Annotated in this window: 37 protein-coding genes; 18 read left to right on the top strand and 19 right to left on the bottom strand. The window is 45.0% G+C overall.

Features of this window, described 5'->3' with window-relative positions; genetic code table 11:
• Positions 1-120 precede the first annotated feature (120 nt).
• The 4 genes from QUB44_RS23920 to QUB44_RS23905 form a co-directional block, all read right to left on the bottom strand.
• Entirely contained in the window at positions 121-1,695 is a 1,575-nt protein-coding gene (locus QUB44_RS23920; RefSeq protein WP_333371360.1) for a reverse transcriptase domain-containing protein, read from the bottom strand.
• 272 nt (positions 1,696-1,967) lie between these two features.
• On the bottom strand, positions 1,968-2,123 hold the full coding sequence (locus QUB44_RS23915) for a hypothetical protein (RefSeq protein ID WP_333050788.1): 156 nt from the start codon (positions 2,121-2,123) through the stop codon (positions 1,968-1,970).
• Positions 2,124-2,218: 95 nt separating this feature from the next.
• Entirely contained in the window at positions 2,219-2,677 is a 459-nt protein-coding gene (locus tag QUB44_RS23910) for a competence protein CoiA family protein (RefSeq protein ID WP_333371358.1), read from the bottom strand.
• A 161-nt stretch (positions 2,678-2,838) separates the two neighbouring features.
• Positions 2,839-3,081, bottom strand: a complete 243-nt coding sequence (locus QUB44_RS23905) for a hypothetical protein (protein ID WP_333371356.1) — start codon at positions 3,079-3,081, stop codon at positions 2,839-2,841.
• A gap of 16 nt (positions 3,082-3,097) precedes the next feature.
• Here QUB44_RS23905 and QUB44_RS23900 point away from each other — a divergent pair, with 16 nt between their 5' ends.
• From QUB44_RS23900 to QUB44_RS23885, 4 genes are all read left to right on the top strand, one after another.
• Complete coding sequence (locus QUB44_RS23900; protein ID WP_333233857.1) at positions 3,098-3,340, top strand: hypothetical protein; 243 nt, start codon at positions 3,098-3,100, stop codon at positions 3,338-3,340.
• Positions 3,341-3,604: 264 nt separating this feature from the next.
• Complete coding sequence (locus tag QUB44_RS23895) at positions 3,605-4,729, top strand: ABC-three component system protein (protein WP_333371354.1); 1,125 nt, start codon at positions 3,605-3,607, stop codon at positions 4,727-4,729.
• Complete coding sequence (locus QUB44_RS23890) at positions 4,710-5,192, top strand: ABC-three component system middle component 2 (RefSeq protein WP_333371352.1); 483 nt, start codon at positions 4,710-4,712, stop codon at positions 5,190-5,192. Before QUB44_RS23895 ends, QUB44_RS23890 begins: the two co-directional genes overlap by 20 nt.
• Entirely contained in the window at positions 5,189-7,051 is a 1,863-nt protein-coding gene (locus QUB44_RS23885; protein WP_333371351.1) for an AAA family ATPase, read from the top strand. Before QUB44_RS23890 ends, QUB44_RS23885 begins: the two co-directional genes overlap by 4 nt.
• A gap of 678 nt (positions 7,052-7,729) precedes the next feature.
• On the opposite strand, the gene QUB44_RS23880 is transcribed toward QUB44_RS23885, so the two are convergent.
• Positions 7,730-7,960: a hypothetical protein gene (locus tag QUB44_RS23880; RefSeq protein ID WP_333371349.1), complete on the bottom strand. Its 231-nt coding sequence runs from the start codon at positions 7,958-7,960 to the stop codon at positions 7,730-7,732.
• Positions 7,947-8,090, bottom strand: coding sequence for a hypothetical protein (locus QUB44_RS23875; RefSeq protein WP_333371347.1), 144 nt, complete (start codon positions 8,088-8,090; stop codon positions 7,947-7,949). Before QUB44_RS23875 ends, QUB44_RS23880 begins: the two co-directional genes overlap by 14 nt.
• Before the next feature lie 210 nt (positions 8,091-8,300).
• Here QUB44_RS23875 and QUB44_RS23870 point away from each other — a divergent pair, with 210 nt between their 5' ends.
• The 6 genes from QUB44_RS23870 to QUB44_RS23845 all read left to right on the top strand — a co-directional run bounded on the left by QUB44_RS23870 (position 8,301) and on the right by QUB44_RS23845 (position 16,899).
• Positions 8,301-8,726, top strand: coding sequence for a hypothetical protein (locus QUB44_RS23870; RefSeq protein WP_333371345.1), 426 nt, complete (start codon positions 8,301-8,303; stop codon positions 8,724-8,726).
• A gap of 242 nt (positions 8,727-8,968) precedes the next feature.
• Positions 8,969-10,507, top strand: coding sequence for a class I SAM-dependent DNA methyltransferase (locus QUB44_RS23865; RefSeq protein WP_333371343.1), 1,539 nt, complete (start codon positions 8,969-8,971; stop codon positions 10,505-10,507).
• Complete coding sequence (locus tag QUB44_RS23860) at positions 10,504-11,679, top strand: restriction endonuclease subunit S (protein WP_333371341.1); 1,176 nt, start codon at positions 10,504-10,506, stop codon at positions 11,677-11,679. The genes QUB44_RS23865 and QUB44_RS23860 overlap by 4 nt, the downstream gene beginning before the upstream one ends.
• A 1-nt stretch (position 11,680) precedes the next feature.
• Positions 11,681-12,994 (top strand): AAA family ATPase, encoded by a 1,314-nt coding sequence (locus tag QUB44_RS23855; protein WP_333371339.1) that lies wholly within the window; start codon positions 11,681-11,683, stop codon positions 12,992-12,994.
• Positions 12,987-13,469 carry a hypothetical protein gene (locus tag QUB44_RS23850; protein ID WP_333371336.1) on the top strand — a complete coding sequence of 161 codons (483 nt, stop codon included), beginning with the start codon at positions 12,987-12,989 and terminating at the stop codon, positions 13,467-13,469. The genes QUB44_RS23855 and QUB44_RS23850 overlap by 8 nt, the downstream gene beginning before the upstream one ends.
• 4 nt (positions 13,470-13,473) lie before the next feature.
• On the top strand, positions 13,474-16,899 hold the full coding sequence (locus QUB44_RS23845; RefSeq protein WP_333371333.1) for a DEAD/DEAH box helicase family protein: 3,426 nt from the start codon (positions 13,474-13,476) through the stop codon (positions 16,897-16,899).
• A gap of 123 nt (positions 16,900-17,022) precedes the next feature.
• On the opposite strand, the gene QUB44_RS23840 is transcribed toward QUB44_RS23845, so the two are convergent.
• From QUB44_RS23840 to QUB44_RS23830, 3 genes are all read right to left on the bottom strand, one after another.
• Positions 17,023-17,241, bottom strand: coding sequence for a hypothetical protein (locus QUB44_RS23840; RefSeq protein WP_333371331.1), 219 nt, complete (start codon positions 17,239-17,241; stop codon positions 17,023-17,025).
• A gap of 297 nt (positions 17,242-17,538) precedes the next feature.
• A complete protein-coding gene (locus QUB44_RS23835) occupies positions 17,539-18,255 on the bottom strand; it encodes a hypothetical protein (RefSeq protein ID WP_333371329.1) in 717 nt (238 codons plus the stop codon).
• 391 nt (positions 18,256-18,646) lie between these two features.
• Entirely contained in the window at positions 18,647-18,826 is a 180-nt protein-coding gene (locus tag QUB44_RS23830; RefSeq protein WP_333371327.1) for a hypothetical protein, read from the bottom strand.
• A 46-nt stretch (positions 18,827-18,872) separates the two neighbouring features.
• Between QUB44_RS23830 and QUB44_RS23825 the strand changes: the two genes are divergently transcribed.
• Positions 18,873-19,082 (top strand): hypothetical protein, encoded by a 210-nt coding sequence (locus QUB44_RS23825; protein ID WP_333371325.1) that lies wholly within the window; start codon positions 18,873-18,875, stop codon positions 19,080-19,082.
• Between the two features lie 133 nt (positions 19,083-19,215).
• Here QUB44_RS23825 and QUB44_RS23820 read toward each other — a convergent pair whose 3' ends face one another.
• From QUB44_RS23820 to QUB44_RS23785, 8 genes are all read right to left on the bottom strand, one after another.
• On the bottom strand, positions 19,216-20,190 hold the full coding sequence (locus tag QUB44_RS23820) for a hypothetical protein (protein WP_333371323.1): 975 nt from the start codon (positions 20,188-20,190) through the stop codon (positions 19,216-19,218).
• Between the two features lie 197 nt (positions 20,191-20,387).
• Positions 20,388-20,582 carry a heavy-metal-associated domain-containing protein gene (locus tag QUB44_RS23815; RefSeq protein WP_333371321.1) on the bottom strand — a complete coding sequence of 65 codons (195 nt, stop codon included), beginning with the start codon at positions 20,580-20,582 and terminating at the stop codon, positions 20,388-20,390.
• Between the two features lie 344 nt (positions 20,583-20,926).
• Positions 20,927-21,340, bottom strand: coding sequence for a heavy metal-responsive transcriptional regulator (locus tag QUB44_RS23810; protein ID WP_333371319.1), 414 nt, complete (start codon positions 21,338-21,340; stop codon positions 20,927-20,929).
• Between the two features lie 178 nt (positions 21,341-21,518).
• Complete coding sequence (locus QUB44_RS23805; protein ID WP_333371317.1) at positions 21,519-22,496, bottom strand: cupredoxin domain-containing protein; 978 nt, start codon at positions 22,494-22,496, stop codon at positions 21,519-21,521.
• Between the two features lie 259 nt (positions 22,497-22,755).
• Positions 22,756-25,014 carry a heavy metal translocating P-type ATPase gene (locus QUB44_RS23800; protein ID WP_333371315.1) on the bottom strand — a complete coding sequence of 753 codons (2,259 nt, stop codon included), beginning with the start codon at positions 25,012-25,014 and terminating at the stop codon, positions 22,756-22,758.
• A gap of 45 nt (positions 25,015-25,059) precedes the next feature.
• Positions 25,060-25,260: a heavy-metal-associated domain-containing protein gene (locus QUB44_RS23795; protein ID WP_333371313.1), complete on the bottom strand. Its 201-nt coding sequence runs from the start codon at positions 25,258-25,260 to the stop codon at positions 25,060-25,062.
• Positions 25,261-25,903: 643 nt separating this feature from the next.
• A complete protein-coding gene (locus QUB44_RS23790; protein WP_333371311.1) occupies positions 25,904-26,824 on the bottom strand; it encodes a vitamin K epoxide reductase family protein in 921 nt (306 codons plus the stop codon).
• A gap of 61 nt (positions 26,825-26,885) precedes the next feature.
• Complete coding sequence (locus tag QUB44_RS23785) at positions 26,886-27,230, bottom strand: ArsR/SmtB family transcription factor (RefSeq protein ID WP_333371309.1); 345 nt, start codon at positions 27,228-27,230, stop codon at positions 26,886-26,888.
• Between the two features lie 143 nt (positions 27,231-27,373).
• Here QUB44_RS23785 and QUB44_RS23780 point away from each other — a divergent pair, with 143 nt between their 5' ends.
• The 4 genes from QUB44_RS23780 (at position 27,374) to QUB44_RS23765 (ending at position 36,406) form a co-directional block, all read left to right on the top strand.
• The gene (locus QUB44_RS23780; RefSeq protein ID WP_333371307.1) at positions 27,374-29,815 is read left to right on the top strand and encodes a heavy metal translocating P-type ATPase; all 2,442 of its coding nucleotides are present in this window, start codon (positions 27,374-27,376) and stop codon (positions 29,813-29,815) included.
• 649 nt (positions 29,816-30,464) lie between these two features.
• Complete coding sequence (locus tag QUB44_RS23775) at positions 30,465-31,181, top strand: DUF305 domain-containing protein (protein ID WP_333371305.1); 717 nt, start codon at positions 30,465-30,467, stop codon at positions 31,179-31,181.
• A 73-nt stretch (positions 31,182-31,254) separates the two neighbouring features.
• Positions 31,255-33,204, top strand: coding sequence for an efflux RND transporter periplasmic adaptor subunit (locus QUB44_RS23770; protein ID WP_333371303.1), 1,950 nt, complete (start codon positions 31,255-31,257; stop codon positions 33,202-33,204).
• Between the two features lie 76 nt (positions 33,205-33,280).
• Positions 33,281-36,406 carry an efflux RND transporter permease subunit gene (locus tag QUB44_RS23765; RefSeq protein WP_333371301.1) on the top strand — a complete coding sequence of 1,042 codons (3,126 nt, stop codon included), beginning with the start codon at positions 33,281-33,283 and terminating at the stop codon, positions 36,404-36,406.
• Here the strand turns inward: QUB44_RS23765 and QUB44_RS23760 are convergent, their stop codons facing one another.
• The gene (locus QUB44_RS23760; protein WP_015211797.1) at positions 36,407-36,853 is read right to left on the bottom strand and encodes a heavy metal-responsive transcriptional regulator; all 447 of its coding nucleotides are present in this window, start codon (positions 36,851-36,853) and stop codon (positions 36,407-36,409) included.
• Between the two features lie 636 nt (positions 36,854-37,489).
• Here QUB44_RS23760 and QUB44_RS23755 point away from each other — a divergent pair.
• Entirely contained in the window at positions 37,490-38,566 is a 1,077-nt protein-coding gene (locus QUB44_RS23755; RefSeq protein ID WP_333371297.1) for a cysteine synthase family protein, read from the top strand.
• 3 nt (positions 38,567-38,569) lie between these two features.
• Positions 38,570-39,877: a hypothetical protein gene (locus QUB44_RS23750; protein WP_333371295.1), complete on the top strand. Its 1,308-nt coding sequence runs from the start codon at positions 38,570-38,572 to the stop codon at positions 39,875-39,877.
• Between the two features lie 597 nt (positions 39,878-40,474).
• On the opposite strand, the gene QUB44_RS23745 is transcribed toward QUB44_RS23750, so the two are convergent.
• Entirely contained in the window at positions 40,475-40,621 is a 147-nt protein-coding gene (locus tag QUB44_RS23745; protein ID WP_015211800.1) for a hypothetical protein, read from the bottom strand.
• A 225-nt stretch (positions 40,622-40,846) separates the two neighbouring features.
• On the opposite strand from QUB44_RS23745, the gene QUB44_RS23740 reads away from it, so the two are divergent.
• On the top strand, positions 40,847-41,350 hold the full coding sequence (locus QUB44_RS23740; RefSeq protein WP_333371293.1) for a hypothetical protein: 504 nt from the start codon (positions 40,847-40,849) through the stop codon (positions 41,348-41,350).
• Positions 41,351-41,578 lie beyond the last annotated feature (228 nt).

Here is a 41,578-nt window from a genome sequence, read left to right as displayed (position 1 = left end):
AGGGCTTGCACCCAAGGCGGCGTAAAGGCTCTAATCCCCTAACCCATACAGGCTAGTTTCATAGAAACGAACCGCACGAACTGGACGTGCCCGTTTCCGTGCATCCAGCTCCCGATATTCTTAGGGAGTGACCCTTTTGCTCATGTGTGAATAGTCATGACAGGATTCGTGCATTGCTAGAAGATTTTTAGGTTTCCAGTTATCATGATTCTCGTCGATGTGATGCAGATTTACTCGCTCATCGCTCATAAACTTCATTCCACAGTGACCGCATGAATGGCTTTGCTTTTTAAGGGCTTTAGAGGTCAAATCATCGTATAACTTACTATTGCGTTCGCTCCAGTAGGTTAAATCTCCATCGTAGGGCGATTTATCCCCTTTGACGTTGATGTGTTTGTTTTCGGAGTAAGGAACTGTTGGAAATGCCTTCTTAACAAGCTTAACGCTTGATTCTCTGGTATTTTTGGCTTCCTTGTTAAATACCGTGTGTGTTCTGTGATTTAAGAACCAAAGTGAAAACCTTGACCCTGACATATCACAGAACCTATGGTAATTTCTCCATCCTCTAACTATTGGTGCTAGCTTTTCGGCTTTTACCTGAGAACCATAATTCGAGCAATTAACGATGTTCTTTACCTTCAAACGGAACTTTTTAAAGTTATCCACTGAGGGGTAGCTTTTAAATCTTCCGTCGCTTAACACTTTGAAGTGCCAGCCGAGAAAGTCAAATCCATCTGTCGTAGCGGTAATCTTGGTCTTCTTAGCACTTACCATCATTCCTCTTGCTGCTAAAAAACTATCAATTTCGGCAAGTATTTTGACTGCATCGTCTTGAGGTCTGAGCATTATCACCATATCATCCGCATAACGGATTGATGTTTCGACAATGTTTGACGCTGGGGTTTTGTCGGTTATTCTAAATCCATCCTTATGGTATCTGTGAATACTTTCAATCCCGTTAAGAGCGATGTTGGCTAATAGGGGACTCACCACGCCGCCTTGAGGAGTTCCTTGTTCCGGGAAATCGGGGTTGACCCCAGTTTTTAGACATCGGAAGATTCCGAGCTTGATACCTTTGGGCGCAATCAAGTTGTCCATTATGGTGGTGTGACTAATCCTGTCGAAGCATTTTTCTATGTCGAGTTCTATCACTCGTTTTTCCATTCCATTACAGTAGCTTCTTAGATTGTTGAACAGGATTTTCTGTGCATCGTGCGCGGAGCGTCCGGCTCTGAACCCGTAGCTGTAAGCATGGAATGTTGCTTCGTGTGCTGGTTCTAAAGCGTATTTAGCGAGGCATTGCCAAGCTCTATCCGCGATAGTTGGGATTTTTAGCATTCTGGTTGTCCCGTCCTTTTTTGGGATTGGGATTTCCCGTAGTCCTTGATGATGCCAATTACCTGCCGACTCTTTGAGTATTGTTTCTAGGTCGAAACGTCCTGTAAAGCCGAGAGATTTTACACCGTCAACACCTGCTGTTTTCTTGCCAGCGTTTAGCTGTGTTACTTGTCGAATTGCTAGGAATCTAGCAGCTTTGGATTTCAGAATAAGTCTTTGCAGAGACTGCGCTTTCCGCTTGTTTCCTGCTTGAACCGCTTTGAACACTCTCTTTTGTAGGCGAAATAAATCTTTGCGGAACTTCTTCCACGGTAGATTCTTCCAAGATTCACTGGTATTACTACTGTGTCTAATCATGCTCTGCTCTGTTGAGTGTTTTCTGAATACCTTGCGAAAATTACTTCGCATCCTACCCGTCTTGAGAGAGTTCCGTATCTCATCTTACCTACATGGAAATCGACGTACCCATGACTCTCAAGTCGTTTTTATTCGTTCCCTCAGATGATTGATTGTTCCATTAGGTGTAGCCAATTTAACTATCAGAAACCCAAGATTCTGGACGCTATTGTGGAAATGATGCGTCGGGCTTTAGCTCTGATGAGGTCAGGGTTTTTTAAGTTATGCCCTGCCTAGGTGTAAGTTACTTTTTTAGGCTCGGTTTCACCGTAGGAACTCCCTGTTAGCACCAGTGTCAGCCCATAACAGCCGTCTGATTGTGCCCTGTTCCCAGCTTCACTCTCCAAGAATTGAGCTTGGTCGGTGTGAGCAGATAAGGAGTCACGCATGAATCTTGCGGGAAGGACTTGCACCTTCATCAATCTGAGAGTTCAGTGCTCAACCTAGGGGTCAAGTTTCACTGGATTAGTTATTTACGGATTGATTACCGAGATTCACTAATCAACGAATCGCACTTCCACAGCACCTTCAACTGTTCTAATTCCTCACCCTTAAGCTGGATTGTGAAATTATCGTAGAGGGGCAGCGCGGGGAAAGCTTTGGTTTTAATCCGCTGGCTGACGAACTTGCAAGTTTTTTCACTGTGTGCGAAGTGATGTTCTTTCACCGAGCCCTTTTTCGCTGTCAATCCGCCACCGCAGTAGAGGCAAGTTAGCTGAGTTTTTCCGCGCGCCACTTCATCTATGCTCGCCAAGTTACCGTTGGGAGCAACACCAAATTTAAGCCACATTGTCAACAATTCTCCTAAAAGCAGGTTTTGTAGATGCACCTGCTCCACATGACCAACGATTCTAACAAATCCAGGGGTTAGGGCTTCTGCCGGGGGAAAGAAAGCGATCGGCACTCGATGCTCTTGATGCGTGACTTTAATCCTTGCATCCAAAATCTAAAATCTAAAATCTAAAATCTAAAATTGCTCGTCACCAATCGGGAATTTCTTCAGTCCGAGTCTGATAGGTATTGTGACAGTTGCTCTCTCGCTAACGGCACTGCGGGCAATTCATGCTCTATCCGCTACTTGGTTCTAGACGGGACTGGACAAAATTAGCCCGTTCCTTCGCTGACTGTCATACAGCGCGATCGCACAAATTTGTTGGGGTAAGCACGATTATGCTTTGCTGCGGCTGCTGTGGGGTAATGCTTTGAGATGAAACAACGGGGCTGCGACCAACAAGCCGTTACCGAAATGCTTGACTCTATGTTTTGAATGTTTTTACTGGCTTGGATCAGTAATTCGTTGATTAGAGCTTGTTTTTGCCTGCCATCAAGTCGAGGATTTTGCGGCATTGGCGACGATAGAGTATTGGCTGTCAGTGGTTTTACGTTTGAGGTGGCTAGAGAAGTTCTAAAAACTCTCCAGGAGAAGTATCCGGGGCTTTTGAGCGATCGGGAGCCAAACCGGTTAATTTTTGTCAAGGAGTCGCAGGCAGGAGATTCTAAGCTGGTAGAGTTCGATGTGGGAAAAGTAGTAGCAGCTTGGGCTGAGGGTAAGTTTGTAGTACCGGTGTGGTTAGATGTGAGATGTGATTTATGGGCGGTTGCGTGAGAGAGTGGAGGGGTAAAGTGCGATCGCTCCAACTGATAGAATTTGCTCTGGAGTGTGATCGCATCTTTGGAACAAGGTAAACCTGTTATTCCTATGTGGTTAAATGTAATTTATCAACTGTAATAAGAAAAATTTTCTTATTAACTTTATTTTCCTTAAAATATCTTAGTTATGGATAATTTACAGATGAATATATTGCGTGGTAAACTTAATTATTAAATTAAATTTACCCAACAAAAAAATTAGTCATTGGAGTATAAAATCTTGATTGCTGACGAAGACATGAAACCAATAACCGTATGTCCGGGGGTGCCTAAAGTGTATCCATCAGCAGATCATGTCTTCAATGGTATTCCTATTCCTAAACCATGTCGTGTCGCTAGCTTCTCCCCCGAAGAATGGGAGTCATTTACAGAGGAATGGGCAATCTCGTTGACAGACTCCTATGCTCGTGTCCGAAGGTTTGGAGGATCTGGTGACCAAGGGATCGATATAGTTGGATTTACAACTGATACAATGTGGGGTGGGGGTTGGGATAATTACCAATGCAAGCGGTACAATAATCCTCTGTGTCCTGGTGACATCTGGGTCGAAATTGGAAAGATCATTTACTACTCTTACGAAGGAGAATATCCACCACCACGCAAATACTACTTTGTTGCACCCAAAGGGGTAGGCACAACTTTACAAAAGTTGCTTGGGAATCCCGAAAAACTGAAAGAGCAGGCTGAGGCTAAGTGGAAAGATAATTGTCAAGATAAAATAACTACAACTGTTAGCATTCCGTTAGAGGGCAAGTTACTCGATTGGTTTAACGAGTTCGACTTCTCAATTTTTTCCGAAAAATCTGTATTGGAACTCATAGATAGCCACGCTAAAACACGCTATCATTCCGTGAGATTTGGTGGCGGTTTGCCTCCTAGACCTGAAGTTACACCACCACCACAAGAGCATCATGCCGAAGAGAGCGGCTATATTCAGCAATTATTCGACGCTTATAGCGAGCATAAGGGAATAACTATAAATGATATTTCAGAGATTCCTTCATCTCTGAATCAAGATTGTTTACTACAAAGGGAACGTTTTTATCACGCGGAATCTCTACGCAATTTTGCCCGTGATACTGTTCCCGATGGTACATTCAACAGTTTACAGAAAGAGGTCTTTCACGGAGTAATTGATATTTGCAATAATGCTCATACAGATGGATTAGCTCGTATGCGAGCAACCGTTACCCAATCTGCAAATATTTCGATTTCATCAAACCCACTTGCAAGTGTTGTTCAGGTGCAAGATAGACAAGGCATTTGTCATCAACTTGCAAATGAGTACAAGCTAGTTTGGGTGCATAAGAATGGGGAGGTGCAAGATGACATCACCATTCAATAGTCCACTTGAGACGGGCATCAGAACACTTGCAATTTTGACGGCAGTATTTCCTAGATCACTTGATCTCCAACACCTGGTCTATTTTGACTATCTAGTTTTACATTCGGGTGATGTTGAAGGCCCAGACAGCCTACACGCACCACTTCCGCTACGTTTGGGTGAACTAAGTGTGCGCCGTGGTCTGATAGAGCGTGGCATTTTTTTGATGATGAGCCGTCAGCTTGTAGAGCGTTTAGTTTCATCCTCAGACGGCTTTCAATACATTGCATCGGAAAGTGCTAGTGCATTTCTCTCGATGATGAATTCTCAATATATCTTGAAGCTGAAAGAGCGTGCAGAGTGGGTAGCTGAAACATTCGGTGAATCAACTATTGAAGAATTGCAAGCGTTAGAGCGTCGTTTTTTCAGGGAGTGGTCTACACAGTTTCATTCAGTTGATCGCGCAGGAGGACAAGGAATATGACCTGGAATCCTCTTCAATTGCGCGGAATTTCGTTCAGCGGCCCGTATAAAGATCCTGCTTTCTTAGAATTTCAAACTGGCTTGAATGTTATATGCGGTGCATCGGACACTGGAAAATCGTTTATTGTAGAGGCGATTGACTTTCTTCTCGGAGCTCAAGATCCTCTAAGGCATATTCCTGAGCGTGATGGATATGATCGGGCAAGGCTAGTTTTAGAACCAACTGATGGCGAAGTTTTCACGCTTGAAAGAAGTACGGACGGGGGAGATTTTCGCAAATTTGAGGGAGATTGGCTGTTAGGTAATCCTAATGTACAACCACATATTCTTGGCCAAAAACACGTAGGGGGAAAGAAAGATACACTTTCAAGTTATCTTTTATCCACTATAGAAATCACGGATCAGCGTGTCCGAAAAAACCAAAAGGGAGAGACAGTAAGCCTTAGCTTTCGTAATCTTGTTAAATTAGTCGTAGTTCAAGAAAGTGATATAACAAAACGATTGTCGCCGTTTCTATCTGGACAGAACATCAGCAAAACAGTAGATTATTCAGTCTTCAAGTTACTACTTACTGGTGTAGACGATAGTGCGTTGGTAGGACAGGCTCAAATCCAGAATGCCCAAGAATCTACTCGGCAGAATAATATTGCTAAAGTTGAATTAATAAACGAGCTTATTCAAGAGTTGGAAACTGAGATCCACCAGTTTGGTATTAATCGTACTGAAGCTGAAGTTCAGCTATCGCAACTAAAAGCGCAATCCGAAGCGCAAGAAGAGATACTAAATAGATCAGAACGCGAATTGAATGACCGAATAATTCGCCGTCGTGCGATCATGGAGCGACTAGAAGGCTTTTCTACGAGGATCAACGAAATTGCTAGTCTTTTATCACGTTTTGAACTTCTGAAAGAGCATTACCAAATAGATATTGAGCGTCTTGCTGCAATTGAAGAGTCTGGGTCTCTTTTTGTCCACTTAGAGAGAACCCCATGTCCTCTTTGCGGATCTCTTCCTGACGAGCAGCATCAAAGTGTAATCTGTGACGGTGACGTTGCGAGTGTAGTTTATGCTGCAACTGCTGAAATTGCTAAAGTAGAGAAACTTTTAAGGGAACTCGACCAAACCGCCGAGGATCTCAGAGATGAAGTTGAGGAACTGACAGCACAACGGGAGCGGCTCAACCCTGAATTCCAGATACTCAATCAGGAAATACAAGAAATTAGCTCTCCTATTAGGGATGCTCAAAATATTTTCAGTGAGATTGTAAAACAGTCTGGTGATATACAACGTGCTATTGATACATTCAATAGGGTTGAGCAACTACGAGATAAGAGAGTTGAGTTTCTGGCGGAGACTGAAAAACCAATCAAGGTTGTCATTCCGCCGGTTAGTCTTTCAACCTCATTACTTGATTTATTTGCCCAAAAAGTTCAACATCTGCTCCAATCCTGGGATTTTCCTGACTCCAATCGAGTACATTTTTCCGAGGATATTAAAGATATTGTCATAGGTGGGCAACCCCGTACTAGCAGCGGCAAGGGACTCAGAGCTATTACCCATGCGGCAATGACCATCGGTCTTATGGAATTTTGTAAGGAGAGGAATCTATCACATCCAGGTTTTGTTGTGTTAGATTCACCTCTTTTGGCATACTACAAGCCAGAAAGTGAGGAAGACAGCCTACAGGGTTCGGATCTCAAGGTGCGGTTTTATAATTATTTGGCTGACAACCATAGTGACAGCCAAATAACCATCATTGAGAATGAGCATCCCCCAGATGATCTTAAAAACAGGATTACCTTTACACACTTTACAAAAAATCCTGATTCGGGACGCTATGGGTTATTTCCTCATGTTTAGTAGCTTTGTTCGATAATTCAGAGAAAAAGCCTTACACAATAAAAGTGAAAAGAGAGGTTAAAAGAAAAATTAACTAAGGTTAAGATATTTAAACTCTCTTTTGCTTTTTCTGCATCTCCCTACACCCCATAAAACACCTCGGACACCACCCATCAACCCACAATGCTGGAATCTTAAACCTCGCTACACAGTGGGGACATTCCGATCGCAACCTTAATTGATGCCGTAGCTTACGGGGCGGAACGCCATCGCACCCCTGCATCCCCTTAAACTGCCACTCAATCTTATGACAAGGCGACTGGGGATAACACGCCCCACAGAACCTAATCGGTTTCAACTTCATCCTCTTGGTCAAAACAGAAGGTTGCATTTCTTGTAACCCTTCCAGGCTACTTTGGAGTAAGACCCTACGGCAAACCGAGATGCCGAAACTCAGTATAAGGGGCTTCGATCGCACAGATGACACATTGAAGATTTTAGGGAAGAGATATGGCACTAAGGCAAAGATTATCGGCTTGATTAACCGCTAGCCCTAACACAAAAGCCCCCAACCTAAGTGCAGACGGCTTTTTTGGGGCGTGTCACCGCTGCATAATGAGCTATACATTCTATCGATCGCCATCACCGCTCAAAATTTTTAAAATTGTCTCCACATCTGCCCAGTCCGTCTTACATTTCTTACGTCGGTCTTTCAACTGGCGCGAGCAAAGTTGCCGATTCTGACACATCCACACTGGCAGGCTGCGATCGCAGTTCGGCGATTTCCCTTACCAGTTCCCGGTTTTTTTCCAACTGCTGGAACAATTTGCTATTAGCTTCAGTTAAATTGGCTTTAGCATCGCTCGCGGGCGTTCTCGCTGCTAGCGTACTGCCGGAGAGTTCGATCGCCCGCCCTTCAGGCGTGAACATCAGCCATTTTATCTCTCAACTCTTGCTTGAGCCGCCCTAGTTCTTTGCTCACGCCTGCAACGATCGCAAGCTGTTCGGTAAGATTGTACACCTCCAGTCCCAAGTCGCCGTTCCGGTCGTGCAATTGCAAAAGCTCCTTTTCCCGATCGGCGACTTGCTTCTGGGCCGCTCTCCACTCCTACGGCTCGTGATTTATCGTTGCCATCACGAGCGCCGACTATTTCCCACAGATCTGCGCTCAACTCTGCTTTTGCTTGCTCAATCGTACTTGCCTAAGATGCCTTGAGGTCAGCTACTTTATCAGCTAGCGTCTGTCTAGTATCAGCCAAACACATTCGAGATGGGGTTTCTTTTTCCCCTACAGTTACGAGATATGGACAAGTTTCCAGAACACGATCCTCGCTGTGGCCGTGAGACACAGGGCCTGTGGTATAGCCAGCCACAAGACATCGCTTTAGCCGACACTCCTGAATTCAGTCAACGCTTCTTCGCTGAAATGTTCAAGGAATTCCCAACATTGGCGACAAACGTCGTTTTCTTGCGATGGTCTGTTCAGCCAGACCACCTCTACGCAATATTTAACTTCTCTAGCGGTGGGTTTGGCGTGCAGATTGATCCGGGGCTAGAGTACATCATTGTGTGGGGGGCGGGCGAGCATGGGGAGTATGGCGATTGGATGGGCGATGGCGATCGCTTAGCTTCAGCGCTCGATCATGTCCGTACCTTAGTATGGTGGTTTGAGAGTTTGTCTAATGCGGTTGAGTGATGATGAGGCAAGTGCTGGCTGGTGAACGATCGTAATTCCGAAGGCGGTCAGTTTTAGTCGGAACTTTCCCCTGCAAATATTACTTGCATAGACGAGCGAAGCCTTCGATCGATCGCAAAGATTTTAATTGAAGTACAAGCAGCAGATAGATTTTGGCTGCATATTTCCAGCAAAACCATATCCAAGCTAAACTGATAATCGCCCTAATTTTTAGAATTATCTATGGGACAAGAAAGCGCAATATGATATCTGGGGAAATCAAAAGTCAAATAGATAAAATCTGGGATGCCTTCTGGTCTGGTGGTATCTCCAATCCCCTCGAAGTCATCGAGCAGATTACTTATTTGCTGTTTCTGCGTCGTCTCGACGATTTACATACTCTGGAAGAAAACAAAGCTAACCGGCTCAAGCGCCCAATGGAACGCCGGATTTTCCCAGAAGGGGAAGATATCAAAAAACGCTCCTATGAGGATTTGCGTTGGTCGAGGTTCAAGAATTTTGCACCGAAGGAGATGTTTGAGGTCGTTAACGATCATGTTTTCCCTTTCCTGCGGACTTTGGGAGGCGATGGTTCGACATACGCGCACCACATGAAGGATGCCCGCTTCACAATTCCGACACCGGCCCTGCTTTCTAAGGTGGTGGATTTGCTGGATGGTGTACCGATGGAAGACAGGGACACTAAAGGCGACCTTTATGAATATATGTTGGGCAAGATTGCCTCCGCTGGACAAAACGGACAGTTTCGCACACCGCGCCACGTTATTCAGTTGATGGTGGAACTGACTGCACCCAGCCCAGGCGATGTGATTTGCGATCCAGCTAGTGGAACTTGCGGTTTTCTGGTGGCTGCTAATGAATATCTGCGATCGCATCACCCAGAAATTCTGCGCGATACCAAGATGAAGCAACATTTCCACCATCAGATGTTTCACGGGTTCGACTTTGACAATACTATGCTGCGGATTGGCAGTATGAATATGCTTTTGCATGGGGTAGAAAACCCGGATGTGCGCTATCAGGATTCGCTGGCACAGGAACATTCTAGTGATGCAGAATCTTATAGTCTTGTCCTCGCTAATCCACCCTTTGCTGGTTCGTTGGATTATGAGAATACGGCTAAGGACTTGCAGGCGATCGTCAAAACGAAGAAGACTGAATTACTATTTTTGGCTTTGTTTTTGAGATTGCTGAAGCCTGGGGGACGGGCAGCGGTGATTGTGCCGGATGGGGTGCTTTTTGGTTCTTCTAAGGCTCATAAGGAATTGCGACGCTTGTTGGTGGAGGAGCAGAAGCTGGATGCTGTGATATCTCTGCCAGGTGGTGTATTTAAGCCTTATGCGGGTGTTTCTACTGCGATTTTACTATTTACTAAAACTAACTCTGGTGGAACTGATTTTGTTTGGTTCTACAATGTGAATGCTGACGGCTGGAGTTTGGACGATAAAAGAACGCCTTTACTTTCTGAAGATAAATTGGGTGCTGTGCCTACTGGGATGCTAACAGTAGAGGAACATACTAAGAATAATCTACCGGATGTGTTGGCTCGTTGGCAACTGCGAAATACTACGGAACAAGAGCGATCGCGCACGGCTCAGAGTTTTTGTGTACCAAAGGCTGATATTGCTTCTCAGGGGTATGACCTCAGCCTGAATCGTTATAAGGAAGTGGTGCATGAAGAGGTGGAACATCGCGCACCTAAAGAGATCCTCGCTAATTTGGTAAAGTTAGAGGTTGAGATTCAGCAGGGGATGAAGGATTTGGAGGGGATGATGGGATGAAAATACTATGTTTGCCAATAAGCGCATTCTGTAAAACAGGTAGTGGGACAACTCCATCCCGAAATAAATATGAGCGCTATTTTAATGGCAGTATTCCTTGGGTAAAGTCTGGTGAACTACGTGAATCAATTATTACCGAAACAGAGGAAAGGGTAACTGAAGAAGCCTTAGCAGAAACATCATTAAAAATTGCACCAAAGGGATCTGTTCTTGTAGCAATGTACGGAGCCAATGTTGGTCGAGTTGGGATACTAGGTATTAATGCCACAACAAATCAGGCTGTTTGTTATCTTATTCCAGAAAAAGATAAAGCTGATTCGAGATATGTTTTTCATGCCTTGCAACAAAAGCTGCCTGAATTCATATCAAGAAGTGTTGGAGGAGCGCAACCCAACATTAGCCAACAAATAATTCGTGCAACAAAAATCCTCCTACCTCCCTTAGAAGAACAGAAACGGATTGCACAGATACTCGATCGCGCGGAAGAACTCAGGTCTAAACGTCGGGAGGCGATCGCACAACTCGACAGCCTCACCCAAGCCATTTTTATAGAAATGTTCGGTGATCCAGTTACAAATCCAAAGGGATTTACACTTCGTAAGATTAAAGACTTACTCGAATCTGCATCTTATGGAACAAGCGAGAAATCTAGTTCTGAAGGAGAATTTCCAGTCTTGCGGATGAATAACATTACTCGAACTGGTGAGATAGACTTGACCGATCTAAAGTATATGGATTTAGCTGACCGCCAAAAAGAACGTTATCTTGTCCGCTCTGGAGATGTGCTATTTAATCGAACAAATAGTGCTGAACTTGTAGGAAAAACGGCTATTATTCGTAATATTAGTAACCCAATGGCTTTTGCTGGTTATCTGGTTCGTCTACGTGTGAATAAAGAAAACGATCCTGAATATCTTTCGGCATTTCTTAACACAGATTACTCTAAGCGCGTCCTTCGGGGAATGTGTAAAAGCATCATCGGAATGGCCAACATTAACGCAACTGAAGTACAGACCATTAACATTGCTCAACCACCTCTCCCACTTCAGAAAGAATTTGCCCGCCGCGTTGAAGCCGTAGAAAAACTCAAAACGGCTCACCGCGCCTCACTGTCCGAACTCGATGCCCTCTTTGGTTCCCTTCAACACCGTGCATTCCGAGGAGAGTTATAACATGAACGCCATGCTGACAGAATTTACCCTCGCTAACTTCAAAAGTTACAGCACAAGCCGATTGCCTCTTGGGCCGCTGACCGTACTAATCGGAGCCAATGCCGCAGGTAAAAGTAACGCCCTTGAAGGTTTGCGCTTTCTGTCATGGCTAGCACAAGAACAAAAACTTTCCAGCATTCAATATGCGGTGAATAGTGCAGAGCGCGTTGTACGCGGTCGAGTAAATGACTTGTGCCATCGGGGAGAGTCAAATTTTACCATTGGTTGCCGTTTAGACTACCCAGATTGGAACCAACTCGATATAACCCTGAATGTGCGTGACGGAGAACTGCACATCAGTAGTGAGCGAATCGTTGGCTCGACAAGCCAAGTCCCGCTATATGACCTAGATCAGCCTTCTCAAGGAGTAGGGACTGATGTTGGTGTGGCATATAACAACTTTACAAGGGGGAAGAACAAGCCACGAGTAACGTGCAGCGATCAGATGGCTATATTCGTACAATTAGACACCCCTGCCCATTTTGATGCAAAGTATCCCAAATCCCAAAAGATAATTCCTGAGAGCGTCCGCGAATATCAACGAGTTTTAAAGAACATCCTGTTTCTAGATCCCGTTCCCGCCAGAATGCGCGAGTACAGCTTCAAGTCTGATAAGCGATTACAAGAAGATGGTACTAATCTTTCCAGCGTCCTGTATCGCCTGTGGGAGAACCAAGCCGAAAATCAACAGGCAATTCTCAACTTTATCCAGAGTCTACCAGAACAGGCTATAGATGGGCTAGATTTCCTTGTCGGCCCGCGGGATGAAGTGATGGTGCAACTAGCAGAAACCTTTGGCAATACCCGCCGTTATTGTGAGGCCGCATTATTATCCGATGGCACCTTGCGGGTGTTAGCGATCGCGGCTGCTATGCTATCGGCTACCGAAGGCAGTTTAGTTGTCATCGAGGAAATCGACAACGGCGTTCATCCCAACCGCGCCAAGCATTTACTCGCCAGCATCCGAGATATTGCGGAGCGACGTAAACTACGAGTGTTGCTTTCAACTCACAATCCCGCATTAATGGATGCCTTACCCGACGCTGCTCTGGGTGATGTAGTGTTTTGTTACCGCAATCCAGAGGAAGGAGATAGCCGCCTGGTACGGCTTGGGGAGATGTACGATTTTCCTAGTCTGATATCTCAGGGGCCACTCGGTCAACTGGTAACTGCTGGGGTAGTCGATCGATTCGTCAAATCGCCGCACACCCCTGAAGAGAGAAAACAGCAAGCTATGGCATGGCTGTCTCGGTTACAGGAGTACGGCAATGAGTAGTATTTGTCTGATTGATACCAGCATATTCCTCGAAATACTCAACGTTCCCAACTGTAATCAGCATAGAGCATCCGTTCTCGAAGATTTTGAGACGTATTCTCAACTTGGTTGTACTTTTCTGTTGCCGATGGCAACCATACTCGAAACAGGCAACCACATTGCCCAAAACGGGAACGGCACACTACGAAGGAAAACCGCCATACGTTTTGTTGAACAAGTTAAAGCAGCCTTCGCAGGCATAGCTCCCTGGAGGCCTACTCCATTCCCGAGTACAGCAGAGATATTGAAGTGGATTGACCAGTTTCCCGACGAAGCTGGCAAAAATAAAGCTCCTAAGAAACAACAAGGAACAAGCTTTGGTGATCTCAGCATCATTCAGGAATATCGTAATGCCTGTAATAAGTTCTCCGACAGTGAAGTTTTTATCTGGTCACTAGACAGCGATTTACAGAACTATCACTATAAGCCTACATAAATATATGAGCCAGTTTGCTTTCCTCCAAGCTGAATTCCCTACAATTTATGAATCCGCCAAGAAAGCAGTTGATGCAGTACATCCCGACCCTCGTACTGCCTGCTTTTATGCCCGTCGAACTTTGGAGTTAACCGTAAATTGGTTATATAAGTACGATAATTCTCTAGAACTGCCTTATCAAGATAATCTAAGCGCCTTAATTCACGAACCTACTTTTAAAAACTTAGTAGGTGAAGCAATATTTAACAAAGCAAGAGTCATTATCAAACTAGGAAATCCGGCCGTCCATAGCGCCAGACCTATCCCTGTTAATGATGCTATAAATGCTGTACGAGAGTTGTTTCATGTTACATATTGGTTAGCCCACACCTATGGACGCAGCAAACCAAATGCGGGGCTTACCTTCAACTCTGACGCATTGCCCAAGACTGCACCAGTTCCTAAGCAAACCATTGAACAACTTCAAAAACTAGAAACTCAACTACGCGATCGCGATGAAAAGCTCTCAACAGTTCTAGCAGACAAGAATGCACTTGATGAAGAACTGAAACAACTACGGGCAGAATTGGCAGCAGTCAAGAAAGCCAGTGTCATCCAGCCAGATACCCACGATTATTCTGAAGCACAAACCCGCGATATTTTTATAGACCTTTTGTTAAAAGAAGCCGGATGGAACTTAGATCAACAACGCGATCGGGAGTTTCCGGTTACAGGGATGCCCAATTCATCAGGTCAAGGTTTTGTTGATTACGTCCTCTGGGGCGATGATGGTAAACCTTTGGCAGTCGTAGAAGCCAAGCGCACCCGAAACGACCCCCGCATCGGGCAACAACAGGCTAAGCTATATGCCGATTGCCTAGAAAACCAATTTAATCAGCGTCCAGTTATTTTCTACTCTAACGGTTACGAGCATTGGCTGTGGGATGATACTAATTACCCACCGCGACAGGTGCAAGGATTTTATAAAAAAACTGAATTACAATTACTTATACAGCGCCGAGCTACCCGTAAATCTTTAGCTGCAGGCACAATTAACCCCACCATTGCCGAACGCTATTATCAAACTCGTGCCATCCGTCACATTACCGAAGCCTTAGAGACTGATAAAGACCGCAAAGCCCTGATAGTTATGGCGACTGGTGCAGGCAAAACCCGAACCGCGATCGCCTTGGTCGATCTGCTGATGCGTTGTAACTGGGCTAAACGTGTTCTCTTTCTAGCGGATCGTGTAGCTTTGGTAAATCAGGCAATCAATGTATTTAAGAAACATCTCCCCGATGCCGCGCCAGTCAACTTAGTCACAGAAAAAGATACTGAAGGACGGGTATTTGCTTGCACCTATCCAACCATGATGGGATTAATTAATGATACCCGTGACGGTCAGCGTCGTTTTGGCGTCGGGCATTTTGACCTAATTATTATTGATGAAGCTCACCGATCTGTTTTTCAGAAATACCGCACAATTTTCAACTACTTTGATTCTGTCCTGCTAGGGCTAACCGCTACACCAAAGGATGAAATTGACCGCAACACTTACGGGCTTTTTGACTTAGAAAATGGCGTACCTACCGATGCTTACTCGCTTGAAGATGCCGTAAAGGATGGTTATCTAGTCCCGCTTAAAGCAGTATCAGTACCGCTTAAGTTTCAGCGACAAGGCATTAATTATGGTGAACTCTCTGAATCCGAAAGAGAAGAATGGGATGCGCTTGAATGGGATGACGAAGGCAATGCCCCTGAGCGCGTAGAAGCAGAAGCAGTCAACAAGTGGTTATTCAATAAAGATACCGTGGATAAGGTGCTAGAGCATCTGATGACTAGGGGGTTAAAGGTTGCTGGGGGCGATCGGCTCGGCAAAACCATTATTTTCGCTAAAAACCAAGATCATGCAGAGTTTATTGCTGAACGGTTCAACGCCAATTACCCACACTTTAAGGGTGAATTTGCCCGCGTCATTACCTTCAAAACCTCCTATGCTCAAAGCCTGATTGATAACTTTTCCCAAAAAGATAAAGAACCTCATATCGCAATCTCAGTGGATATGCTCGACACAGGGATTGACGTGCCAGAGGTAGTTAATCTGGTGCTGTTCAAAATTGTTCGCTCCAAAACTAAGTTCTGGCAGATGATAGGACGAGGTACGAGGCTATGTCCTGACTTATTTGGATTAGGGCAAGATAAAGAATATTTTTACCTGTTTGATTATTGCCAAAATTTAGAGTTTTTTCAACAAAACTCAGCGACTGTTAATGCACCAATAACTAAATCATTGGGTCAGCAATTGTTTACCGCTCGATTAGAGTTAATCGGAGAGCTAGATAAAAGAATACCTGAAGATCAACCAATTAATCAAGCAAACTTGAGCAAGCTTCAAGAGTATCAAGTTACTTCTAAAGAACCCAAGACCGATGCTGAATTGCGCCAGGAACTAGCCAATTTACTCAATACAGAAGTGGCGGCTATGAATCCTGAAAACTTCATAGTGCGACCTAAACAACGATTCGTAGAGAAATATGCTAATTCCGCAGCATGGGCGTCACTATCGATCGATGATTTTCTTGAGCTTAGTCAAGAAGTAGCTGGCTTGCCTTCCCAATTGGAAACAGAAACCGAAGAAATAAAAAGATTTGATGTTCTGATGCTGAAGTTACAATTAGCAATTCTGCGCTCTGACTCTACGTTTAAGCGTTTACAAGAACAGGTGAAGTCACTTGCAGGACTGCTAGAGGATAAATCTGCCATTCCCTTCGTGCAAGAACAGTTATCGCTGATTCAGGATGTACAAACCGATGAGTGGTGGCAAGATGTGACATTACCAATGCTGGAGGTGTTACGCAAACGCCTGCGGGGATTAATCAAGCTGATTGAGAAACAAAAACGCCAACCTATTTACACCGATTTTGAGGATGTAATGGGGGATGAGATAATAGTTGAGTTGCCTGGTTTTACAGCATTAGATAACTTTGAGAAGTTCCGTGCTAAAGCAAGGGCTTTTTTGCGATCGCATCAAGATAATGTGGTTATCTTTAAGCTGCGAACTAACAAACAGCTCACTCCATCAGATTTATCGGAATTAGAGAAGATATTGCTAGAAAACAAATTAGGCGTAGAGGAGGATATAGACCGTGCAAAAGAAGAGTCGCATGGGTTAGGCTTATTCGTCCGTTCCTTAGTAGGACTCGATCGAGAGGTAGCTAAGCAGGAATTAGCTAGGTTTATATCGGGTAAAAATCTTAACTCCAATCAGATTGAATTTGTGAGTATGATTGTGGATTATTTAACCGAGCATGGCGCAATGGATGCAGCAATCCTCTATGAATCCCCATTTACCGACATTACGCCACAGGGGCCAGACGGATTATTTACCTCGACTCAGGTAGATGAATTATTTTCTATTCTTGAAGAAGTTTCTACACGGGCTGCTGCATAAGGCATAGCAGTTAAACCTGGGGCGTTACAAATAATCTTGGCTGAAGCACAATTATGATGGCAGTGAACTGGTTTTTTGTGCTGAGGAACACGCAGACTGGCATTTTTCCCCGCCCTTGGCTGTTTAAACCGAAGACAGCCAGCGTTCTTCTTGCCAGTATCGAGAATAACCGCCGTTGCTAAAACCAACACCCACCGGATTTTTAGTATCGCATTCTAAAAAAGTATACGTCCAAGTTGACCCAGAACAAGTAACCTCATCTACTTCATAAATCTGTCGCGACCCTTGGGAGTTGTAAACACCAACTCTCTGCCCTTTCTGGAATTTTGCGCTTTGTTTCATCGAACGAACTTGTCGGTTAGGTATGAAATCGGTACGCCTCTAATCGCAATTGCCGGGGAACGCTAAAAAACTCTAGGCGATGGTGCCCGATCAAAGGAGCGCGATGGTTCAACCCCCGACTCCGGCATCGCTTTCGATTTATTGCGAATGCTTCAAAAACAAAGAAATGCAACAGTCTCGAAAAATTGCGCCTTTCAGACCCGTTGCATTTCATTAGGTCAATGATATGCTGAATCGCTGCTAAAAGTCAATACCTCGTCGGCAAAGATGCAAACCCCATAATTCTCCGAACATAGTTTAGGCAAGTTTGCTTAGTCCAGATATCACAATCTTTGCCAAATCGTCGGTCAGTCTAAGAAATCCGTTCTTGATCCCCCAGTCATGGATCTTAGTTGGCAGTAAGAATCCGTGAGCCGAAGCATTTCTGAGAGCTTTCGCCAGTTTGTATGCCTCGCACCAGGAATCTACAGATTGGGATTGAACCAGCCACCGATTGATCGCTTTCTTATCTCCTGAAGTTACTCCCAAGAATGTGGCTAATGCCCCCTCTTCCTTATTCAGCCATTTTTCAAGCTTTGGTTTACCTCTAGGCGACTCTATTGGTTCGTAGTCGGGCAGGACGCATTTTTCCAGAAATCTTTCATACATCCCCTTCTCAACTTGCCTGTCCCACTTGTCCATCATTAAAGCTTTAGATGCAATCTCAAAACCGGTATAGGCGATTACCAGCCTCCACTGATGTCCCCGCAGCTTATCCTTGACGCTGCGGGTTTCGCTTTGACCGATGGCAGGATTTTGCCATTCGCTCGCTGCTTGAACTAGAGCGGTTCCTCTAGATAAAGCTTTAATAAATTGGTCGATATGTGCTGGGCTGTTGCCGTGTTGGGAATTAAAATAGGAAAGTTTTTTCTGGATGCAATCGCATTTAGCTGCATCGGTCAACCAAGATTTATCTGGTTCCAAGACATTCCAAACATCTTTCCATGCCCCATTCAAGTCTTCCGAAACGTTCATATCACATTTTTATGTTTATCTGTACCGGGTAAGCTTCTTAGGATATCTTGAACTATTTTCATTATCCCTGCTTATGTTGTTAGAAGTCGTAGAATTTTGGTGTCCGTATTTCGATCGAAGGAAGTTTGAGGGAGAATTTTCCTGATGGGGCGATCGCTGCGTTCGACCCAACCCGCGAGAATTTTCAGATGAAGATTGAGGGTTTGTTAAGCCTGCGACCCCTAAGATTGTCAAACTTGCCCTTAAAATAAATATCGCCCGATTCACACTTTAGAGTTCTTCTATATTTTCCAAGCGTGAGAAATGCAGTCGTTCCGATGCTTCACCAGCTACAATTGTGACTCCATCGGACCCAACGGTGCAGCAAAATAAGGCACCATCTCCGATGAAACTAGCGAGCGCCTCCCCACTTTCTCTCATCCCAGACTTTTAGGGTGTTGTCGTAACGGCGCGGAAATAGCCATTTTCCCGTCCAGGTAATTGCGATCGCATTGATGTAGGCAGTATGACCCGTCAAGGTTTTAAATTCTGTACCAGTTGTCAAATCCCACAATTTTAGCGTGTTATCCACCTATCCACCGCCGTTGCTAAAACTAACAAAAACGGGATTTTTAGTAGTGCAGTCTAAAAAAGTGTACGTCCAAGTTCACCCCCACCCTGCCACTTTTCCTGAGTGGGAGCAAAAACACGCCACAGTCCAATTCCTCCACCGCCCACAAGGAGCAACACGAGCAATAACCAAGGGGACGATCGCCGACAAGAAGGAGACTCTGAATGGATTTGTAGATTGGTGTTTGAAGAAGGTTGTAATTCAGATGATTCCATAGTTTACTCATGATTTATCGCCAAGGAGTTTTGCTATCAGCCACCAGTAGTTAGCTGATAGCAAAATGTTTAGAAATCAAGCATTTGAAACAAAAATCTGTTTCTCTGCTTCAGAAAGGAAAAATGCGAGTATAACTATTCAACGTTTACCCAAAAATCAGCCGTGACAATTTGACCATTACGATTGAACTGCCCCCAAAGCTTATATTTTCCTGGTTGGGGGAAACTGGTCATAAAGTGAACCTCTCCTGCTGGAGTATCTTTCAAGGCATGAGCATGAATATAGTCGGCTTTTGTCAACGGTGATGACTGCTTGAGGATAACTAAGTGTCCTCTTTCGCCTAAATAGGGCTGTAAATCCTTCAGCGGTTGGTTGCTACTAGCATCTTGCAAATTGAAAATTAAGTTAATTCCTTGTCCTGCTTTTATTTGAGGTTGAGAAAACGTGAGGTTAGCCTTAGTATTTCCCAAAGTTTTGGTGGTAGCCATGTCAACTTTTGACCGAGCTAAAGCTTGACCCGGAACTTGCATTTTTAAGACAGAAACTTCTTCTGATTTTTTGGCTGGTTTGTAATCGCTGAACAGCGTGTAACCACCTGAGTCAGGAAAATCAGTTTGAACTTCAAAGCGTCCATTTCCTTTATAGGTGGGGTGAATATGATTGAAATATTGTAGATCATCGCTAACGACAATCAGGTGCATTAATTGTTCTTGGAATTTATCAAAATCAGCAATAGACTTTCCCTCTTTGTTTTGGACTTCAATTACCAAAGGTACGAGAGTTTTGGGCGCGATATTGGAGGAAACTGTCAGCTTAGCGATAGCATTCGCAGGTTCGGCATCTGAATATCCCGAATGACCACCATCATGATGTTGCTCTCCAGCGTCATGGGTTTTGGAATCCTCCATATTATGACCCTCATGAAGATTTTTATTAGCTCCTGATGTTTGGGAATTATCCATTACATGACCCTCGTGAGAACTGGTATGTGCCACTTGTGAGGCAGAAGAAGTTGATGTTTCGCCAGATTTTGTGCTTGAGGGTGAGAAGCAACCTTGAACTAGGATGAGAGTTGAAGTAATAGCAATTGCAGTTAAAAATGGCTTCATTGTTTTTTCCAGTTAGTAAACTTGAGGTTGTCGATTTATCAGGGGTTCAGACTTTGCTGTTCTCGTTTGGAGTTTTTAGTTAAGGGAATTCTTGTAAATGAATCCTAAAAACTACTGATAAACTCCACCGTTAAGATGAATATTTAGGATTGGCGGCTAGCCAAAGCTAACCGCTGGCAGGAAAAAAACTAAAAGGTTTACACGGATGGATAGCCAGCCGCAGCTATTGCTTCTTTGATTGCTGTTTCGGAGGCTTGAGTTTCTATGCTGACAAGTTTGGTTTTTGGATTAGCTTGAACCGAGGCAGTAGAATCAAGCGTTTGAATAACTTCGGTGATAGCATTCACGCAAGCAGAACAAGCCAGTTTAGGAACAGTGAGTTGCAGTACCATAGTTTTCAATTTCTAATCGATGGTGATTAATGGGTAAACTTTGTTGAGTAAATCAATCGTGAACTTACTCAACCTAATAACAGCTTAAATTCTCTATTCGACTGGAGAGTCAAGGGGGTAGCGAAAAATTTTTGACAATTTTTTTCAGAATAAATCGACATATAAGTAGGCAGGCAGAAAATATATAAACCCTGATTTTTTCTTGACCATAACTGTTGGACTTGCCTTAATCAGTGTATGGGGCCGTTGTCTTGAGCGATATTATTTTTTGATAAAAAACCAGTGTGTCAACTTCTATAACCTCCGTTGACACACCGATCGAAACAATTAAGTTATAGAAGAATTTACTTTTTTTGAATCAGAGGACAAATGATGGAATCAACTTTTTCTAGTAAGGTGGGCGAACCTGAAAGTAATCCTTCCAACTCTAGTTTGAGGATAAATAGTTGCTGAATTTGTAGATCGATAGCGAGCAGTTTATCTTGCAACTGGACTTTGATGTGTTCACAAGGCAACTCTCCCCCATCGTGAACCGTCAATAATTCTTGAATCTCGGCTAAACTTAATCCCAAAGTTTGGGCGCGTTTAATAAAGCTTAGCCGAGTCAAAATATCAGAATTAAATAATCTATATTTCCCTTCGGTTCTGCCTGATGCCTTGATTAAACCCAGTTCCTCATAGTAGCGAATGGTTTTGATCGGTACGCCGCTTTCTTTCGCAACTAAACCAATGAGTTTTTGCTTTTCTTGAACTAACATACTCATTTCCTCTACTGAATCCAACTCTAAGCTTATGATAAACTATCCAGTCGAGTGGAGAGTCAAGAGGGGCTAGACATTTTTTTGAATGACAGAGTGGCGATCGCCTGAATGTCGCAACTTTGGGTAGCAGTAGGCGTTTGGACAAACCATTCGAGCGATCGCACTTGGTTGACGGTCAGTTATTTAAGGCCTGAGCAGCCATTTCATCTGGGTCAGAGACGTTAGCGGCTTGCACTTCTATGGTACCGCGAAACATATTCATGCCACAACTAAAAGTGTGGTTTCCTACGTCTTCGGGAGTGAATTCAATGGTTGTTACTTGATTCAAAGACAAATCGGTAGCAATGCCAAAATCGGGAATCAGCACTTTCGCTAAACAAGCACTGGGATTTTCGCGTAAAAAGTTGAGTTGAACGGGTTTACCTGCTTTAACTACCAGATGATTAGGCGTGTAGCCTTTGTTAACCATGATAGTCACTTTCTGGATGCCCTGGTCAACAGTTGGATTGATTTGCATAGCTTCAGCGTCAATTATTGTTTCAGGCTGATGTGTTGACATGGATGAATTGAACTGGGATTCTGTTACTGTTTGAGGTTCCTCGAACCCCGTTGATGCAAGTTGTTGGTCTTCGGTGGCGATAATTTCGCCTCGAAACATATTCATGCCACAGCTAAAGACATAACTGCCAGCTTTTTTAGGTGTGAATTCAACAGAGGTTACTTGATTCAGATGCAAATCTGCTGCAATATGAAAATCTGGAATTAAGACTTGTTCCAAACAACTGCTAGGATCTTGGCGGTGAAAGTTAAGACGCACGGGTTGTCCAGCTTGCACAACAACGCGGCTGGGTTCATAGCCACCATCAACGGTGACGGTTACTTCTTGAATTCCTCCACTGGCTGTAACTGCTTTCTGAGATTTGGGTTTGCTAAGGAGAAACCACCAAAGTTCTAAACTAATTAATCCGAGTCCAGCCAAAGTAACTAAAATCTTGTTACTTAAGGGTTGTTCAATGCGATGAAACTGGCTTCTTTGCTGTGTTTGAGTTGGGTGTGTTTCATGGGTATTTTGCGCTATTCCTTCACCAGATAACATTCCTAGTACAACCCCGAGACTAGCAATAGTACCGATAATTGTTGTTTTGCCGCTCATTTGAAAACCTCCTAAAAAATACACAAGATTATGGGAGTAAGAGCGGGTTTTGAACAAAGGTATTTAGTAAATTTCCTTTGTGATTGACGAAACCCGCGCTATCGTTCGATGTTTCATTCATCAGAGTGAAAAAATAGGCTACGCTAACACTCCAAAAATTGAACCGGAAATTACTCCAAGCAGAAATCCAAATCCTGCTAATGTTCCTAGAAATGCAAGTTGCTTGTCCATCATTATTCCCTCTTAAGCAAGAATCAAATTAGCCAACATTTTTGGGTCGAAAGTTACGGAGACGCAACGCATTTGTTACTACAGAAACGGAACTAAATGCCATTGCTGCCCCGGCAATAATTGGATTGAGGAGCCATCCAAAAATCGGGAAAAGAATTCCGGCGGCGATCGGTATTCCCGCGATGTTGTAAATAAACGCAAAAAACAGATTTTGTTTGATGTTTTGGATCGTAGCGCGAGACAGTTGGATGGCAGTAACAATGCCTTGTAAGTCACCAGAAATTAGAGTGATATCGCTAGCTGCGATCGCGACATCTGTTCCTGTGCCAATTGCCATGCCTACGTCAGCTTGAGCAAGTGCAGGTGCATCATTGATTCCATCCCCCACCATTGCGACAATTTTTCCCTCTGCCTGAAGATTTTCGATTTGAGCGACTTTTTGATCGGGACGAACTTCTGCAATAACTCGTTTGATGCCGACTTCCCACGCTATGACTTCTGCCGTGCGACGGTTATCACCTGTTAGCATTACCACTTCTAATCCCATCTTTTGTAAAGTGCGAATTGCGACAACAGAAGATGGTTTTACGGCATCGGCAATGCCCATAATTCCTTCTACTTTGCCATTTACGGCAATCCAGATCACCGTCTTACCGAGATCTTCCAATCGATCCCACGGTGGCTGCAAACTACTGGTATCAATTCCCAATTCGTTCATCCAACGATGAGTTCCAATTTGCACCCATTCATTGGATACATACCCTTGCACACCACTGCCTGCGTGAGCCTCGAACTCCCGTGAATCCGTCAACTCCACTCCTTGAGATTGGGCATATTGCACCACCGCTTCTGCCAGAGGATGTTCTGAATTCCGTTCGACGGATGCAGCGAGGCGCAGAAGTTTTAGCTCGTTACCATTGGCGGTACCATTAACCGTTATAAAGTCCGTTACAGTGGGTTTACCTTGGGTAATCGTGCCTGTTTTGTCTAAAACAACAGTTTGCAATTTGTGCGCCAGTTCTAAACTATCTGCACCTTTAATCAAAATTCCGTTTTCTGCCCCTTTACCTGTACCCACCATGATCGAGGTTGGCGTGGCTAAGCCAAGCGCACAGGGACAAGCAATAATCAGCACGCCCACGGTGGTAATCAATGCCATTGTGACGTTGCCCATGATGTTGTACCAGATGACGAAGGTAGCGATCGCAATGGCAATCACAACAGGGACAAACAATCCCGTAACGCGATCGGCTAATCGCTGAATCGGTGCCTTGGAGCCTTGCGCTTGCTGCACCAGTTTAACGATTTGCGCCAAAAACGTATCTTTACCCACTCGTGTGGCTCGGAATTTGAAGCTTCCAGTCTTGTTAATAGTCGCTCCAATCACTTCATCACCAGGCTGCTTTTTCACGGGTACACTTTCACCCGTTACCATTGCCTCATCAATCGTTGAGGAGCCATCAATAATCTCGCCATCCACGGGAATTTTTTCACCCGGACGAACTAGAATGACATCTCCCAACACTACCTCAGCGATGGGAATGTCCACCTCTCGTCCATTACGAATTACCCGCGCCGTTTTTGCCTGCAAACCCATAAGAGAACGAATTGCTTCTGAGGTTTGTCCCTTAGCGCGGTTTTCCAACAGTCGTCCTAGCAAGAGCAATGCAATAATTACAGATGCCGCTTCAAAGTACACATCTGGTTTAAGACCCTGACTGATAAACCACTGGGGAGAGAAGGTGGGAAATAGAGAATAGAGGTAAGCTGCCCCTGTCCCGATCGCTACTAGCGTATCCATTGTCGCCGTATGACGCTTCAAGGCTTTCCAGGCATTGATGTAGAAAGACCTACCCGCCCAAAACAATACTGGAGTAGTGAGTACAAGTTGTAGCCAGGGATGGTGCAGCCACATGGGAATGAAGGGAATAGGCAATCCCGTCATCGCAGGCAGCGAGCCAATCACGATAACGGCGCTGATAATACCGCTAACCCACACCTTGCGGGTCAAGTCCTGATTTTCACTTTGCCGCGCCCGCCGTTCTGCATCATCTTCTGGGGCAAGTACATTATCTTGCATCGGCAGAGCAGAATATCCAGCCGCATCCACGGCATCCTGAATCGCTGCTACATCAGTTTGGCTGGGATTATATGTAACGCTGGCTTGTTCAGCTCCAAAGTTAACATTGCACTTCTCAACTCCCGGAACTGAGCGGATTGCCTCTTCGATGTTACTTGCACAAGAGGCACAACTCATGCCTCGCAGTTTCATAGTCGCGTTTTCCATACAAAACCTCCTTATTTTCATCCTTAATATGGGTCTGAGAAATCTTTAGTGACAGGTAACGGGATAATCTGCCGCTGTAATTGCCTCTGTAATGGCGGCTTCAGATGCTTGAGTTTGGATATTGACCAGTTTTGTCTTGGGATCTGCCTGAACATTTGCGGCGGCATCTACTGTCTTGATGGCTTTGGTAATGGTTTCGCCACAAGCTGAACACGCCATGTTAGGGACTTTTAGCTGTAGTGTCATGGTTGTATTTTTCCTTTCCTTTGAGGGGTTAATCCTATCTTGCAGTATCCAGTCCACTGGAGTGTCAAGGGGGAATGAAAAGAAATTTTTGAGAACCTCTAAAAAGGAGAAATCAACACCCTGGGCACCATGATCTGCTGTCTCTTGAATCCTAGGGCGTGTTTTCAAAGTCGGTGTATCCTAGATTGGGGCGACGATGTTTAGTTTTAAAACTTGTTGTTTAAGTCCCGCTAGCATGAAAAAGCGATCGCGACTCTCGGATTACAGCGATCGCACAATATCAAGAAAATCCTTAGCCCTACGCCTCTTCTTTCAACCCATCCTCCAACAGCATCCGCACTCTGGTTCACTTTCTTGCGCCCCGTCTTTTGTGCCAACATCGACAGTTTGCGACGATAAAAGCCCCAGAGTTGCTGCAAATCTCCAACGAATGCCCGAAAATCGTATTCGTCTCATCCGACTTTAGTTTCTCTCAGAAACAATCAACAGTTTCTGTTCCTGAAAAAGTAACAAACTATAATCGATCGCCCATTAGCTACAACCGCACGATTACCATAAATATAAAATTGTGTATTTTTTCATACCTTAAACCGAGATGCGTGCGATCGACTATGATGAGGTCGATCGCCATAAATCACTGTTGTCAACGTTGCTGATTTGAGAGGTTTCTAAATTCGCGAGTTCCCTGATAACCTGATAAATCAGCTAACTCCTGCAAAGATTTTTGTCCTGAGTAAAACTTACCATTAATTTCCCAAGTAGGAGTACCCTGAATCTTAGCAGCTTCACAAAGATCGCGACGAGCATTCTTCCCTTGCGGATTGCACTCGATATAATTGATAATGCGAGCCGCTTCTTTGCCAAAACTTTCTTTCTGCATTTGGCAGTGATCGCAGGTAAAAGAACCGTACATTTTAGCTCCCACTCTTTTTAAATGTTGGGCTAAAGCAATTTCTGAAGTACCAGAAGATGTTGTGGTATTCATACTTGTTTCCTTAGCTGTACCGAGATTATTGACATCGGCATAAAGAGCCAGAGAAGAAATCAGGACTAACATAGATACCAGAATTCCGATAAAAAATAGTTGCCCGATATCATCCCATTCGCGACCGATTAATGCTAAGACAAACAAGCTAGTTGCAAACAAAGCAGACGCAATACAGTAAATACAAGCTGCTTTAATATCAACAGCCAGTACATACATCAGATAGCCGCTGAAAATCGTCATAGCTGTGCTACCAGCAAACAGAAATAAGCCCGTCCAAGACTCTAACTTAGAGCGGAGACTCTTCTGTTCTGCGGGATTAACAAGTAGGGGAGCTACGGCAAAAACTATCATGCTCAAATAGCCCAAAAAACCGAACAAAGAAAGAGGCAAACCAAAAACATAGGCATAGGGACTCGAAAGCACGATATCGCAGCCTTCGATCGGACAAACTGCTTCGTTACCAGCTAACTTGCTATAGGTCAGATAAGCCGTCACGGCTGCCCCAATTGACGCAATTCCTGCCATCAAGGGACGTGACCAGCGATGAATCCAGGGGGTAGAACGTTGACGCCTCATGGTTACGAAACAAAGAATAACGTGGATATTGAGCCAGCAATTGGCTTCAGTCGATTGAACACTAGCTCAATCTAGTTGTTGACGGCTCATAGTGAGAGCATTGACGAACGCCTTTGGCTACGTCTGCCAGCAGTTCATCCGCTAAATCTAAAAGCGTTGCAATTCTCCTATCAGCAAGCTCGTAGTACACAAATCGACCCTGTTGCTCGCGTACAACCAGGTCGCAACAGCGCAGACAACTGAGATGATTAGACACGTTTGATTGGTTAAGCCCCGTTTGTTGAACAATTTCGCTCACTGTTAATGGGCCGCTCCGCAAGGTATTGAGAATAGACAAACGAGAGGAGTCAGAAAACCCTTGAAAGAGCTTTGCCTTCAAGTCCGCCGTTTGAGTGCAGGTAGTCATTTGCTGATTGGTAGGCTTTAGACCCTAACATATTAGCAATTGCTGATACATTAATAATATATCAGTGCTGACTAATGTATTACACATCAGTCAGCACTGATATGTCTATCTCAACCAGAACACATTTTTGAAGGGCTGCGAAAATGAACTCAGCTTCAGCACTGAAAACCTTACAGGCACAAATTGGTGGAATGGACTGCGGCGGTTGTGCCAAGACGATCGAAGCAACGTTGCAGCAACTTCCCGGAGTCGCTGAAGCGAAGGTCAGTTTTGCGACAGAACGGCTGAACGTAACTTACGACGCCCAGCAAGTGAATGAGGTCACCATTCGCGATCGCGTCATCGCATTGGGCTACACCCTTAACCCCATGCCAAATCAGTCTCCTCCAGTTCAACTCCCCTCGACTCAAACCCTCCAAGCCCATGTCGGTGGCATGGACTGTGGTGGTTGTGCCAAGACCATTGTCGCCAATCTACAGCAGTTACCTGGAATCGCTGAGGCAACGGTTAATTTTGCTTCAGAACGATTAAAGGTGACTTACAACCCGCAACAAGTTAGCAAAACTGACATCATTCAGCGGGTGACGAGCTTAGGATACACAGTCGAAGCAGACAGAAACTTTGACAGAACCGACGATATACCAACTTCAACCGATCAACCTGCGACTGATTCGCGATCGCGCCAGTCTGACCGAACCGGATGGCAGTTCTGGTTAAAAACCCGTCGAGGGCAAACGGTTGTTTTTAGTGGCATTGGCTTGCTCTTAGGCTTGATTGCAGAGCATTCATTGCTACTGTCGCTAGTGGCTCAGGGGTTTTATGCAATCAGTTTAGTCATTGCCATTGTGCCCATTTTACGAGCCGCCTGGATTGCGCTCAAACTGCGTCGAGCCGACATGAACCTGCTGATGACTTTAGCCGCGATTGGGGCAGCTATTCTCGGTCAGTGGTTTCAGGGCGCACTCGTCATTTTCCTCTTTGCACTGGGAACAGCACTACAAAATTTCACACTTGGTCGCACCCGCAATGCGATTCGAGACTTGATGGATCTGACTCCTGCAAGCGCAACAGTCAAGCGCAATGGGCAAGAAGTTTCTGTTTCAGTGGAAAGTGTTCAGGTAGCCGAGGTTCTGACGATTCGCCCCGGACAACGAATTGCGCTCGATGGTGTTGTCATCTCTGGTGTCAGTGCAGTAGATCAGTCTCCGATTACTGGAGAGTCGTTGCCAGAGAATAAGGAAAAAGGAGATCAAGTATTTGCAGGAACCTTAAACCAAACAGGGTTTCTAGAAGTGGAGGTAACACACACGTCCAAAGATACAACCGTTGCTCGGATTGTTCATCTGGTGGAAGAGGCACAAGAGAGCCGTGCGCCAATTCAGCAATGGGTCGATCGCTTCTCTGCCATCTATACTCCAATCGTCCTGATTCTTGCCGCTGGCATTACACTCGTTCCCCCGCTCCTGTTTGCTCAGCCCTTCCAGCCCTGGTTCTACAAAGCTCTGGTGTTGCTGGTCATTGCTTGCCCCTGCGCTCTGGTTATTGCGACGCCTGTTTCGCTCATTAGTGCGATCGGCGCCGCTACTCGTAATGGAGTGCTCTTCAAAGGTGGAAATGCGTTAGAAACTGCGGGACGGCTCACAACATTAACCTTTGACAAGACAGGCACAATTACTCAAGGGCTGCCTGTGGTGCAGAAGGTACACAATCTGGGTGCGATGAGCGATCGCACGATCTTGATGGTCGCTGCCTCGTTAGAGCAACAATCAGAACATCCGTTGGCAAAAGCGATTGTCGCTGAGGCAACGGCTCAAGGATTGGAGCTAGAGTCTCCAGAATCCTTTACTGCTATTCCTGGCAAAGGAATTTGGGCAAAATTTGGACTGGTAATCTACTTTGTGGGCAATCGTCGATTGTTTGAAGAACAAGACATTGAACTTTCAGCCGCCGCTCAATCGCTCCTGGCAAAAATTGAATCTCAAGGGCAAACTCCCGTGTTAATTGGAACACGACAGGGATTGGTGGGGGCGCTCGCGCTTGCAGATGGACTACGGCTTGAATCCACAGAAGCCGTGCGGTTGTTGAAACAGATGGGTCTGAAACGGCTCGTCATGCTGACGGGCGATCGAGCAGAAATCGCACGACAGGTTGCTCAGCAAGTTGGGATTGAAGAGTATCAGGCTGAACTACTCCCCGAAGATAAATTGCAAGCGATTTACAAATTGCGTCGCTCTGGTGTTGTCGGCATGGTTGGAGACGGCATCAACGATACACCTGCCTTGGCTGCTGCTGATGTTAGCTTCGCTGTCGGTAAAATTGACGTTGCATTAGAAGTGGCTGATGTCGTGCTGGTCGGAAATGACTTAAGGCGATTAGCCTATGCGATTCAACTGAGTCGTCGAACCCTATCGGTCATTAAACAAAGTATTGCAGTTGCCTTAATTTTGAATGCGACGTTTATCGTTTTAGGCGTTTTTGGAATTATTGGACTGCCAATGGCTGTCTTTGAAGATATGGGGTCTTCCTTGCTCGTAACACTCAATGCTATGCGTTTATTTCAGAGTAAAGTCAATGAATGGAATTAACCCTCTTTTGTCAGTTTCGGCAGAAAATAATCTGGGATGGTTATATCATAAGACTTTTACCAAAAACCTTGATTTGGGCCATTCTGTTAGAAAATAAATGCTCAAATCCTTGATCTATCTACAGTTGAAAATTTGGGCGTTGCTGATTCACGGTATGAATTAACTTTTCGCTTGAAGTTACAAAACTCACCCTACTTGGCTTATAGCCCTTCCGAAATCTTGAATTCATACCCTAATTCAGCAACGCCATATTCTGCCTTCTGTCTTCAACTGCCAACAGATGCGATCGCTTTCCTAACTTCATTTTCCGGTTTCACAGTTTGGATTGTCACCAACTTCGTCTTGAGATCGGCTTAAACAACGGCGGCTGAGTCAACTGCTTGGACTTCTCTAGTCCACTGGAGAGTTAATGGGGGATTGCGAAATTAATCAGGAATTATGGAAAAACTGGTTTGACACCCTACCCATAGGGGTAAGGCGCGCACTGTGCACCCTACATAATTAGGTTGTGAGTCCTGTAAATCTTAAATTTGAGTGCGATCGGCAGCACAGCAATAATTTTTTACAATACCGATGCGAAAATTTCATCCTAATTTCATTTATATGTGGAAAGCTGAAGATAAATAGTCCTTTTAAGCATATAAAATCTATGAAACCAATTTCATTAAAAACCGGCTTTGCAGGGCTGACATTGATCGCCACAGCCGCCCTAACCAGCGGAGTGCTCGCAGCTTGTTCAAAAGCTCCTACAAGCCAAACTCAAGCCCCAAACGTTACGGCTGCAACCGAAGTGAACAACAAGCCAGACGCGGCACAAGGTGGCATGGGTGGCATGAATCATGGCATGGATCACAATATGTCAATGGATTTAGGCCCGGCTGATGCCGAGTACGATTTGCGATTTATTGATGGCATGACACTGCACCATCAAGGTGCAGTAAACATGGCAAAAGAGGTACTCAATAAATCCAAACGCCCGGAAATGAAAAAAATAGCAAATGAGATGATTGCCGCTCAGAACCGCGAAATCAATCAAATGAAAGAGTGGCGAAAAGCTTGGTATGCCAAAGCCAGCAGTACGCCAATGGCTTATCACGCTGCAATGAGTCACACGATGGCAATGACTCCCGAACAAATGCAAAGCATGATGATGAGCATGGATTTAGGGGCCGCTGACGACCAATTTGACTTGCGATTTCTCAATGCGATGATTCCCCACCACGAAGGAGCTTTAGTGATGGCCCAAGATGCTTTGAAGAAGTCGAAGCGGCCGGAAATAAAGAAAGTGTCCCAAGAGATTGTGACTTCGCAAAAGCAAGAAATCGAGCAAATGAAAGAGTGGCGACAAGCTTGGTACAAACAGTAACACCATATTTCACCCGGATTTCATTTTTATCTGCAAAACTGATCTTTGAGTTCAGATTCTCCCCTACTCAATCATGCAATACTACCGCCGTGTCCGCTCCTCAGCACCGATAGTTCACTTTTCGGGAATACTCCTGACTCTTTTGTTATTCATCGAGTCCACCCCCGTTTTTGCCCACGCGGGACACGGAGATGAATTTAAGCACAGTGGCGAAACAACTGAAACTCCTACTGCTATTTCTGTCGATGCCGAAACAGCAAAACGATTAGGAATTAAAGTTTCCCCTGCCGCTCGGCAGCGACTAGATATCGGCATCAAAACCACTGGACAAATTGAAACTTTACCCAACGAAAAAGTAGAAGTGACGGCTCCGGTTGCGGGGAAAGTAGTAGAGTTGTTGGTTAAGCCTGGGGACAAAGTATCAAAAGGTCAACCGGTTGCGGTTTTATCGAGTTCAGAATTAGGACAGTTGCGGGTTGAATCTCTCTCGAAACGTGCCGAAGCTGAGGCAGATTTGCAGCAAGCGGAAGGCGATCTCAAACTAGCACGAGAAAATTACGATCGCCTGGTGAAAATAGCTGAAGCTGAAATAGCACAGGCCAGAACTCAATTAGCAGCAACTAGCCAACAGTACGAAAAAGAGCAAGAATTAGTAAATAAGCGCTCTGTTGTCAAAGTTGCTCAAGAAAACTATCAGCGTCAAGTTGAAATAGCGCAAGCAGAAATAGCGCGGGCAGAAACTGAATTAACTGTGGCCAAAGAACAGTTCGAGCGCGACAAAGAATTAGTGGCATCTGGGGCGATCGCGCGGCGCACAATGCTGGAATCGCAAGCCCACTTCGCCGAAGCACAAGCCGCTGTTGCTAAGGCAAAAAGCCGTCCAGAAGTTATCAAAGCCCAAACCGAAATTAAACAAGCCGAAGTAGACCTGCCGATGCGGGAGTTGCGGGAATCTCAAGGCACAGTAGCAGAAGCAAAAGCTCAACTTACCAGATCTCTGAGCCGCCGGGAAGTTCTAGAAGCCGAGAACCAAGTCAAACGGGGCAAAACTGCCGTCGAAGTCGCTCAGTCGCGCATTCGCTTGGCTGATGCGGCGTATCAAGCGCGACTGCAACAATTAGGAACTGCTGCCAACGATCGAGGACTCGTTACCGTAGTTGCTCCGATTGCCGGGACGGTAGCCGATCGCGAAATCACCCCAGGAGAGTCAGTAAACGCTGAAAAACCGTTGATGAGTCTGTTAAATGACAGCCGCGTTTTTGCCACAGCCAATATTTACGAAAAAGACCTGAATAAAGTAAAACAGGGTCAGGAAGTCAGGGTAAAAGTTGCTAATTTACCCGATCGCATTTTCAATGGAAAAATCGCCTTCATTGGGTCATCCGTCGAAGGAGAAACGCGGGTTGTGCCGGTGAAAGCAGAAATAGATAATATTAACGGCGAATTAAAGCCAGGACTGTTTGCTGAGTTGGAGATTTTAACCGACAAAACTGCAACAAATATTTTAGCAATTCCGAGTGCGGCGGTAGTGGATGTTAGCGGGAAAAAAACCGTTTACGTCCAAAATGGCAATGCTTATCAAGCTGTTGAAATTGAACTCGGTCAAACTGCCGGAGATTTAGTTGAAGTGAAGAGGGGTTTATTCGAGGGAGATTTGATAGTAACGCAGCGAGCACCTCAACTTTACGCACAATCTTTGCGGGGCGGTAGCGATAAACACTCAGAAGACGAGGAAAAGAAAGAGGCAACTCCAAAGGCAACAGAGGTTAATTTTAATAATTTACCCGTGTCTTTATGGTGGGCGGGAATAGGGGGAGGAATTGCGATCGCATCCCTGACTTTCACAGCCGGCGTGTTGTGGGGAAATCGGCGCAAATTGCCAGCAATAGCAGCGGATTCAGGAAACCATTCCGCAAATAATGGTTTTTCCGCCTCTGCATCGGCCTTAGACACTGAACTGGTGTTACACAATGACAACCATCACGTTAAAACTCAAGAGGAAGAAGTCAAGAGTTTGAAGTAACAGCACGACAAAGAAGTCACGGATACACGGATAGCTGTTTTTATCAATGCCCAATTCCCAATTCCCAAATTATTAAATGTTCAGCACTATTCTGAGATGGGTAATAAACCGTCGGTGGCTAGTCGTTGTCGCCACCATTATTGTTAGTCTTTGGACATTTTCTATCATTCCCCAAATGTCGCTTGATGTCTTTCCGCCTTTCGCACCCCCGCAGGTGGAAATTCAGACGGAAGCACCGGGGCTCGCGCCGGAAGAAATCGAGTCTTTGGTAACACTACCGATCGAAAGTGCGATTAACGGAACTCCTGGAGTAACAGCAGTGCGATCGTCTTCGGCTGTGGGGCTTTCTGCCGTTAAGGTAATCTTTGATTGGGGAACTGAAATTTACCAAGCCCGCCAGTTGATAACAGAAAGGTTGCAGCAAGCTCAAAGCAAGCTTCCCGCAGGAGTAGAAGCACCACAAATTTCTCCTACAACTTCTCCAGTCGGCTTGGTGATTACCTATGCTTTTACCTCGGAAACTACTCCTTTGATGGAAGTGCGCCGTTTGGTTGATTGGCAAGTCACAAATCGCCTTCTAGCTGTGACTGGCGTGGCTCAAGTGGTGGCTTACGGCGGCGATCAGAGGCAGTATCAAGTATTAGTAGAACCTGCAAAGTTGAAAGCTTTTAATGTGTCGTTGCAGGAAGTTGCCGAAGCGACAGCGGCTGCGAATGTTAACGCGCCGGGGGGGTATTTAATTACGCCGGATCGAGAAACTTTAATCCGGGGGGTGGGGCGGATTGCGTCTGTGGAAGATTTGCAGCAATCTGCGATCGCCTCTCGCAACGGAACGCCTGTCAGAATTGCTGATGTCGCTGATGTCAAAATTGGTGCTGCAATCAAGCGGGGCGATGGCAGTTTTAACGGCAAAAAAGCTGTGATTGTGATGGTAAACAGACAGCCAGTTGCTGATACTCCGACGGTAACTAAAGCGGTTGAGGCAGCAATGGCTGAGGTGCAGCAAGCTCTGCCAAAAGATATTAAAGTTACTGTGACTTTTCGACAGGAAGAATATATTAATTCCTCGGTGGAGAATGTGCGATCGGCTTTAGTTGAAGGCAGCATCATTGTTACCATCATCCTGATCCCGTTTTTGATGAATTGGCGCACTCTGGCGGTTGTTTTGCTGGATTTCTTTCTGACTTGGCTGTTCGCGCTGCTGGCGATGTATTGGCTGGGGCTGGGGCTGAATACGATGACTTTAGGGGGTTTGTCGGTGGCGATCGGCACTGCGATCGACGATGCGATCGTCTATGCCGAAAATACCTACCGCAACTTGAGAGAAAATAGGTCTTCTCTTAATCCGCGTCCGGTAATGGATGTGATTTTTGACGGCAGTCAAGAGGTGCGCGATTCGTTAATTGGAGCGACTGTTATTGGGATTGTTGTGTTTTCTCCTATTTTTACTTTGCCCGGTGTAGAAGGTCGGATTTTTACGCCGATGGGGATTACTTATTTGGTAGTTGTTGTGATTTCTAGTCTGGAATCGCTGTTAATATCTCCCGCCCTTTGCGCTATCTTGTTGCCTACCAAACGCATGAGTTCCGAGGAACCTTGGTTGCCGAGATTTTGCAAGCGCATCTATCATTTTTTTATAGAATTGTCAATGCGCTATTCGACGATAATTTTAGCTTTTGCTGCTGCTAGCATGGTGGCTGCATTAATTATTTTGCCATCTTTTGGACGGGTGTTTTTACCGGAGTTTCAGGAGCAAACTTTGGTGAATACTATTCTCCTTTATCCGGGGGTGTCTTTGGAAACAACAGATAGCGCGGCTTTTGCGATCGAAGATGCACTTAAGGATGATAGCAGGTTTGAATACGTGCAAGTGCGATCGGGCAGGGCTCCGGGAGATGCTGATGCTGCCGGAGTCAATTTAGCTCACATTGATATTGGTTTGAGCGAGGAGGGCATGGAAAACAGGCCGAAAACTTTGGAGGCGCTGCGGCAGGAATTTGCTAAATTGCCGGGAGTTGCACCAAATATCGGCGGTTTTATTTCTCACCGGATGGATGAGGTTTTATCTGGTGTCAGAAGTCAGATTGCTGTCAAAATCTTTGGCCCGGATTTGGATCAGCTTCGCAGCCTCGGTGCCAAAGTTGAAGAGCAAATGAAAACTGTTGAGGGAATTGTGGATTTGCAACTCGAACCGCAGGTGCCAGTGCCACAAATTCAAATTAATTTTAACCGTCAAGCTGCGGGTAGATACGGTTTAAAAATTGGAGAGCTTTCTGAATTAATTGAGACAGCTTTAAACGGCAGAGTAGTTTCTCAAGTTTTGGAGGTGCAGCAAACTTTTGACTTAGTTGTTTGGTTACAGCCCGAAGCCCGAAATAACTTAGAAACTATTCAGAATTTGTTGGTTGATACTCCAAGCGGCAATAAAATTCCCCTCGCCCAAGTTGCGACTGTCAAATACGGTACGGGGCCCAATACGATTAACCGCGAGAATGTTTCTCGCTTGATTGTGGCGGCGGCTAATGCTAAAGGTAGGGATTTGCGATCGGTTGTGAATGAAATTCAAGCTAAAGTAAAACGAGAGGTAGAGTTGCCTTTTGGCTATTTTATCCAGTACGGCGGTCAATTTGAAGCAGAACAAAGAGCTTCAGAAAACATTATGATATTTAGTGCGATCGCCTTTTTGGTAATTACAGTATTGATGTACTTGTCCGTCAAGTCTATCGCTTCAACTGCTATGATTATGATTAATTTGCCGATCGGATTAGTAGGAGGAGTAATTGCGGTAGCTTTGACGGGCGGCATCATCTCTGTAGCTTCCCTGGTTGGCTTTGTCACTTTATTTGGCGTTGCTACCCGTAACGGTTTGCTTTTAGTAGACAACTACAACACTAAATTTGCCGAGGGAATGCCTTTTAAGGAAGCAATTATTAAAGGCTCGATGGAACGACTCAATGCTATTTTGATGACAGCTTCAACTTCAGCTTTAGGTTTAGCACCTTTAGTAGTAGAGGGCGGACCCGGAAAGGAAATCCTGCAACCTTTGTCAGTAGTAGTTTTAGGCGGATTGTTTACTTCTACAGCCTTAACTCTGTTAGTTTTGCCCGCTTTGTATGCTCAATTCGGGCATTCTTTACGACCTCAACAACCTCAGCCAGTTATTGAAGACGGCAAGGTAGCTAAAGCTGAAATAGCTAGCTGATTAAGCCTCCTTCACTCCCTCAATCAAAGTGCAAAGTTCCTCGCTATCGGGATTGTCTGAAGTTCGATTTGTCCAAAGTTTTTTATAAGCTTCCAACTCAGCTTTGAACGCACTCATGCGCTGAATTTCCTGCTCAAAGAAATTTATTTTGCGACTTAATAAGTCTTGCACTAGCGGACAAGCTGTTATTCCTTGACGGCGAGAGGTCAAAATTTGCTGAATTTCTTGAAGAGAAAAGTTGAGTCTTTGGGCTTTCTTAATAAATTGCACTTGTCTGGCAGCATCGGCTGTGTAGTAACGATAACCGCTACTGTTGCGTAAGGCAGGTTCCAGTAACCCTAGGCTTTCATAGTATCGCAGGGTGCCTACAGTAACACCAGTTTGCTTGGCTAGTTTTCCTATTTTTAGTAGCTGCTGTTCTAGGGATTCTGTTTCAAATGTTGTCATAGCAGTTCTAGGTAAATTGGAACCCTATCATTATAGCGATAGCCAGTTTTACTTTTTTGTGCTGTTTATACTTACCCAATTTTTGCTGATAAAATATTTTATTTTGTCAATAATTTTAGTGACTCAAAAAGCAGCAGTAACTCTGTTTTGAGTTACTGCTGCTGTCGGATATTCTCTTGCTTATCCCTGAAATATAAAAACCACTTATACCTGCGCTCTTTCCTATAATTTTTTAAATCAATGAACCTGACTTATTTCACCCCAATTTCATTCTGGCGTTGCAAGCTTGTAATTAGGCAAAGATGCCCTCTGGCTAATTGATGAGCATAATCTCGCGCTCAAATGCTGAAATTTATCGCAGGCAAGGAAGATAGATGACCATGACTAACTACCGTGTATTTTGAAGGATCTAATTTTCCACCTATAGCGCTTTTGTCTCTACTCAGAAGCTATATATGGGAATTTAGAAATTAGATGCGTTTACCCTGATTATGGCGTTGCAAGCTTGTAATTAGGCAAAGAGGGCTTCTGGCTAATTGATAAGCATGATCTCGCGCTCAGATACTAACGTTTTCCGCAGGCAAGCAAGAGAGATAACCAGGACTAACTACCGTGTATTTTGAAGGATCTAAATCAATGATTCAACTCTTACAAACACCGCTGAAATCCTCCCTAGCTGGCGATATCACCCAGGCAATAGGACAGGTTCCCATTGTTCGTCTCAATCGCGTGAGCGAACTCTGTCAGCATCACGAATTTTATCTCAAATTAGAATCCTGTAATCCCGGTGGCAGCATTAAAGAGAAAAATGCTGTGTGTCTGGTTCAACACGCAGAACGTACCAGGTTACTCGCCCCCGGCGGCACAATTGTTGAATCTAGTTCGGGTAATTTCGGCATTGGTTTAGCAATGATTGGTGCAGCGCGAGGCTATCGCGTGATGATTGTCATCGATGGTAAAACACCGCCCCCGATTCGGCGAATGCTGGCTGCCTATGGAGCAGAATTGGTAGATGTCCCCCTGAGTGCGGCAGATGCCAATGGATCGATGCAAGTTGCGAGGATGAAAAAAGCCAAAGAACTCGCCGAAACCATTCCTGGTGCCTGGTATCCTTGCCAGCACCGCAATCCCGAAAACCCAACTGCCCACGAGCAATTTACTGCTCGCGAAATCGAACAGGCTTTTCCCCTAGCACCAGATGTTATCGTTATTGGCGTTAGTACGGCGGGACAATTGGCGGGAATTAGCCGATATTTTAAACAGCGTCATCCCCAAACTCGAATTGTCGGCGTAGATGTGGCAGGTTCGGCTATTTTTGGCACGCCGTCTCACCCCTATAAAATGACAGGATTGGGGTTATCTTTTGTACCGCCCAATTTTGATCCAATGGTTCTGGATGCAGCATATTCTGTGAACGATCGCATTGCCTTTTCTGTTTGTCATGCCCTGGCACGTCGAGAAGGCTTGTTGTTAGGAGCATCCACAGGCGCTATCGTTGCCGCTGCCCTGGCTTACAGCCAGCAGCATCCCCATTCTCAACGCATGGTACTGTTGAACCCGGATCGAGGCGATCGCTATCTCGAAACAGTCTACAATCCAGAATGGCTGTCCGAGCAAGGGATTGAAATCTTGGAACAAAAAGCCCTCACCGCTACAATTAACGCCCTTCAAAGCGTCCCTCTTACCCTCGTGCGACAGCAACAACCTGTATAAACAATGACCTTAAAGGCTTCTCAAAGTCCGTCTAAAATCGGTCTGCTAGATTTATGGCGGCAATTTATTCCCCTCTCCCTCAGCGATGTGGCAATGGCTTTTGGCGATCCGATGATGACGGCTGCCCTAGCTCATTTACCCGATGCACGGGTGAATTTGGCAGCCGTGGGCATTGCCAAAGCCCTCGCGGTCTTTTTTGAAAGTCCGATTATTATGCTTCTGCACGCCTCGAATGCGCTGGCACCGAATGGGCGATCGCGTCGCGCCTTGTGGCGATTTACGCTTTTAGCAGGGGGCGGACTGAGTGCGTTACTGTTGCTGCTGACGCTGCCGTTTATTTTCGCCACGCTGGGAGGGACGCTGTTGGGAATTCCACCCCAATTGCGGCAGACGGTGCAGAGTGTGTTGACGTTAATGTTTCTCTGGCCTTTGGCGATCGCGTGGCGGCGTTATTTTCAAGGATTGCTCATCCACACAGGTCATTCTCAGGCGGTTGCCAAAGCTAGCATGGTTCGTTTGTTAATTGTAGCCCTAACGTTATGGGGCGGATTTATGTTGAAAATGTCAGGCGCAGTGCTGGCGGGGACTGCTTTGATCGCGGGGGTTCTCTCAGAGGCGCTGGTTGTAACCATTGCGGCGCACCGGCTAGGAGCCACTCGTCTGCCTCGACCCATTGATTCTGAGTTAAAGCTACCCACCAATCTCAAAAGTGTGTGGAATTTCTACTGGCCTTTAGGCTCTTCAATGTTAGTAGTCTGGGGTGGACGTGCTGTCCTGGTGGGAATTATTGCCCGCGCCCAAGACGCTAATATTGCATTGGCGGCTTGGCCTGCGGCTTGGGGATTGGTTTTGGTGATTGCCAATGCGACTCGCATGGTGCAGCAGGTGATTATCAAAAATCGAGATCGAGTGAGCGATCGCCAATTAATTGCATTTGCCCTCAGTGTGGGTGGATTTTGTTCGCTACTGTTGTTTTTAGGTAGTACAACGCCATTTGGGTTGCAGGTTGTGCAAAGTTTTATCGGCAACGATGAAGCCCTGGTTGAGAGTATCCGTCCCGTATTGCTGTTGTGCGCGTTTGTACCCCTTCTGGTGGCGGTGCAAAATGCTACTCAAGGTTTTTTGGTCGGGGCAGGTCAAACCAAAGGTCTGAATTATGCAACTTGGATTGGCACGACTATATTGCTTTTAGTTGCGTTCGGTGCAGTTCAGCTTGGGGCATCGGGTGCAATTGCGGCTGCGAGCGCGATGATTATTTCTTTAACAATAGAAGTATCCTGTCTCGCGTTCAATTTACGCAAACAATTATAGCAACCGCCAAGGCGGCGCCGGACGCAAGGCGTAAGACATCCTCGATCGCATGGAGTAAACCATCAAAATTTTGAGAGATCGCTAATCAGTATTTACTTCTTGGCATCATCATTAGTTTCCCCATCGCCATCGCTTTAATTGTCGATTACAGTTGGCGGGGTTGTCACCCCGCCAGGGTGTTATACTATCTCAGGACTTACTTGTGTGCACACTATATAGTCTGCACACAAGCAAGATCGCACTATTCGAGAAGCAGGGTAAAAGAGCAATTAGAAAACTAGCTACCAGATTTGATGTGAGTAAGTATAATTGTTGAACGACTTTTTAGTAGCTGCTGTTCTAAGGATTCTGTTCCAATTTTTTTCATAGCAGTTTTAGGCAAGTTTGAACCCAATCATTATAGTGATAGCCACTTTCAGTTTTGTGTAGTGGTTATAGTCATCCAATTTTTCGATAAAATACTCTATATTGTCAAGAATAATATTGGAGAAAAAAGCAGCAGTCACTCAAAATTGAGATCGTGCTGCTGTCGGATCTTTTCTTGCTTATCCGGCGAAAAATTGGCGATGGAATCTACACGCAGTGGAAAAATAAGGATTATTTATCGCAATTAGCTTGAGGGCAGTCAGGAGTAGGAGTAGTACAGGGGCCGGCGGCAAAGACAACCGCGGCTGTACCTGCTGTCAGGAGAACTGCCGTCAAAGCTGCAAGAGTGAAGCGTTTAGTCTGAGTTGCTTTAATCATGAATTTTTACCTGGGAATCTAGGATCGAAAAGTTTCTTTGGAAAACTATATATAGCATAAACCCTCAAGTCGGCTATAGAGTCAAGGGGGGGAAAGATTAAAAATGATAAAAATATTGAATTTCCGAGGTCACGATCCGAATACCTGTATGAAAGTCTGAAGATTTCATCCAGATTTCATTTTTGGGTGTCATATTCTAATTATTGTACCCAAAAAATAAATCGAATGAAAGCGCTCAAGTCAAGCTTAGTTATTCTAGGCAGTGTCGGATTGCTGTTTTTGGGAGCTTGCAGCAAAAGCGACCAAGGAACCGGCCCAAACAGCAGCCCAACATCCGCTCCTGTTGCCTCTCAACCTAATACTTCCAGTCCGGCCGCTTCTCCTGCAGCATCTGCTAAAACAGAACCTCCCAAACCATCTAAAGGAGGTCAAGTTGTCGAGTCTGGACCTTACCACCTAGAACTTTTAACTCTGAAAGAGGATACCGGAACTCACTTAGATCTTTATTTGCAAAAAGGTGATACCCACGAACCGATTCCTAATGCAAAAGTGACGGCACAAGTGCAGTCTCCGAATGGACAGCAGCAAACGCTGGACTTCAAATACGATGCTGAGGGCAAACATTACGCCGTTGTATTTCCAGTCAAAGATGCAGGAAATTATCCACTGAAGGTGACTGCGGATATTAACGGAGAAAAGGTGAACGGTCGTTTTACCTTCAGTCAATAGATAGCTGATTTGCTCTGAACGCATAGGAATTTTGCTTCAAGAATTGATGAATTTTGGGGCAGTCATTGTTCATTACTAACAAACAAAGGACAAAAACAAATGAAATCTCTGAAGACTGGTTTAATCGTTGCAGGTACTGCGGGAATGATGTTAAGCTGTTCGACATCTAAACTGCATTAACTAAGTTACCTTTGTTTTTGATCTTTCGGTTCCATTTTATAATTAATT

The sequence above is a fragment of the Microcoleus sp. AT3-D2 genome (assembly GCF_036705715.1).
In the GTDB taxonomy this organism is placed as follows: Bacteria; Cyanobacteriota; Cyanobacteriia; order Cyanobacteriales; family Microcoleaceae; genus Microcoleus.
The sequence above is the reverse complement of the archived record's forward strand: the minus strand, read 5'-3'. Positions and strand labels throughout refer to the sequence as shown.

Excerpts from the sequence above, each read along its gene's own strand:
- QUB44_RS23915 (WP_333050788.1), bottom strand. The coding sequence starts at position 2,123 with ATGCGTGACTCCTTATCTGCTCACACCGACCAAGCTCAATTCTTGGAG.
- QUB44_RS23905 (WP_333371356.1), bottom strand. The coding sequence starts at position 3,081 with ATGCCGCAAAATCCTCGACTTGATGGCAGGCAAAAACAAGCTCTAATC.
- QUB44_RS23870 (WP_333371345.1), top strand. The coding sequence starts at position 8,301 with ATGGGGTTTCTTTTTCCCCTACAGTTACGAGATATGGACAAGTTTCCA.
- QUB44_RS23820 (WP_333371323.1), bottom strand. The coding sequence starts at position 20,190 with ATGAAGCCATTTTTAACTGCAATTGCTATTACTTCAACTCTCATCCTA.
- QUB44_RS23800 (WP_333371315.1), bottom strand. The coding sequence starts at position 25,014 with ATGGAAAACGCGACTATGAAACTGCGAGGCATGAGTTGTGCCTCTTGT.
- QUB44_RS23840 (WP_333371331.1), bottom strand. The coding sequence starts at position 17,241 with ATGAAACAAAGCGCAAAATTCCAGAAAGGGCAGAGAGTTGGTGTTTAC.
- QUB44_RS23805 (WP_333371317.1), bottom strand. The coding sequence starts at position 22,496 with ATGAGCGGCAAAACAACAATTATCGGTACTATTGCTAGTCTCGGGGTT.
- QUB44_RS23855 (WP_333371339.1), top strand. The coding sequence starts at position 11,681 with ATGAACGCCATGCTGACAGAATTTACCCTCGCTAACTTCAAAAGTTAC.
- QUB44_RS23845 (WP_333371333.1), top strand. The coding sequence starts at position 13,474 with ATGAGCCAGTTTGCTTTCCTCCAAGCTGAATTCCCTACAATTTATGAA.
- QUB44_RS23765 (WP_333371301.1), top strand. The coding sequence starts at position 33,281 with ATGTTCAGCACTATTCTGAGATGGGTAATAAACCGTCGGTGGCTAGTC.
- QUB44_RS23880 (WP_333371349.1), bottom strand. The coding sequence starts at position 7,960 with ATGTTCACGCCTGAAGGGCGGGCGATCGAACTCTCCGGCAGTACGCTA.
- QUB44_RS23775 (WP_333371305.1), top strand. The coding sequence starts at position 30,465 with ATGAAACCAATTTCATTAAAAACCGGCTTTGCAGGGCTGACATTGATC.
- QUB44_RS23750 (WP_333371295.1), top strand. The coding sequence starts at position 38,570 with ATGACCTTAAAGGCTTCTCAAAGTCCGTCTAAAATCGGTCTGCTAGAT.
- QUB44_RS23810 (WP_333371319.1), bottom strand. The coding sequence starts at position 21,340 with ATGTTAGTTCAAGAAAAGCAAAAACTCATTGGTTTAGTTGCGAAAGAA.
- QUB44_RS23745 (WP_015211800.1), bottom strand. The coding sequence starts at position 40,621 with ATGATTAAAGCAACTCAGACTAAACGCTTCACTCTTGCAGCTTTGACG.
- QUB44_RS23790 (WP_333371311.1), bottom strand. The coding sequence starts at position 26,824 with ATGAGGCGTCAACGTTCTACCCCCTGGATTCATCGCTGGTCACGTCCC.
- QUB44_RS23865 (WP_333371343.1), top strand. The coding sequence starts at position 8,969 with ATGATATCTGGGGAAATCAAAAGTCAAATAGATAAAATCTGGGATGCC.
- QUB44_RS23890 (WP_333371352.1), top strand. The coding sequence starts at position 4,710 with ATGACATCACCATTCAATAGTCCACTTGAGACGGGCATCAGAACACTT.
- QUB44_RS23760 (WP_015211797.1), bottom strand. The coding sequence starts at position 36,853 with ATGACAACATTTGAAACAGAATCCCTAGAACAGCAGCTACTAAAAATA.
- QUB44_RS23815 (WP_333371321.1), bottom strand. The coding sequence starts at position 20,582 with ATGGTACTGCAACTCACTGTTCCTAAACTGGCTTGTTCTGCTTGCGTG.
- QUB44_RS23860 (WP_333371341.1), top strand. The coding sequence starts at position 10,504 with ATGAAAATACTATGTTTGCCAATAAGCGCATTCTGTAAAACAGGTAGT.
- QUB44_RS23850 (WP_333371336.1), top strand. The coding sequence starts at position 12,987 with ATGAGTAGTATTTGTCTGATTGATACCAGCATATTCCTCGAAATACTC.
- QUB44_RS23835 (WP_333371329.1), bottom strand. The coding sequence starts at position 18,255 with ATGAACGTTTCGGAAGACTTGAATGGGGCATGGAAAGATGTTTGGAAT.
- QUB44_RS23755 (WP_333371297.1), top strand. The coding sequence starts at position 37,490 with ATGATTCAACTCTTACAAACACCGCTGAAATCCTCCCTAGCTGGCGAT.
- QUB44_RS23785 (WP_333371309.1), bottom strand. The coding sequence starts at position 27,230 with ATGACTACCTGCACTCAAACGGCGGACTTGAAGGCAAAGCTCTTTCAA.
- QUB44_RS23920 (WP_333371360.1), bottom strand. The coding sequence starts at position 1,695 with ATGATTAGACACAGTAGTAATACCAGTGAATCTTGGAAGAATCTACCG.
- QUB44_RS23770 (WP_333371303.1), top strand. The coding sequence starts at position 31,255 with ATGCAATACTACCGCCGTGTCCGCTCCTCAGCACCGATAGTTCACTTT.
- QUB44_RS23780 (WP_333371307.1), top strand. The coding sequence starts at position 27,374 with ATGAACTCAGCTTCAGCACTGAAAACCTTACAGGCACAAATTGGTGGA.
- QUB44_RS23740 (WP_333371293.1), top strand. The coding sequence starts at position 40,847 with ATGAAAGCGCTCAAGTCAAGCTTAGTTATTCTAGGCAGTGTCGGATTG.
- QUB44_RS23885 (WP_333371351.1), top strand. The coding sequence starts at position 5,189 with ATGACCTGGAATCCTCTTCAATTGCGCGGAATTTCGTTCAGCGGCCCG.
- QUB44_RS23795 (WP_333371313.1), bottom strand. The coding sequence starts at position 25,260 with ATGACACTACAGCTAAAAGTCCCTAACATGGCGTGTTCAGCTTGTGGC.